General features: G+C 67.8%; 62 protein-coding genes and 5 pseudogenes (1 of these 67 only partly in view). 32 read left to right on the top strand and 35 right to left on the bottom strand.

Features of this window, described 5'->3' with window-relative positions:
• Positions 1-40: 40 nt before the first annotated feature.
• A pseudogene (locus tag ACFHW1_RS12295) lies at positions 41-439 on the top strand (ADP-ribosylglycohydrolase family protein); the annotation flags it as partial.
• A 104-nt stretch (positions 440-543) separates the two neighbouring features.
• Here ACFHW1_RS12295 and ACFHW1_RS12290 read toward each other — a convergent pair.
• From ACFHW1_RS12290 to ACFHW1_RS12270, 5 genes are all read right to left on the bottom strand, one after another.
• Entirely contained in the window at positions 544-1,329 is a 786-nt protein-coding gene (locus ACFHW1_RS12290) for a ThuA domain-containing protein (RefSeq protein ID WP_416555317.1), read from the bottom strand.
• An 83-nt stretch (positions 1,330-1,412) separates the two neighbouring features.
• On the bottom strand, positions 1,413-2,519 hold the full coding sequence (locus tag ACFHW1_RS12285) for a sensor histidine kinase (RefSeq protein ID WP_416555315.1): 1,107 nt from the start codon (positions 2,517-2,519) through the stop codon (positions 1,413-1,415).
• Positions 2,512-3,243 carry a response regulator transcription factor gene (locus tag ACFHW1_RS12280; protein WP_416555313.1) on the bottom strand — a complete coding sequence of 244 codons (732 nt, stop codon included), beginning with the start codon at positions 3,241-3,243 and terminating at the stop codon, positions 2,512-2,514. The genes ACFHW1_RS12285 and ACFHW1_RS12280 overlap by 8 nt, the downstream gene beginning before the upstream one ends.
• Before the next feature lie 5 nt (positions 3,244-3,248).
• Positions 3,249-3,863, bottom strand: a complete 615-nt coding sequence (locus tag ACFHW1_RS12275; protein WP_416555311.1) for a DM13 domain-containing protein — start codon at positions 3,861-3,863, stop codon at positions 3,249-3,251.
• A gap of 80 nt (positions 3,864-3,943) precedes the next feature.
• On the bottom strand, positions 3,944-4,342 hold the full coding sequence (locus tag ACFHW1_RS12270) for a hypothetical protein (RefSeq protein ID WP_123603506.1): 399 nt from the start codon (positions 4,340-4,342) through the stop codon (positions 3,944-3,946).
• Positions 4,343-4,446: 104 nt separating this feature from the next.
• On the opposite strand from ACFHW1_RS12270, the gene ACFHW1_RS12265 reads away from it, so the two are divergent.
• The 4 genes from ACFHW1_RS12265 (at position 4,447) to ACFHW1_RS12250 (ending at position 7,533) form a co-directional block, all read left to right on the top strand.
• Complete coding sequence (locus tag ACFHW1_RS12265) at positions 4,447-5,022, top strand: TetR/AcrR family transcriptional regulator (RefSeq protein WP_416555309.1); 576 nt, start codon at positions 4,447-4,449, stop codon at positions 5,020-5,022.
• A 68-nt stretch (positions 5,023-5,090) separates the two neighbouring features.
• Positions 5,091-6,035 carry an oxidoreductase gene (locus tag ACFHW1_RS12260; RefSeq protein WP_416555307.1) on the top strand — a complete coding sequence of 315 codons (945 nt, stop codon included), beginning with the start codon at positions 5,091-5,093 and terminating at the stop codon, positions 6,033-6,035.
• Entirely contained in the window at positions 6,032-6,619 is a 588-nt protein-coding gene (locus tag ACFHW1_RS12255; protein ID WP_416555305.1) for a TetR/AcrR family transcriptional regulator, read from the top strand. Before ACFHW1_RS12260 ends, ACFHW1_RS12255 begins: the two co-directional genes overlap by 4 nt.
• Before the next feature lie 2 nt (positions 6,620-6,621).
• Complete coding sequence (locus ACFHW1_RS12250) at positions 6,622-7,533, top strand: oxidoreductase (protein ID WP_416555303.1); 912 nt, start codon at positions 6,622-6,624, stop codon at positions 7,531-7,533.
• 246 nt (positions 7,534-7,779) lie between these two features.
• On the opposite strand, the gene ACFHW1_RS12245 is transcribed toward ACFHW1_RS12250, so the two are convergent.
• The 6 genes from ACFHW1_RS12245 to ACFHW1_RS12220 form a co-directional block, all read right to left on the bottom strand.
• The gene (locus tag ACFHW1_RS12245) at positions 7,780-8,445 is read right to left on the bottom strand and encodes a hypothetical protein (RefSeq protein WP_416555301.1); all 666 of its coding nucleotides are present in this window, start codon (positions 8,443-8,445) and stop codon (positions 7,780-7,782) included.
• On the bottom strand, positions 8,442-9,734 hold the full coding sequence (locus tag ACFHW1_RS12240; protein ID WP_416555299.1) for a hypothetical protein: 1,293 nt from the start codon (positions 9,732-9,734) through the stop codon (positions 8,442-8,444). Before ACFHW1_RS12240 ends, ACFHW1_RS12245 begins: the two co-directional genes overlap by 4 nt.
• Positions 9,731-10,423 carry an ABC transporter ATP-binding protein gene (locus ACFHW1_RS12235; RefSeq protein ID WP_282233860.1) on the bottom strand — a complete coding sequence of 231 codons (693 nt, stop codon included), beginning with the start codon at positions 10,421-10,423 and terminating at the stop codon, positions 9,731-9,733. The genes ACFHW1_RS12240 and ACFHW1_RS12235 overlap by 4 nt, the downstream gene beginning before the upstream one ends.
• Positions 10,424-11,414: 991 nt before the next feature.
• Positions 11,415-13,595 carry a hypothetical protein gene (locus ACFHW1_RS12230; RefSeq protein ID WP_416555297.1) on the bottom strand — a complete coding sequence of 727 codons (2,181 nt, stop codon included), beginning with the start codon at positions 13,593-13,595 and terminating at the stop codon, positions 11,415-11,417.
• A complete protein-coding gene (locus tag ACFHW1_RS12225) occupies positions 13,592-13,855 on the bottom strand; it encodes a DivIVA domain-containing protein (RefSeq protein ID WP_278174808.1) in 264 nt (87 codons plus the stop codon). The genes ACFHW1_RS12230 and ACFHW1_RS12225 overlap by 4 nt, the downstream gene beginning before the upstream one ends.
• Positions 13,856-14,155: 300 nt before the next feature.
• Complete coding sequence (locus tag ACFHW1_RS12220; protein ID WP_416615438.1) at positions 14,156-14,356, bottom strand: hypothetical protein; 201 nt, start codon at positions 14,354-14,356, stop codon at positions 14,156-14,158.
• A gap of 140 nt (positions 14,357-14,496) precedes the next feature.
• Between ACFHW1_RS12220 and ACFHW1_RS12215 the strand changes: the two genes are divergently transcribed.
• Positions 14,497-14,685 (top strand): hypothetical protein, encoded by a 189-nt coding sequence (locus ACFHW1_RS12215; RefSeq protein ID WP_123603521.1) that lies wholly within the window; start codon positions 14,497-14,499, stop codon positions 14,683-14,685.
• A gap of 78 nt (positions 14,686-14,763) precedes the next feature.
• The gene (locus ACFHW1_RS12210; protein WP_416615436.1) at positions 14,764-15,303 is read left to right on the top strand and encodes a hypothetical protein; all 540 of its coding nucleotides are present in this window, start codon (positions 14,764-14,766) and stop codon (positions 15,301-15,303) included.
• Here ACFHW1_RS12210 and ACFHW1_RS12205 read toward each other — a convergent pair.
• On the bottom strand, positions 15,300-15,914 hold the full coding sequence (locus tag ACFHW1_RS12205; protein WP_416555289.1) for an NUDIX hydrolase: 615 nt from the start codon (positions 15,912-15,914) through the stop codon (positions 15,300-15,302). The genes ACFHW1_RS12210 and ACFHW1_RS12205 overlap by 4 nt on opposite strands.
• 268 nt (positions 15,915-16,182) lie before the next feature.
• Between ACFHW1_RS12205 and ACFHW1_RS12200 the strand changes: the two genes are divergently transcribed.
• Both ACFHW1_RS12200 and ACFHW1_RS12195 read left to right on the top strand, forming a co-directional pair.
• Complete coding sequence (locus ACFHW1_RS12200) at positions 16,183-16,452, top strand: hypothetical protein (protein WP_416555287.1); 270 nt, start codon at positions 16,183-16,185, stop codon at positions 16,450-16,452.
• Entirely contained in the window at positions 16,449-16,808 is a 360-nt protein-coding gene (locus ACFHW1_RS12195) for a type II toxin-antitoxin system PemK/MazF family toxin (RefSeq protein ID WP_416568200.1), read from the top strand. Before ACFHW1_RS12200 ends, ACFHW1_RS12195 begins: the two co-directional genes overlap by 4 nt.
• A gap of 195 nt (positions 16,809-17,003) precedes the next feature.
• On the opposite strand, the gene ACFHW1_RS12190 is transcribed toward ACFHW1_RS12195, so the two are convergent.
• On the bottom strand, positions 17,004-18,188 hold the full coding sequence (locus tag ACFHW1_RS12190) for a hypothetical protein (protein ID WP_416615435.1): 1,185 nt from the start codon (positions 18,186-18,188) through the stop codon (positions 17,004-17,006).
• A gap of 139 nt (positions 18,189-18,327) precedes the next feature.
• On the opposite strand from ACFHW1_RS12190, the gene ACFHW1_RS12185 reads away from it, so the two are divergent.
• The 5 genes from ACFHW1_RS12185 to ACFHW1_RS12165 all read left to right on the top strand — a co-directional run bounded on the left by ACFHW1_RS12185 (position 18,328) and on the right by ACFHW1_RS12165 (position 20,734).
• A complete protein-coding gene (locus ACFHW1_RS12185; protein ID WP_416555281.1) occupies positions 18,328-18,969 on the top strand; it encodes a hypothetical protein in 642 nt (213 codons plus the stop codon).
• A gap of 144 nt (positions 18,970-19,113) precedes the next feature.
• Positions 19,114-19,377: a hypothetical protein gene (locus ACFHW1_RS12180; RefSeq protein ID WP_416615433.1), complete on the top strand. Its 264-nt coding sequence runs from the start codon at positions 19,114-19,116 to the stop codon at positions 19,375-19,377.
• Between the two features lie 5 nt (positions 19,378-19,382).
• The gene (locus tag ACFHW1_RS12175; RefSeq protein WP_416555277.1) at positions 19,383-19,643 is read left to right on the top strand and encodes a hypothetical protein; all 261 of its coding nucleotides are present in this window, start codon (positions 19,383-19,385) and stop codon (positions 19,641-19,643) included.
• A complete protein-coding gene (locus tag ACFHW1_RS12170) occupies positions 19,640-20,284 on the top strand; it encodes a hypothetical protein (protein WP_416615432.1) in 645 nt (214 codons plus the stop codon). Before ACFHW1_RS12175 ends, ACFHW1_RS12170 begins: the two co-directional genes overlap by 4 nt.
• A 3-nt stretch (positions 20,285-20,287) precedes the next feature.
• Positions 20,288-20,734: a hypothetical protein gene (locus ACFHW1_RS12165; protein ID WP_416555274.1), complete on the top strand. Its 447-nt coding sequence runs from the start codon at positions 20,288-20,290 to the stop codon at positions 20,732-20,734.
• Here the strand turns inward: ACFHW1_RS12165 and ACFHW1_RS12160 are convergent.
• From ACFHW1_RS12160 to rnhA (ACFHW1_RS12150), 3 genes are all read right to left on the bottom strand, one after another.
• Positions 20,705-22,090, bottom strand: coding sequence for a hypothetical protein (locus ACFHW1_RS12160; protein ID WP_416615431.1), 1,386 nt, complete (start codon positions 22,088-22,090; stop codon positions 20,705-20,707). The two genes, ACFHW1_RS12165 and ACFHW1_RS12160, sit on opposite strands and share 30 nt — an antisense overlap.
• 662 nt (positions 22,091-22,752) lie before the next feature.
• A complete protein-coding gene (locus ACFHW1_RS12155) occupies positions 22,753-24,060 on the bottom strand; it encodes a CehA/McbA family metallohydrolase (protein WP_416555270.1) in 1,308 nt (435 codons plus the stop codon).
• 156 nt (positions 24,061-24,216) lie between these two features.
• Positions 24,217-24,720 carry a ribonuclease HI gene (rnhA, locus tag ACFHW1_RS12150; RefSeq protein ID WP_416555268.1) on the bottom strand — a complete coding sequence of 168 codons (504 nt, stop codon included), beginning with the start codon at positions 24,718-24,720 and terminating at the stop codon, positions 24,217-24,219.
• A gap of 106 nt (positions 24,721-24,826) precedes the next feature.
• Here rnhA (ACFHW1_RS12150) and ACFHW1_RS12145 point away from each other — a divergent pair, with 106 nt between their 5' ends.
• Both ACFHW1_RS12145 and ACFHW1_RS12140 read left to right on the top strand, forming a co-directional pair.
• On the top strand, positions 24,827-25,468 hold the full coding sequence (locus ACFHW1_RS12145; RefSeq protein WP_416591019.1) for an SIMPL domain-containing protein: 642 nt from the start codon (positions 24,827-24,829) through the stop codon (positions 25,466-25,468).
• Positions 25,469-25,558: 90 nt separating this feature from the next.
• Positions 25,559-26,125, top strand: a complete 567-nt coding sequence (locus ACFHW1_RS12140; RefSeq protein ID WP_416615430.1) for a hypothetical protein — start codon at positions 25,559-25,561, stop codon at positions 26,123-26,125.
• Here the strand turns inward: ACFHW1_RS12140 and ACFHW1_RS12135 are convergent.
• Both ACFHW1_RS12135 and rnhA (ACFHW1_RS12130) read right to left on the bottom strand, forming a co-directional pair.
• Positions 26,081-27,196, bottom strand: a complete 1,116-nt coding sequence (locus ACFHW1_RS12135) for a helix-turn-helix transcriptional regulator (RefSeq protein WP_416555262.1) — start codon at positions 27,194-27,196, stop codon at positions 26,081-26,083. The two genes, ACFHW1_RS12140 and ACFHW1_RS12135, sit on opposite strands and share 45 nt — an antisense overlap.
• Positions 27,197-27,399: 203 nt before the next feature.
• A pseudogene (gene rnhA / locus ACFHW1_RS12130) lies at positions 27,400-27,522 on the bottom strand (ribonuclease HI); the annotation flags it as partial.
• A gap of 143 nt (positions 27,523-27,665) precedes the next feature.
• Here rnhA (ACFHW1_RS12130) and ACFHW1_RS12125 point away from each other — a divergent pair.
• A pseudogene (locus ACFHW1_RS12125) lies at positions 27,666-27,887 on the top strand (alpha/beta hydrolase); the annotation flags it as partial.
• Between the two features lie 44 nt (positions 27,888-27,931).
• Positions 27,932-28,429 (top strand): YcxB family protein, encoded by a 498-nt coding sequence (locus ACFHW1_RS12120; RefSeq protein ID WP_416568195.1) that lies wholly within the window; start codon positions 27,932-27,934, stop codon positions 28,427-28,429.
• On the opposite strand, the gene ACFHW1_RS12115 is transcribed toward ACFHW1_RS12120, so the two are convergent.
• Positions 28,395-29,384, bottom strand: coding sequence for a helix-turn-helix transcriptional regulator (locus ACFHW1_RS12115; protein ID WP_416615428.1), 990 nt, complete (start codon positions 29,382-29,384; stop codon positions 28,395-28,397). The two genes, ACFHW1_RS12120 and ACFHW1_RS12115, sit on opposite strands and share 35 nt — an antisense overlap.
• Positions 29,385-29,447: 63 nt before the next feature.
• On the opposite strand from ACFHW1_RS12115, the gene ACFHW1_RS12110 reads away from it, so the two are divergent.
• Positions 29,448-30,389, top strand: coding sequence for an alpha/beta fold hydrolase (locus ACFHW1_RS12110; RefSeq protein ID WP_416555256.1), 942 nt, complete (start codon positions 29,448-29,450; stop codon positions 30,387-30,389).
• 65 nt (positions 30,390-30,454) lie between these two features.
• Positions 30,455-31,606: a hypothetical protein gene (locus tag ACFHW1_RS12105; protein ID WP_416555254.1), complete on the top strand. Its 1,152-nt coding sequence runs from the start codon at positions 30,455-30,457 to the stop codon at positions 31,604-31,606.
• A gap of 66 nt (positions 31,607-31,672) precedes the next feature.
• Here ACFHW1_RS12105 and ACFHW1_RS12100 read toward each other — a convergent pair whose 3' ends face one another.
• Positions 31,673-32,617 carry an NAD-dependent epimerase/dehydratase family protein gene (locus ACFHW1_RS12100; RefSeq protein WP_416615426.1) on the bottom strand — a complete coding sequence of 315 codons (945 nt, stop codon included), beginning with the start codon at positions 32,615-32,617 and terminating at the stop codon, positions 31,673-31,675.
• A gap of 69 nt (positions 32,618-32,686) precedes the next feature.
• Here ACFHW1_RS12100 and ACFHW1_RS12095 point away from each other — a divergent pair, with 69 nt between their 5' ends.
• Complete coding sequence (locus ACFHW1_RS12095) at positions 32,687-33,124, top strand: MarR family winged helix-turn-helix transcriptional regulator (protein ID WP_416615424.1); 438 nt, start codon at positions 32,687-32,689, stop codon at positions 33,122-33,124.
• Here the strand turns inward: ACFHW1_RS12095 and coaD are convergent.
• From coaD to ACFHW1_RS12080, 3 genes are all read right to left on the bottom strand, one after another.
• Positions 33,066-33,575, bottom strand: coding sequence for a pantetheine-phosphate adenylyltransferase (gene coaD / locus ACFHW1_RS12090; RefSeq protein WP_416615422.1), 510 nt, complete (start codon positions 33,573-33,575; stop codon positions 33,066-33,068). The two genes, ACFHW1_RS12095 and coaD, sit on opposite strands and share 59 nt — an antisense overlap.
• 5 nt (positions 33,576-33,580) lie before the next feature.
• On the bottom strand, positions 33,581-34,165 hold the full coding sequence (locus ACFHW1_RS12085) for an HD domain-containing protein (RefSeq protein WP_416615420.1): 585 nt from the start codon (positions 34,163-34,165) through the stop codon (positions 33,581-33,583).
• 469 nt (positions 34,166-34,634) lie between these two features.
• Positions 34,635-35,762 (bottom strand): helix-turn-helix domain-containing protein, encoded by a 1,128-nt coding sequence (locus tag ACFHW1_RS12080; RefSeq protein WP_416555246.1) that lies wholly within the window; start codon positions 35,760-35,762, stop codon positions 34,635-34,637.
• Between the two features lie 126 nt (positions 35,763-35,888).
• Here ACFHW1_RS12080 and ACFHW1_RS12075 point away from each other — a divergent pair, with 126 nt between their 5' ends.
• Both ACFHW1_RS12075 and ACFHW1_RS12070 read left to right on the top strand, forming a co-directional pair.
• Positions 35,889-36,134: a toxin HicA gene (locus tag ACFHW1_RS12075; protein ID WP_281553199.1), complete on the top strand. Its 246-nt coding sequence runs from the start codon at positions 35,889-35,891 to the stop codon at positions 36,132-36,134.
• Positions 36,134-36,478: a type II toxin-antitoxin system HicB family antitoxin gene (locus tag ACFHW1_RS12070; protein ID WP_416555244.1), complete on the top strand. Its 345-nt coding sequence runs from the start codon at positions 36,134-36,136 to the stop codon at positions 36,476-36,478. Before ACFHW1_RS12075 ends, ACFHW1_RS12070 begins: the two co-directional genes overlap by 1 nt.
• A 93-nt stretch (positions 36,479-36,571) precedes the next feature.
• Here ACFHW1_RS12070 and ACFHW1_RS12065 read toward each other — a convergent pair.
• Positions 36,572-36,664 (bottom strand): annotated as a pseudogene (locus tag ACFHW1_RS12065) (transposase); the annotation flags it as partial.
• An 80-nt stretch (positions 36,665-36,744) separates the two neighbouring features.
• On the opposite strand from ACFHW1_RS12065, the gene ACFHW1_RS12060 reads away from it, so the two are divergent.
• Complete coding sequence (locus ACFHW1_RS12060) at positions 36,745-37,116, top strand: hypothetical protein (protein ID WP_416555458.1); 372 nt, start codon at positions 36,745-36,747, stop codon at positions 37,114-37,116.
• A 236-nt stretch (positions 37,117-37,352) separates the two neighbouring features.
• Here the strand turns inward: ACFHW1_RS12060 and ACFHW1_RS12055 are convergent, their stop codons facing one another.
• Both ACFHW1_RS12055 and ACFHW1_RS12050 read right to left on the bottom strand, forming a co-directional pair.
• Positions 37,353-37,862: an SMI1/KNR4 family protein gene (locus ACFHW1_RS12055; protein ID WP_416555242.1), complete on the bottom strand. Its 510-nt coding sequence runs from the start codon at positions 37,860-37,862 to the stop codon at positions 37,353-37,355.
• 94 nt (positions 37,863-37,956) lie between these two features.
• Entirely contained in the window at positions 37,957-38,232 is a 276-nt protein-coding gene (locus tag ACFHW1_RS12050; protein WP_416568187.1) for a hypothetical protein, read from the bottom strand.
• Between the two features lie 267 nt (positions 38,233-38,499).
• Here ACFHW1_RS12050 and ACFHW1_RS12045 point away from each other — a divergent pair, with 267 nt between their 5' ends.
• On the top strand, positions 38,500-38,694 hold the full coding sequence (locus ACFHW1_RS12045) for a Clp protease N-terminal domain-containing protein (RefSeq protein WP_416555442.1): 195 nt from the start codon (positions 38,500-38,502) through the stop codon (positions 38,692-38,694).
• A gap of 97 nt (positions 38,695-38,791) precedes the next feature.
• Here the strand turns inward: ACFHW1_RS12045 and ACFHW1_RS12040 are convergent, their stop codons facing one another.
• On the bottom strand, positions 38,792-39,124 hold the full coding sequence (locus ACFHW1_RS12040; RefSeq protein WP_416555238.1) for a hypothetical protein: 333 nt from the start codon (positions 39,122-39,124) through the stop codon (positions 38,792-38,794).
• A 380-nt stretch (positions 39,125-39,504) separates the two neighbouring features.
• On the opposite strand from ACFHW1_RS12040, the gene ACFHW1_RS12035 reads away from it, so the two are divergent.
• On the top strand, positions 39,505-39,939 hold the full coding sequence (locus tag ACFHW1_RS12035; RefSeq protein WP_416555440.1) for an NUDIX domain-containing protein: 435 nt from the start codon (positions 39,505-39,507) through the stop codon (positions 39,937-39,939).
• A gap of 47 nt (positions 39,940-39,986) precedes the next feature.
• On the opposite strand, the gene ACFHW1_RS12030 is transcribed toward ACFHW1_RS12035, so the two are convergent.
• The 5 genes from ACFHW1_RS12030 to ACFHW1_RS12010 all read right to left on the bottom strand — a co-directional run bounded on the left by ACFHW1_RS12030 (position 39,987) and on the right by ACFHW1_RS12010 (position 42,598).
• Positions 39,987-40,835 (bottom strand): hypothetical protein, encoded by an 849-nt coding sequence (locus ACFHW1_RS12030; protein ID WP_416568186.1) that lies wholly within the window; start codon positions 40,833-40,835, stop codon positions 39,987-39,989.
• A gap of 78 nt (positions 40,836-40,913) precedes the next feature.
• On the bottom strand, positions 40,914-41,642 hold the full coding sequence (locus ACFHW1_RS12025; protein ID WP_416615418.1) for a GOLPH3/VPS74 family protein: 729 nt from the start codon (positions 41,640-41,642) through the stop codon (positions 40,914-40,916).
• Positions 41,639-41,896: a flavin reductase gene (locus ACFHW1_RS12020; RefSeq protein WP_416615416.1), complete on the bottom strand. Its 258-nt coding sequence runs from the start codon at positions 41,894-41,896 to the stop codon at positions 41,639-41,641. Before ACFHW1_RS12020 ends, ACFHW1_RS12025 begins: the two co-directional genes overlap by 4 nt.
• Positions 41,893-42,138 carry a hypothetical protein gene (locus tag ACFHW1_RS12015; RefSeq protein WP_416615415.1) on the bottom strand — a complete coding sequence of 82 codons (246 nt, stop codon included), beginning with the start codon at positions 42,136-42,138 and terminating at the stop codon, positions 41,893-41,895. The genes ACFHW1_RS12020 and ACFHW1_RS12015 overlap by 4 nt, the downstream gene beginning before the upstream one ends.
• A 46-nt stretch (positions 42,139-42,184) precedes the next feature.
• A complete protein-coding gene (locus tag ACFHW1_RS12010) occupies positions 42,185-42,598 on the bottom strand; it encodes a DivIVA domain-containing protein (RefSeq protein ID WP_416615413.1) in 414 nt (137 codons plus the stop codon).
• A 486-nt stretch (positions 42,599-43,084) separates the two neighbouring features.
• Between ACFHW1_RS12010 and ACFHW1_RS12005 the strand changes: the two genes are divergently transcribed.
• Together ACFHW1_RS12005 and ACFHW1_RS12000 are read left to right on the top strand one after the other, a co-directional pair.
• Positions 43,085-43,858 carry an aminotransferase class IV family protein gene (locus tag ACFHW1_RS12005; RefSeq protein ID WP_416615411.1) on the top strand — a complete coding sequence of 258 codons (774 nt, stop codon included), beginning with the start codon at positions 43,085-43,087 and terminating at the stop codon, positions 43,856-43,858.
• 62 nt (positions 43,859-43,920) lie between these two features.
• Positions 43,921-44,850 carry an SUMF1/EgtB/PvdO family nonheme iron enzyme gene (locus ACFHW1_RS12000; RefSeq protein WP_416615409.1) on the top strand — a complete coding sequence of 310 codons (930 nt, stop codon included), beginning with the start codon at positions 43,921-43,923 and terminating at the stop codon, positions 44,848-44,850.
• Positions 44,851-44,914: 64 nt separating this feature from the next.
• Here ACFHW1_RS12000 and ACFHW1_RS11995 read toward each other — a convergent pair whose 3' ends face one another.
• On the bottom strand, positions 44,915-45,070 hold the full coding sequence (locus tag ACFHW1_RS11995; RefSeq protein WP_416615408.1) for a hypothetical protein: 156 nt from the start codon (positions 45,068-45,070) through the stop codon (positions 44,915-44,917).
• Positions 45,071-46,023: 953 nt separating this feature from the next.
• Between ACFHW1_RS11995 and ACFHW1_RS11990 the strand changes: the two genes are divergently transcribed.
• From ACFHW1_RS11990 to ACFHW1_RS11980, 3 genes are all read left to right on the top strand, one after another.
• The gene (locus tag ACFHW1_RS11990; RefSeq protein ID WP_416615406.1) at positions 46,024-48,630 is read left to right on the top strand and encodes a tetratricopeptide repeat protein; all 2,607 of its coding nucleotides are present in this window, start codon (positions 46,024-46,026) and stop codon (positions 48,628-48,630) included.
• Positions 48,631-48,966: 336 nt separating this feature from the next.
• The gene (locus ACFHW1_RS11985; protein ID WP_416615405.1) at positions 48,967-50,082 is read left to right on the top strand and encodes a hypothetical protein; all 1,116 of its coding nucleotides are present in this window, start codon (positions 48,967-48,969) and stop codon (positions 50,080-50,082) included.
• 19 nt (positions 50,083-50,101) lie between these two features.
• Positions 50,102-50,671 (top strand): hypothetical protein, encoded by a 570-nt coding sequence (locus ACFHW1_RS11980; protein ID WP_416615403.1) that lies wholly within the window; start codon positions 50,102-50,104, stop codon positions 50,669-50,671.
• 158 nt (positions 50,672-50,829) lie between these two features.
• Here ACFHW1_RS11980 and ACFHW1_RS11975 read toward each other — a convergent pair.
• A pseudogene (locus ACFHW1_RS11975) lies at positions 50,830-50,931 on the bottom strand (hypothetical protein); the annotation flags it as partial.
• Between the two features lie 1,237 nt (positions 50,932-52,168).
• Between ACFHW1_RS11975 and ACFHW1_RS11970 the strand changes: the two are divergent.
• The gene (locus ACFHW1_RS11970; protein ID WP_416615402.1) at positions 52,169-52,915 is read left to right on the top strand and encodes a hypothetical protein; all 747 of its coding nucleotides are present in this window, start codon (positions 52,169-52,171) and stop codon (positions 52,913-52,915) included.
• Positions 52,916-53,276: 361 nt separating this feature from the next.
• Here ACFHW1_RS11970 and ACFHW1_RS11965 read toward each other — a convergent pair whose 3' ends face one another.
• A protein-coding gene (locus tag ACFHW1_RS11965; RefSeq protein WP_416615400.1) for a glycoside hydrolase family 13 protein crosses the window boundary here: on the bottom strand, positions 53,277-54,239 show its 3' portion. Its footprint extends 921 nt past the window's final position; the window shows 963 of its 1,884 coding nt (coding positions 922-1,884); the start codon falls outside the window, past its right edge; its stop codon occupies positions 53,277-53,279.

Raw genomic sequence — 54,239 nt, 5'->3', positions numbered from 1 at the left:
GGCGGCCGAGGCGGCGGCCGACGCACCGGACGCGGACGTCGTGCTCGACCACGCGCTCGGACTCGCCCGGGTCTACGGCCGGGAGCCGGCGCTGGTCACCGACGACACCCGGATGACCCTCGCGGTCGGCTGGGCGCTGCACGACGCCCCGGCTACCACCCCGGACGGGCTGGAACCGCTGCTCCGGGCCCGATTCCTGGTCTGGGTGGCCAGCCCGGACAACAACCGGGCATCCGGCATGACCTGTCTGCGGGCCTGCGGCCGGCTGTCCGACGTACCGTGGCAGCAGGCCACCGTCGGCGGGCCGAAGGGCTGCGGGGCGAACATGCGGGGCGCCCCGGTCGGTCTGGTCGACGCCTACGACGACGACACATCGGCCGGCGTCGCGCAGCTGCATGCCGGGCTGACCCACGGCCACCCGACCGCGCTGGCCGCGAGCCCGCAGCGTGCACCACGGCACACTCCGTGTTCAATCACATATTGGATAGTTACCGACCTTCGGAGGTCAGCGCTGACCGTACGGATGAGCCCGGGGCCCCGCCGTCACCCTGTGGCATCCCGGTCGGCGGCCCAGCGGATCGCGCCGAGCAGGTGGGTGCGGAACGCCAATTCGGCGTACGCCTCAACGGTATGGCCGCCGCCGGTGTAGAAGGTGCGGCCACCGGCATACGTGCGGCACCAGGCGTGCGGGTGCGGGCGCCCCATTTGCCCACCGGTGTAGCTGGTCCCGTCGAGCTCGGCGAGGATCCGGGCGTCGGTCGGTCGGGTCCGGTAGTCGTACCACTCGTCGGTGCGCTCCCAGCGGGCCGGCAGGTGGGCGGTGGCCGGGTGGGTCCGGTCGACAACCTCCACGGTGGCCGGCTGCACCGGCGGATGCTGGGCGAAGTACGCGCCGACCAGATCACCGTAAAACGGCCAGTTGTGCTCGGTGTCGGCGGCCGCGTGCACACCGACGAATCCGCCGCCGCCGTTGATGTAGTCCTCGAACGCCGCCCGGCCGGCATCGTCGAGCACCTCGCCGGTGGTGTTAAGAAAGACAACGGTGGCGTACCGACTCAGGTTGTCCGGGGTGAAGGCGGTCGGCTCCTCGGTGGCATCGACGGCGAAGCCGTGTTCCGCGCCGAGTTCGCGGACGGCCTCGACCCCGGCCGGAATGGAGTCGTGCCGGTACCCGGTGGTGCGGCTGTACACCAGCACCCGGTACCGGTTCTTCTCGCTGCTCGACTCGGTGCAGCCGGTGGTCACCAGCGCCACGATACCGCCGAGCAGGCCGGTGCCGACCGTCCGTCGGGTGAGCTCGGAACCGGGCCGGACCGGCACGCCGATCATCGGGCCGGCTGCAGAGCAGCGGCGGACGGCAGGACGGCGAGTGCATCAGGCACATCTCATGATCGAGGCCCACGGGCGGCTGGTCAACCGGCGGCGGGCAGGTGGACGAGGAACCGGCAGCCTGAGCCGGCGTTGGTCACCTCGACGCGACCGCCGTGCGCCTCGACCAGGCCGCGCACGATCGCCAGGCCGAGTCCACCGCCGGCCGGTGGTGGCTCGGGACGGCCCGGAACGGCCCAACCGGATAGGGACGCCGCCCCGACCTGCGACGCCGCTCGGGGCGGGCCGGCGGGAGCGGGGCTGCGCGCCGTTTCGCCCCGGAACGCCACGTCGAACACCCTCGGCAGGTCCGCCTCGGGAATGCCGCCGCAGGTGTCGTGCACCGCCAGCCAGGCGGCGCCGCCGTCGCGGCCCGCACTGACCTGCACCACCCCGTCGTACGGGGTGAACCGGATCGCGTTGCGAAGCAGGTTGCCGATGATCCGGGCCAGTTCCGGCTCGCTGGCGGTGACCGACGGCCAGCCGCGTTCGGCGGCGACCAGCCGGATGCCCCGCGCCCGGGCCAGCGGCTCGGCCGACGCCAGGGCGTCGGAGACCACCTCGGCGAGGGGCACCCGGCGCAGCGACAGCCGCAACGCGCCGGCGTTGATCCGGGACAGTTCGAACAGGTCGTCGACGAGTTGGGTCATCCGGTCGGTCTCGGCCCGGATCCGCCGGTGGTAGTCGGCGACGGTGGCCCGGTCGGCGACGACGCCGTCCTCCAGCGCCTCGGCCATGGCCCGCAGCCCCGCCAACGGCGTCCGCAGGTCGTGCGACACCCAGGCGACCAGTTCCCGCCGGTTCGCCTCGGCCTGGCGTTCCCGCTGGCGCAGCTGGTCGGCCCAGACCGCCTGCCGGGCCAGCCGGGCGCCCAGCCACCAGCCGACAGCCAGGCTGACCGCTCCGGACGCGGCGAGCACCAGCAGCACCACGTCCCGGTCGTGGACGGACAGGAACATCGCCTGGGCCGCGCCGACGACGCCGGCGAGGACCGCCAGTACGGTGACGGTGAGCAGGACGGTCAGGTGCACGACGATGCTGTGCCGGCGTAGCAGCCGCAGCGCGACCGCGCCCGGCACGCCGATCAGCAGCGACGCGCCCAGCCCGATGGCGAGCACGGCGAGGACGTCGCCGGTGGGCAGATCAGGCATTGCCGGCCGCCGGTTCGTAGCGGTAGCCGACGCCCCAGACGGTGACGATCCGTCGGGGTCGGGCCGGATCCCGTTCGACCTTCTCCCGCAGCCGTCGCACGTGGACGGTGACGGTGGACTGGTCACCGAAGTTCCAGCCCCACACCTGGGCGAGCAGTTCCTCCCGGCGGAACGCCTTCGCCGGGTGGCGGACCAGGTGCAGCAGCAGGTCGAACTCACGGGTGGTCAGCGCGAGTTCGGTGTCGCCGAGCCGGGCCGACCGCCGGCCGGTGTCCAGCGCGAGCTCGCCGTCGCGGACCACCGGCGGTTCACCGCCGACCGGGCCGGGGGGCGGCCCGGAGCGGCGGAGCACCGACTGCACCCGCAGCACCAGCTCCCGGGGCGAGAACGGCTTGGTGACGTAGTCGTCGGCACCGAGCTGCAGGCCGATCACCCGGTCGGCCTCCTCCCCGAGTGCGGTCAGCATGATCACGGGTACGCCGCTGGCCTGCCGCTGCAGCCGCCGGCACACCTCCAGACCGTCCAACCCGGGCAGCATCAGGTCCAGCACCACCAGGTCGGGCCGGCACTGGTCGACCGCGGCCAGCGCGGCGACCCCGTCGGCGGCGCGGGTGACCTGGTAGCCGGCTCGTTCCAGGTACCGGCGGACCACATCGGACACGGTGGGATCGTCGTCGACGACGAGCACCCGGAGGGACGGTCGGCCGGTGGTGGGCACGGCCATGGCTGTCAGGCGGCCAACTCGGCTGCCCCGAACGACACCGAGAAGCGTTTGCACCAGATGGAGACGCTGGTCAGGCTGGTCAAATCGAGGTCGGCAGGGATCTCGTACACCTGGTCACCCCGGTTGCCCTTGAGCCGGTCCAGCTCGGCCCACTGCCCGTCGTCGAAGACGAACCAGCCGTCACGGCCGTCCAGCACCGGCTGGTCGGAGAGCCAGACCCGCAGGTCCGGGCCGTTGGAGGTGGCGAAGTCGCGGAACACGAGTTGACGGCGGCCGTCGGCCAACTGGACGACCTCGGCGGTGCCGGTGGTCTCGTGCTCGTGGGTGACGAACTCGCCGGAGGCCAGCAGTTGGTTACCGGCCGGGGACGGGCTGGCCGGTGCGGCGCCGGGCGAGGCGGTCCCGGACGGGGTGGACCCGGGTGAGTCGGTCCCGGGCGCGGCGGGGTCCGGTGCCGGGGTGCCGGTCGCCGCGATCTGCACCTGCGGCAGCGCCTCGTCGACCACGTCGTCGGTGAACAGTTTCCACGGCTGGAACCAGTAACCGCCGAACGCGAGTCCGGCGGCTACGACGACGGCGAGCAGCCAGCTCAACGGGTTGGCAAGGAGTCGTTTCCACACGCGGATCAGCCTACGGCGGCGGCGCCCGGCCGGCCGTAGTTGATCTCTTGCGAAAGTCTTACGGTCGGCGTAGTGGCAGGTCAGCTGGTTGCGACGGCGTACGCGAGCAGCAGCAGCGCGACGGTGAGCTGCCCCGCGCCGAGCACGGTCAGGGTGTTGCCGACCGACCACTGTCCGGGGCGGCCGATCCCGGCGTGCAGGAAGAAGCCGCCGGACTGACTGATCGTGCCGGCGGCCAGCAGCGCGCCAACCACCCAGGTGTACGGGTCGGACAGTCCGGCGCGGGCGGCGATGCTCAGTGCGGTCAGGGTCAATACCAGCAGCACGCCGGCGTGGGCGTGGCCGGCCCGGAACAGCGACAGCTGGAAGTCGGTCAGTTTTCGGGCGGCGGCCAGCCGCATCAACGAGTAGCCGCCGAACATCACCGTCGGGACGCTGACCAGCGCGATCACGGTCAGCCATCGGTCCGCCGTACTCATCAGGGCTTCTCCTCGGGGTCGGCGCCGTACGCGCCCGGCTATCTTGTCACCGACAAGATAGCCGCTCCGGGTAGCATCTTGTCAACGGCAAGATGAGGGGAGGCATGATGCGGCAACAGCCGTACCACCACGGCGACCTGCGGCGGGCCCTGCTGACCGCCGCCACCGAGGCGATCGCCGAATCCGGGGCGGCGGCACTGAGCCTGCGCGACCTGGCCCGACGGGTGGGGGTCTCGCACGCCGCCCCGACACACCACTTCGGCGACAAGACCGGCCTGCTCACCGCGATCGCCGCCGAGGGCCTCGACCTGCTGGCGACCCAGTTGGCGGCGGCCGGCGGCGACATCCTCGCCGCCGGCCAGGCGTACGTGCGGTTCGCCTCGTCCCACCGGGCGCACTTCGAGGTGATGTTCCAACCGAGCCTGCTGAACTTCGACGCGCCGGAGCTGGTCACCGCGCGCCAACGGGCCGGCCGCGCGCTACGGGCCAGCCTGGACGACGCTCGGGTGCCGGCCGGCGACCGGGACAACGCCCGCCTGGCGGCCTGGTCGATCGTGCACGGCTTCGCGACCCTGTGGCTGTCCGGGGCGCTGCCGCACGACACGGACGACGACCCGGCGGTGCTCGCCGGCCCGGTGATCCGACTGCTCTTCGAGCTAACGCCGGACCAGCACACTTGACAGGTTGAGTGCATCACGTAAAGTTTGTCGCGGCTGTCAAGTAGGCAACGAAGAAGCGAGGCGTCAGCGTGGCTGCATGGTCATTCGATGACATTCCCGACCAGACCGGCCGGGTCGCGGTGGTGACCGGGGCGAACACCGGCATCGGCTTCGAGACCGCCCGGATGCTCGCCGCCAAAGGCGCACATGTGGTGCTGACGTACCGGGACGAGGGCAAGGGCGAAGCGGCGCTGGACCGGATTCGGGCCGGTCAGCCGGCCGGCGCGGTGACCGGGGCCGAGCTGGATCTGGCCGACCTCGACTCGGTCACCGCGTTCGCCGACGCCTACCGCGCCGACCACGACCGGCTCGACCTGCTGATCAACAACGCCGGCGTGATGGCACCGCCGCTGGGACGCACCCGGCAGGGCTTCGAGCTGCAATTCGGCACCAACCATCTCGGCCACTTCGCGCTCACCGGCGAACTGCTGCCGCTGCTCGACGCGGCACCGGCGGCCCGGGTGGTGACCGTCTCCAGCCTGGCCCACTGGACCGGCAGCGTCGACGTCGACGACCTCAACTGGCGGCAACGCCGCTACCGGCCGTGGGCCGCGTACGGACAGAGCAAACTCGCCAACCTGCTGTTCACCCTGGAACTGCAGCGCCGGCTGACCGAGGCCGGGTCGACCGTGCGGGCCGTAGCCGCCCACCCCGGCCTGACCTCGACCGAGATCGGCCGTCACCAGGGCCGGTCCACCGGCGAGAGCCGGTCGCGGATCGATCGGATGATCCGGATGCAACCAGCGGCTGGGGCGCTGCCCAGCCTGCGCGCCGCCACGGACCCGCAGGCGCCCGCCGGCAGCTACTGGGGGCCGGCCCGCCGGCTCGGCACCTCCGGGCCACCCGCACCGGCCCGCAGCTCCGCCCGGTCCAAGGACACCGTCATGGCCAGCCGGCTGTGGACCGAAAGCGAGCAGCTGAGCGGAGTGGCGTACCCCTTCGGGGCGCTCGGGCACACGGAGCGCCCAGCGTGACACCGAGCGCCACCCGGCGGAACGCCATCGCCGACACCGCGATCGACGTGTTCATCCGGTACGGGTTCCGGAAGACCTCGATGGACGACCTGGCCCGTGCGGCCGACATCTCCCGGCAAGGGCTCTACCTGCACTTCAAGACCAAGGACGAGCTGTTCGTCGCCGCCGTGGACCGGATGGTGACCGGCGTGTGCGCGGCGACCGGGGCCGCCTTCGCCCGCGACGACCTCGACCCGCCGGGGCGGATCCTCGCCGCGTTCGAAGCGTGCCAGGGCCCGTCGGTCGGGGCCGCGGTGCACGGCAACTTCGAGGAGCTGCTGAACACCGCGGCCACGCTGCGCTGCTCGCTGGCCGAGCGGATCGAGCGCGGGCTGGTCGACGGGGTTGAGCAGGTCCTCGCCGACAGCGGGGTCGCCGACCGGTGGCGGGCAGCCGGCCTGTCCGCCCGGGACCTGGCCGAGCACCTGCACGCCACCTCGTTCGGCTTGAAACACAAGCTCTCGTCGGTCGACGAGTACCGAACCGGAATGCAGACCGCAGTGACGATCGTGTTCGCCGGCGGCGAGGCCCTGACCCGGGAGTGACGATGACACCGTGGACCTTCGACGACCTGCCGGACCAGAGCGGCCGGACCGCCGTCGTCACCGGCGCGAACTCCGGCATCGGCTTCGAGACCGCCCGGATGCTCGCCGCCAGAGGCGCCCACGTGGTGCTCGCCTGCCGGGATGCCGGACGGGCCGGCACGGCGGCCGACCGGATCCGCGCCGAGCGGCCGACTGGCACGGTAAGCTGCGCCCGGCTCGACCTGGCCGACCTCGACTCGGTGGCCGGGTTCGCCGAGGTGTTGCACGCCGACCACGACCGGCTTGACCTGCTGATCAACAACGCGGGGGTGATGCTGACCCCGTTGCGGCGCACCCGGCAGGGTTTCGAGCTGCAGTTCGGCACCAACCATCTCGGCCACTTCGCGCTCACCGGCCGGCTGCTGCCACTGCTGCTGCAAGCCGGCGCCAACGCCCGGGTGGTCACCGTCGCCAGCAACGCCCACCGCGCCGGCCGGATCGACTTCGCCGACCTGAACTGGCAGCGGCGTCGCTACCGGCGGTGGGCCGCGTACGGGCAGAGCAAACTCGCCAACCTGTTGTTCACCCTGGAGCTGCAACGCCGGCTGGCCGGAGCCGGGTCGCCCGTACTGGCGACCGCCGCCCATCCTGGGTGGACCGCCACCGACCTGGCCCGGCACACCGGTGGCTTCGTCACCACCGTCAGCCGGTTGATCGCGATGACGCCGCGCGACGGAGCGTTACCGACGCTGCGCGCCGCCACCGACCCGGCGGTCGACGGTGGCAGCTACTGGGGGCCGGGCCGACTGTTCGACATGGTCGGCCCGCCGGTCGCCGCGCGTCGCAGCCCGGCGGCCGACAACGCCGCCACCGCTGGCCGGCTGTGGACGGAGAGCGAGAAGCTGACCGGTGTCGAGTTCCCGGTCGCCGAATAGCCGCAGCTGCTTGCGGCCGGGCCGCCAGGTCGGGCACATTGCCGCCGGCCAGTGCGGCGGTGAGCGCCTGGGCCGTCTCGCTGGTGTCGCCCACCTCGGTGAGCCTGACGTCGATGTCCGGTCGGTCTCTGGTGTACGCCTCGACGGATGCCTTCTGGTTGATTCCGGTGAACGACCAGAACTCGAAGGTATTCGGGTCGGATGATCCGGAACCGCCTGACCCTGGCGTACAGCCGGTGGTCAGGATCATGGCCGCCGCAGCGACGGCGGTGGCTGTGGTGATGATGAAGCGCTTGAAGCGGTCCTCCATCCGCCTCGCCTGGCGGGCCAGCCTCGGCTGAACCGCCACACCGCCACCGCCGCACCGACCACCAGCAGCAGTACGGCCTGGGCGAAGGCCGGCCCGGAGGAGGCATCGGCGATCGGCCACGCCCACCAACGGACCAGACCACCGTCACCGGTGCCGAACAGCGCACTGACGATCACCGCGCCGACCGGCACCACCGCCGCAAGCCGTGCGCCGACGAACGGGGCGACGATCTGGGCCGACCCGAGACAGCCGATGAGATTACGCAGGTAACCGGGGCCGAGCTGCCACCAGCCGACCGCCGAGGCGACGCCGACCGCAACCGCGGTCATCAGCGCCATCGCTGCGGCGACGCCGAGGTCGCGGGCGGCCACCGAACGTACCGCCGTTGCGTCCAGGTCACCGCTGCTGCGGTCGATGCCGTGCCAGAGGACGACGATCGGGACAAGCGGCAGCAGCAGGGCGAACACAACCGGCACCAGCAACGCCCCGGCCAGGCTGGGCAGCGGCAGCACCTCACCGCCGATCACCGTCGCGGCGGCCAGGCTCGCGGCGTACGCGACGGTCACCGTCGTCAGGGCGCGGGTACGCCACCACCAGATCACTGCGGATCGTCCGACGTGAAAAGTTCCGGGTCGAGGCGCGGCACGGTGGTGCAGTCAGCCAACGGCGCGAGGTTGGCTCGGTACCAGGCAGCCTGCCGGTCCTCGTCGAGCTGACGCACCCGTACCGCCAGGTCGATCAGCTCCGGCGGCGCGACCGGGCCGAGCTCCGACGCCGGTACGCCGGCCGCCAGCGCCATCCACACCAGCAACGCCGCACGATTGTGGGCACCGGGCCACTCCCCCTCGGCCGCGCAGGCGGGCACGGTGTCCGGGACGATGCTGGAGACCAGACTCAGCACCGCCGTCTGCGGGTCCGACTCGGCGGGCAGGACGATGAAGACAGCGTCGGCCGCGTTGCTCTCCTGGCTGGTCACCGTCTCGGGCAGCGTGACGCCGACCGCAGCGAGCCGGGGATACGCCGACGCCAGCGCCGGATGGATCGCATCCCGGGCCGTCTCCTGCTCCGGCCACAGGCACAGCGTGGGCCGTTGCCCGACGCACTGTGGCGCTCCGGCGCGCGGGCCGCCGGAAGACGGGCCGAGCGGTGCCGCCACGGTGACCGCGACCACTAGCAACGCGGTGAAGCTCAACGCACCGCCGACGTGACCCGGGCGGGCGCCGGCAAGGGCGACCAGCGTGCCTGCGCCGATACCGACGGCGAACAGGGCGGCGGCCAGCAGCGCCCGCGCGTCCGGCTGCTGATCGATCGCACAGCAGCCTTCAAAGGACAGCCCGTTGAGGTGGCGGATCCAGAACGGCTCGACGGCGGCCGGGTAGGCCAGCCAGATGTAGGAGCCGCCCAGGCTGACCGGCAACGCGAGCGCGGGCGGCAGCCAGCGACCGAGCCCGTATCCGACCACGGTGTGCCCTACCATCACCAGCAGGTAGACGCCGACCAGCCCGAGGTGCGGACCGCCGGGCGCGCCGACTGCGGCAGGGGCGGTCGACAGCACCGCCGCGACGACCCCGGCCAGCCCCATTACCAGCGTCGGGCCGACCGCAACGAAAACGACTGTCCACATCGGCCGAGCGATGGTCTGTGTGTCGATACCGCCACTGCGGTGCCGCATCCCCTCCCAGGCGGCGCAGACCGCGCAGAGCGGCACCACGATGAACAGCATCAGGTTGGCCTTGGCCACCGCAGCCGTCCAGTAGCCGGGCGTGGCCGTTTCGACGACCGCCGCACCTTGGAACAGCACGAGGGCCAGCATCGGCACGGTCACGTAGGTCTCGGCGCGGCTACGCCAGGGGTAGATCGTCCGGATGGCGCCGTACGCGTCCGCGCTCATGCCTCGGCGCCGATGAACTGCACGTAGGCGTCCTCGGCCCGCCGGGACGGCTCGACACCGGGCCTGGCCCGCGCCAGGAATGCCGGCACCTCACCGTGGAACCGGATGACACCGCCGTCCAGCACTGCCACGTGCTGGTAGATGTCGCTGATGTCTTCGGTCTGGTGCGTCGACACGAGCAGGTCGACGTCGCCGGCAACTGAGTTCAGCACCTCGCGCAGCACCCGCCGCTGCTGCGGGTCCAACCCGGCGGCCGGCTCGTCCATGACGATCAGTTTCGCGTCGTGGACGAGGGTCTGTGCGATTCCGACCCGACGAAGCTGACCGCCGGAGAGCGCCCTGCTTGGCCGTTCCGCCAGGTCCTGCAGGCCGACACGGCCCAGCGCGCGGGCCGCGTTGACCCAGGCGTCACGGCGGTTGAGGCCTTTCAGCCAGCCGGCGTAGGCGACCTGCTCCCGCACCTTCAGGCCGGGCATCGCGGCGACGTGCTGTGGCAGCCAACCGACCGAGCGGCGGTACCGCGATCGGGTACGCCGGACATCGCTGACCAGGTCACCGACTCGCACCGTGCCCGCGTCGGGCTGCAGCAGCCCCACGATCAGCGACAGCAGCGTGGACTTGCCAGCACCGTTGGGGCCGAGCAGCACGGTCGCACCGGGCTCGAACTCGACGGTCAGGGCACGGAACACCGGGATGTCCTTGCGATACCGGAAAGAACAATCCGCGATCAGTACGGGCACAGGGTCAACCTCTGGAGGCATGAACACGGCAGACATGGGGCGGCAAGTCAGGACCTTATGGCTGACTTGCCACCCCATCCTAGATGATCAAGGCATCAGGTCAGTAGTAGGTGGTCAGCGAGTTTACGTTGACTCGCCAGCCGGAGGTCGATCCGTTGATCTTCTTGATGGTCCAGTGGTAGCTACCGACGTCGGTCATCCGACCCCAATTGAACGTTCCACACGACGAGGTGCGCTCGCCGTATATCACATCGGGGAGCGGCCAGGTCCTGTTACGAGCAAGGTCGAGAGTAGTGTTCTGGTAGGTTCCCGCTACCACCGAACAACCGGACCACACCGTACGAGTCGATGCCGAGTCACTGCTGTTGTCGGTCCAGTCCCGGGATGTGAATCCGGTGAGGGCATTGCTCACACTACTCGACCAGCTTCCCTCAGCGCGCACCGGCGACACCAAGGTCAAACTGAGCACCAAGCCACCCACAGCAACAGTTACGGCCTTCGCGAGTCTCTTCACTGTTCCCCGCTTACTTCGGAAGGACAACGAGAGCTGGCCAGCGGTTGGATTATTCGGCGCGGTGTCCACACATGGCAACACCCTCCGATCACCGTTGATCACTGGCCATCAGCGACGATCTCAAGCACTCGAGGCCTGGCCTCAGAGAACACAGGAAGACCGCCACAGAGGAGCACACACGGTAAAGCCAAGGTGACAACAATCATATGTTGCAACCGTCCAATGGCTTGATGTTGCTTGCCGCCGCCGCGCCGATCATCACGATCCTGTGCGATGCCGGAAAGAACAGCCCGAGCAGTACGTATGCCAGGTCAACGATCGGTCGTACCGTTATCCCATGGTCCACGCAGGATGTTACTTCCACATGAGCAATGCTCTCGGAGCGCCAAGGCACCAGGACATCGGGGCGCGGGCCACCGCAGGTCGTCAGGTGGCGGGTGGGCGCAGGCGCAGGGCGGTGACGGCGGCTGGCAGGTCGGCGGCGGTGGCGACCCGACGGGTGGTCTCGGGACCTTCGCGTACGTGCACCTCACAGTGGGACGCGGCGAGCGAGACGATCACCGTCTCGCCGGCGTAGTACCCCGCGAGCAACGACAGCGACGGCACCAGGTCATCGTGGTCACCGTCGGCCGCCGGCGTCGGCACGTTCTGCGGTACGGATTGCGGTACGGCGATCGGCGTACCCGGGTCGACCGGGGTCGCCGAGCGGGTGGCGCCGCACACGTACTCGACGGCCTGAGCGAGCGCGTGCCCGAGGGTGGGCCGGTGCGGGTAGGCCCGCAGGCCGATCGCGGCACCGGGCGCGGCGAAGTACGCACCCCACGACACCCCCTGCATGCGGTACGGCGTACCGGCCTCGTTGCGATGGTCGGCGACGGTGACGATCAGCGCGAGCCCCAGCCCGTACGCCAACGCGAGCACCCGCGCCAGCGGTGGCGCGTCCGGCTCGGCGGCGTGCAGCAGCACCCGGCCGCCGGGGTGCCCGTTGGCGACGTTCGCCAAATATGCGGTCAGCGGGTCCTGCCCAGGGTGGTCGAGGGTAACGTAGCCGTACCACAGCTCCTGCACCAGCAAAATCTCGTGATCGTCGAGCGGCGCGAGCTGGTCCGGGCCGATCGGCTGGCCGCGTACCGCCAGGTCGCCGAGGTGCGCCGGGAGCCGGAACTGCGGCGGCACCTGGTGGATGGGTTTGCCGCCCGGCTGGCTGCCGATCCGCGGCACCACGGCGGTGGCTTCGTCGGGCAGTGCCCAGTTGAGGTGGCGGGCCCAGTGCTGCCCGTCGGTGACGGTGACGACGGCACCGTGCCGGATGCGCAGCGTGTCGCCGCAGCTGAAGCAGCGGCTGAGGCCGGCGGCGTACCGGCCGCTGCGCCCGGCACCGCCGCAGTAGCGGCACTCCGGGTCGGCGGCGGGCGCGCCGACGGTGCAGACGCAGCGGCGCAACCCCTGCTCCGGCACGCAGTACGGGCAGGGTTCGGACGGGATCGCCGGCCCCTGCCAGCTGGGCGGCGGCGGCTGCCACGAGCGGGCGAGCTTGTCGACCGTACGCCGGGAGATCTGGCCGGTGGTGCGTTCGGTGAATTCCTCGACGACGGCGACCACCCGCAGGCCGGTGTGCCACCAACGGCCGTCGCGCCAGATGGCCTGCGCGCCGGGGGTGGCCTCACCGGTGCCGAGTGCGGTGCAGTCAGCGATCATGCGGCGTTCGAGCTGGTCCAGGTCGAGTTTCGGCGGCCCGATCGGCGGGCCGGGTCGGCCGGGGCGCAGGTAGTGGGCGGGTACGTCGACGCCACGGTCGCCGATCCCGGTGGCGAGGCGGGTCGCGTCGGCGGCGACGATCGCCGCGTCGAGGCTGTCGGTGCTGCCGACGCCGCTGGCGAACGCGTCGCCGACGCCGGTGTCGGGCAGTTCGAGGCGCAGCTGCCAGCCGTAGCGGTCGTCGCCGTACGGGTCGGGTCGGGTTTCGACGACCAGGTCGAGGCAGAGCAGTTCGGCGAGGGCGCAGAGTTGGCCGAGGTGGCGGGCCGGGTCGGGGCGGTCCGGCGGGGCGGTCCGGCCGAGCCAGACCTGCCACGGGTGGTACGTGTAGTTGGCGATCGCCGCCGCTTCCAGGGCGTGCCGCCGTGCCTGCGGCAGGTCGGGTCGCCAGTCGCGGGGCAGCACCAGCCCGCCGACGAGAAGTTCCCGCTCGGGTGCAGCCGGGTCGTAGAGGTGGTCGGCGCCGACCCGGTCGGCCAGTTCGGTGACGACGGCGTCGAGGTCGAGCCACCAGCGGCCGCCGCGGTGCACCGGGTCGAGCGCGCCGGGCACGATGTTGACGGAGGCGACGGCGGCGGTGTCGGCGTTGGCGACGGTGTAGACGAGTTGGGCGCGGCGGCGGCCGAGCCCGGCGCAGCGGTCGCAGGTCACGCAGTTCGTGCCGGTGCCGAGACAGACCTGACAGTCGCGGTACGCCGTACCGCCCGGGTTGCCGGCGGTCAACTGGTCGTCGTCGACGATGAGCTGGTCGCCGTACCAGGTGCAGCTGCACCGGTGGGAGGTGACGCCACCGCCGTCGCAGGTGGTGCAGTCGACGACGGTGACGCCGGGGTTGTCGGGCTCGGTCACCGGACGGCGGCCTGGTTGATCGCGGCTTGGTTCATGGCGGCCTGGGTGGACTGCCAGCGGCGCAGCGCGTCCTTGATCCGGTTGTTCTGCTCCCAGGTGCGGTCGAGTTCGGCGTAGAGGACACCGAGGTCGTAGGCGACGCGGTCGAGGAACGCGCCGACTTCGACCGGGTCGAGGCCGCGGGCCGTGACGCCGACCGGCCGGAACCGTTGATTCCGAACCTGCCAGGGCCGGATCGGCCGGTACGCCGCCGAGCGCATGTTGGTGCCGGGCACCCGGTGGACGCCGGGGTCGCCAGCCGGCCAGCGGCTGGGCGGGGTGGACGCCATCCGCCGGCGTCCCCAGCGGACCCGCATCCGTTGCCACATCCTTCGCATCATCAGTGCTCCTCCCCTGTGTGGTGCGGTGATTGCTTTGGTGGTGTGTCTGGTGGATGGGGGTGGCCCTGCCCCTTGCCGACTCGGGCGGGGCCACCCCCGCCCCGATCACCGCAGCCCTCCTTGGCGGTACGGCGACCGGGGCAGACCTTGGTTCCGCCGCGTGAGCTGCGGAAATCCGGATCAGGCGCAGTCGCCGAGGTCGGGGTGCGCGCTACCCGGCCCGGTTGCGCTCCGGGCAGCGGTGCGGGGCCGGACATCGGCGTCACCGCGCCGGGCGTCGGGCATGAGCACCGGCGGCGGTACGTCGACCGGCACCGGCCGGGGGCCGGTTCCCGGGTCATCCCAGTCCGACCCACACGACCGCCACCGGTCGTCATCCATCTGCGTCATGATCGATTCCCCTCCAATCAGTTGGCGGTTCTCGTTCGTGAATTCAGCGTAGAATTCGATGTTCATCTAGACAGATGCAAGGGCCGTCAAGTTGACGGGGTTGACACTCGTCAAGCCCTTAGCTTCTCCGCATGCGGCTGGCTGGGATGACAGAAATTCAGCAGATGCTCGGCGGCATTTCCCGCCAACGAGCCTCCGAGATCGTCAAGCGGTCCACCTTCCCCGCACCTCTGGACTCCTTGAACGCAGGGCGCATCTGGTCCCGCGAGGCAGTCGCCGAGTGGATCAAGGAGCACCGCCCTTCCCAACTCGACGATTGACCTTCGCTCTTGCTGTTGGCTAGCGTTCGCTTGCCGTTGTCGACTAAACCGGCTCAGTGCCGCAGACGACAGACCACATTGGTTGACTTCCCCCTGTGCGTCCTGGTCGATGCCGGCAAGCCGGAGCTTGCCCGCATGCTGATCCTGGGAGCGGTTTCGCTGGCCGAGCGGAAGGCCCCTGCCCGGTTGCTGGCGTGGCTGCAAGCGGCTCACGCCGAGTTCGCCGCCACTCTGTCGGACGCGTCGGCAGCCCACGCCGCGCTGGACCAGGCCGCCGCGACGCTGCCGGCCGGATCGGAGATGCGAGACGAGGAGGTGGCCGGAATCTTCCTCAACGAAGCCCACCTGACGCGCTGGCGCGGCAACGCGCATGCCCTGCTGGGCGAGCGCTCGGCGGTCGATGAGCTACATGCCGCTCTGGCTGGAATGGACGGCACGTTCACCCGTGCCGAGGCTGGCCTGCGGATCGGCCTCGCACACGCGCACCTTGCCGGCGGCGACCTGCGCGAAGCCGAGCAGGAGGCACGACGTGCTCGGGCGCTGGCCAGCCGGACGGGATCGCTCAGGAATCAGCGACGCCTCAATCAGTTATTGGCCCGAATCGGGGCAAATATCTAGTCCACCGGCACGCCGAACGCCAGCACGTGCAGCAGTCCGACGATCGATCCGGAACCCAGGATCTCGTTCCGGTCGAGTAGCTGCCGAATGCTGGTGAGTGGCACCCACGCAACCTCACCGGCTTCGTCGGACACGGCGGGCCGGCCGACGAACGTCGCCTCCCTGGCGTAGTAGACGTCGTGCGGCGAGTCGACCATGCCAACCATTGGCTGGTACGAGACCAAAGGCCGCATTCCGTACGGTCGCCAGCCGGTTTCCTCTTCGACCTCGCGTGCCACGGCCGTCTCCGGGCTCTCGCCGTCGTCGACGATCCCGCCGGGAAGCTCCCACCCCCACTGGTCCGACACGAACCGGTGCCGCCACAGCATCAACACCTGGTCCTGATCGTTGACGACGACGCCGATGGCCGCGCGAAACAGCCGTACGACGTGATGCTCGAACCGTTCGCCGCCGGGAGGCTGGACGTCGACCAGGTCGAGACTGACCCACGGCCGCCGCTCGTACACGGTCCGCGCTCCGAACACCTGCCAGCGGTGGGCGTCGGCCTGCTCAGGACTGCCGCCGCCAGTCCGGCCCAGCAACGGCCGTCCGTCACCCGTCGCCTCGCCCATGCCGGCCAGCCTATCTGCGCAGCCGTTCGTACCAGCCCTGCGCCCAATCCGCAGACAAGGGCCGCGAAGCCGCGCCACCGACCTCCTCGGCCTCGCCGCCTGGCGCAGGCACCTGGAGCTGCCCGGCCGCTCCCAGCCGGCGACCAGGCAACCACCTGGGCTGTCACCAGCCGCTCAGGTCACCGGGCGCGGGGCGCTGGGCATGTCCTCGTACGCGATGACAATCGCTCAGTGACCGCTCGCCATACCATGAGCTATAGTGTTTGCTATGGCCACTACGACGATGCAGCTCGACGGGGGTCTCCGAGACGAACTGGCGGAGATCGCCAGACGCGACTTTGCAGGCGTCCCCCTTGCCGAGGCGCTTCGGCGGCTCATCAGGGAACACCAGGTCAACAAGATCATGACGCGGTACGCCGAGCTACAGTCCGACCAGCAAGAATGGGCCAGCTACCGGGCCGAGACGTCGTTTACCGACAACACCGCCGGTGACGGCATGCCCCCCGGGCGCGACGAGTACCCGGAGTACAACGAGTGAGCCACACCAAACTCGCACCGTGGCAGGTGTGGCTGGTGGACTTCGGTAACCCGGTCGGGCACGAAGAGGGTGGCGTACGTCCGGCCGTCATCGTCGGCTCCACCACCCACTGCCGGTTCCCCATTGGTATGGCAATCGTGGTGCCGCTGACCACTCGGGATCGCGGCTTGGAGCACCATGTGCGGATTGACTCCCCCGAGTCCGGACTAACCCGCCCCAGCTGGGCGCGCACCGAGGACATAACAGCGGTTTCCACGCAACGGTTCCGCCGCACACAGCCCCTGGGAACCGCCTCAGTCAGCGAAGCTGCGCGGCTGTCCGAATGGCTTCGGGAAATGGTCGCCTTCACGTCCTGACTGCGACGCAGCAGCAACATCATACGCAGCAGATGAGCGCAACATAGAGCGTAGCGGCACTCTCAGGGCCGCCCCGCAGGGACGATCAGGTGTACGCGCACGATGTCGTCGATGCCGATCTTCTCTCACCTACAGCCAGACCCGTTGTGGCGAGCGCTCGCGATGCGGCGCCACGGCAGGTAGGCCTGGCGTCACTCAGTCGAACCTGGCGCGCCCTTCACCACCTGCCGCGCTGCCGGACTTGGAGTCATCGTCCCCCTCGGGGTTGCCGCGTTGATCCGAAGCGATCTCCCATGTCTTGTTGTCCACGAGCCGGGTTATGGCGTACTGGGAAACTCCGAAAACGGCACTCCACGCGAGGATCTGTGCTCCCGTATCGAGCTGGGTGAGCCCTGGAACGAATTCACCGCGAATGAAGGTAACTCCCACGAAGGCAGAGAGAGCGCCGGCGGGCAACTTCAGCGCAGCCGAAGTAAGGCGCAGGTCGTACGGCACCGCTGACCTGTGCAGCCTGGCCAGAGCAGGGATCCCGGACAACACTGCCCCGATGAACCCGAACGCCAGGACCAGCGTCACGTCGACCCGGTCGGGTTCGGCTTGCCGGTCCCTGTCCTCGGCAGTGGGCTGCATGCCCTGGTCCTTTGTCAGCGGATCATGCGGACACACCAGAGTGCTGGGGTCCGTCCCAAAACATAGACTCAGCACGTCGGGAGACTTGTATCCCCAGATACCGAGACAGAGAACCAATGCCAGGGCGAGCATCGTCACGGAAATCAAGATGTTCCGCACGCCGCGCACCCGAGAATACCAACTATTTATCGCGGTGTAGCTTCCGACCAAGGCAGCCATCATGGCATAGCGAAGTTCACTCACCTCGGCACACTTTTCCTTACCCGTGAAGATCCTACGCCAACCGCCCGTCACCCTTCGCTCATGGCTCCCGATGCCGTCTCGTCCGCACAGCTCACGGAGCTTTACCAATCTGCAGTCATTCTCGTGGAGACGCTTCTTGGCCAGCTCCAGCACGGATGACGACCAGCCCTTCAGCCTCTCCTCATCGGCAACCTTGAGCAGCACAAGCTCAGCTGCGTGGATGTGTGACCAGGTCCGTTCGAGTGAGCCCCGGAAGGGCCAGACGCTTCCAGCAGCCTGACGTGCGAGGAAAACATCGACTCGGACAAATTTGCAGGCTTCCCGCAAACGGTGATCATCTTTGTCTGAACAGAGGAGCCGACTTTGGTGCTCAAGGTAAAGAGCTCGGGCGAGCGCATGCTGCCGCCAAGCTCCCCCGAAACTCCACGCACTCCAGGCAGCCCCTGCCTCCGATGCCGTGCCGGCACCGGAATCACTACCCTTCCCGCTTTGCTCCTTCTCCCCCATACCCGAACCATAGGCATGGCCTAACCTACCCAGGATCACTTCTACCTGAAGATGTGATCGCAGAGTAGGCTGGTGCAGTAGTTGTGACCGTGGCGTCGGATTTGGCGAGTTCTCGCCTTCGTGTGCTGCACTGGCCGGCATGAGACATCGCTCGGCCTGGAAGCTCAGCTCGCTCGTCCTGGTGCTCGCTCTGGTAGGTGGCATCACCGGGTGGCGGTGGTGGCACCATCGGTCGCCGTACGGGCCGGAGATCCTGAAGCCGACTGCGACGCTGCGGCTGGTCGACCAGGCAACTGCGGACGCCGCCTTCGACGGTCAACAGCTGGAAGTTCCATCCGACGGCGCCCAAGTCTTCCTCGGCCAGGTCAGGTGGACGCCGCCACCGCAGGCGAAACCCGGCGCGATGCTGATCATCGCGGTGCTCGACAGACGGACCCGCACCCTGCCCGGGATCATCTCCACCAGGTCGAATAGACCGGACCAGGTCGGATCAGGCTCCGACGGCGTCCTCGACGCTGTCGAACAGCGCTACCCCTGGCTGCAGGGTGTCGGTGCGCGTGAGGTCAACGGTGGCTTCCACTCCTCCGGCAGCGTCGTCGTGGTCACGTCGGTCGACGCCACACCGGTCACGTACTCCTTCGTCCTGCACCCGGCACATCCGGAGACCCCGCCGGAGTTCGCGATCGCGTCCGCTCCCGCCGCCGTCGAGGACCTGATGGTCGCCCTAGTCAGCGTCGGCCCCGACCGGCAGATCTACTGGGCCGAGCGGCTACTGAACTGACCAGCCGCCTGAAGTGCCATCACCTTCCGTAGCCTGAAGTTGACGCACTCCGATAGGCTTCGACCATGTAGGAGAGTGACCGCCGTAGCCGGGCTCGTCGCAGGACCGACGTCGGGGAGGAACACGTGGAACTCGTGGTTCAACTTGGTTAGCATCCAGGAAATCGAGGCCGGTCTCGCCCAGGCCGCAGAGCACGGCAACACGAGCCGGCAGCAGCTCATGGCGGCGGTGAGGACCCTGGACAACATGCTCAGCCAGCTCCACGCTGTTTCGGCCGGCACCGGGCATCACCTGGTGAGCGAGGCAATCGGCCGCTGCGAGCAGGCCAAGCGGCAGTTGGAGGAGTCCGCCGGCCTCATCCACCGAGCGGGCGAGTCGACCCGCCGGTACGCCGGTATCCTCGGGTAGCGGCGATGAGCGTCAACGAGGTCAAGAGCCGGCTACGCGAGGGGACCGAGGCGCTGCGGTCGGCAGCTGACACCATCCATTCCGTACGGGAGACCGTCCGGTCCTGTCATCTCGCCGCCATCGCGGTCCTCACCGACAGCCAGCACTCCCACGTCACCACCGCACTCCACCGGCTACGCGAAGCCGACCACGAAGGCGAGCTGGCGCTCAACAGGATCGACGGCTGCACTGACAGCGCCGAAAGGTACTCGAAGGCTCTCGGGTGAGCAGCGGCAGCGTCGGCGACGTCATTGCGGTGCTACGGAAGATTCTCGACGACCTCGATGGCGCGGCAGTCGCGGCAAAGACCACACAGAAGTCGTCCGCGGCCGGTGCGCGGCACTACCAGACCGCGACCGAGGGCGCTGACAGCTCTCACGCCACCGCAGCGCGCACGCAGGCCAGCGAGGCCGCCGCGAAGTCCGGCAAGATCGCCCGGCTCATCGCCGAAGCAGCAGCCGAGATCTCCCACTACGCCAACCGCGTCGCCCCGGGCTCCGTCCCGACCCGTACCTCCGCCACCGGAGGCATGCCGTCTGGCGAGGCGTTGGCCAGACCTGGCCACAAGAAGGGTTCGCTGGCTGCCAAGGCACTCGGCCGCGTCGGCCAGGTGCGCAGCTCGGACGACGGGTTGCAGCACTTCGGCAAGTTGGGCGGAATTCTCCAGGACGCCGCAAAGGGCTCCGGCGGGACAGCGGTCAGCAAGACGCCGGATTTTTCTTTCCGGCCGACTCACCAGCCAAGTGCGCCCGTCGGTGATGGGCTGCTCGCCGCGCTGGCAGTGGCCATCGTCGGAGCGAAGGGCGTAGAGCTGATGTCTCGCATGCGCAGGCGGACAAGAAACGACGACACCAAGGAAAAAGGATAGAAAATGGAAGAGGAAACCAAATTCCTTCGCGCCCTGCTTCGCCAGGACTGGGAAACCTACGACTCGTTCACCGAAAAGTTCCAGAGCGAGGGCAAGGGCACGCCTGTTGCCATCATCGGTTACAGCTTCTTCGTCGCCGTTCAGCGACGATTCGCCGAGAACAAAGACGCCCGCGAGATTATCCGATTCGTAGCGGATGCGCGAGCCCGACTGCTAGAAGGACGAGAGCTTCCCGCCAAGGAGGGCGAAGCCCTGATCTACGCCATGCTGGACATGGACATGCCCGGCGTCGAGGAGATCGTCGAAGACCTAGACGTCGGCGTGATGGCCGAGATTCAGGGACAGCTCCTGTTCCGGCTGGTCGAAGATGCGGAGCTGACGGACGAGCAACTGGACGAACTTCTCCTCGAAGCCGAGGCACTACTCCACGAGAACCACCCTGTCGAGTAGCCGCCAGAACGGCCGGCGCGGCCGGCGCCTCGACGTGGCCAGGACACCCATGACGGCGATCACCGTCAGTACGGTGGGCAGGCCCACCGCGACCAGCAGCAGGGACGGGGGAGCCGATACCCCGGGCACGATGTAGAGCCGGGCCAGGAAGCCGCCCGGGACGAGGAACGCGGCCAGCACCGTGATGGTGACGACGAGGCGACGTGGTCGCGCGGGCGGCCGTCTGGTCACGGCCGGACGGGTCGACGCCGACCAGACCACAATGCCGACAACGAGCCCACCCGCAGCGAGCCAGGGCAGCAGCCGAGGATCCGCCCAACCGCCGCGCACCACCGCCATGTTGACTCCCAGCAGTACGACCGAGCCGGCAAGCGTCGGTCGCAGTGGTCGGCCTCGGTAGGCGGCGGCGCACAACAGGCACAGTGCGGCACACACGATGCCGCACAGTTGCAACTCGTGCATCCACACCCGCCCCTCCTGGGTCGACCACCCCTGCCAGCCGGCGGGCTCCGAGGACGGCCATGAGCCGTCCGGCAGAGGGCCCGTCCAGGAGTTCTGTACCCCGATGTTGGGGGTCAGGTAGGCCAAGGTGACCGCCCAGGCCAGGACCGAGTAGACCGCACCGGCGAGGGCGGTGCGGTGCCACCACGGGCCACGTGCGACAGCCGGGGTCTGGCCGGTCAAACCTGCGCCGGTCAAACCTGCGCTGGTCACGGTCGGGCTGGTCCGTTCGGACCCACGCTGACCGGGGATGCCCCGGCCGGGATCGGGTGCCGTCGACGTGCTGGTCGCGGCGGCCTCGATCGGCCGGGCGAGTCTGATCGCATGGGCCAGGGCAAGCACCATCGAGACGAGGGTCAGATTGGGCAGGATCGCCAGGGCGGCCTCTATCGGCAACGAGGTGTCGAAGGCGTCGTACGTCAACAGCAGGATCGGTTCGCGTACCAGATAGGTGAGCCACCACCAGGGCTGACCCGCCGCTTCGGCCGGTGTCTGGGGTGCCACCAGCACCATCGTGTAGGCGCTGACCAGCGTCAGGGCGGGAGCGGCCAGCACGGCCGAGCCGACGGCCGACACCAGACGCCTGCGGCGGGACAGCGCCGCGACGCCCGCCGCCACCGGCGGGAGCAGCACCGACAGACAAAGTGCCACGGCGACGGCGAACCAGGAGCCGTCCCAGACCCTGTTCGCGCTACGGGCCAGCACATCGAGGGTGAGCAGGCCGGCTGTCACGGGTAGTGTCGCCCACCCACAGCCTGCCGGGCTGACCGGCCGGCCGGCACGTCGTCGCAGCAGCCGCCGGGCCAGCAGCGTGCCGACGACTGCCGCGATAAGGATGTAAGCCACATAGCTCACGGCGAAGAAGGTAATGACCGAGGCCATCGGTGTACGCGCCACCGCGTCGATCAGCCAGGCCAGGTGAGGACACCGCCATCGCTGCCGTGACCAGCACGAACAGCGGCGCAAGGAACAGCCATCCCGCGTGTATCTGGGTGGGTGAGGGTCTGGGCAGCCGGGGCAGCGGTACCGGATCCGCGCCCGGCGGGCGGGCGAGCGCGAGACTGGCCGCGAAGCGGAGCTGCCGCCACTTCCGCGGCGCAGCGACAGCGCCTTCCCCATGGCCGAGGGCGTACAACTCGCCGGCCCACTCCCGGCTCATCTCCTTCGCGCAGGTGTGCCGGCCAACGCCGCGCCGCCGCAGCCAGCAGCCACTCGGCGATCCGCTGGGGCAAGGTGCTCACCACCCCGGCGCCGATGTGAAGGTGGCGGCGTCGGCGGCCCGAGTGCCACCGGCGCCGCGCGGGCGCAGTTTCGCCCGCAGGGCCGCGAGCTCGGCACGGGCCGCCACGACTGGGCTGACCGGTGGCCTGCATGAGCTCCAAGCCGTACCGGCCAGCCTGCGGATCGTCGAGGAGCACCGTCAACACCTGAGCCACACTGGTGGTGACCCGGACACGTTCGGGTCTATCCCTCAAACTGGTCCGGGTGTCCGCCGACGTTGCCTCCGCCACCTCTGCTCAGGGCTGCAGCCACCATGGACTGCTGTACGCCACCCCGAAGTCGTTGCACGGATGACCGGACGGGCCGGGCGTCGGGTTGGCCAGCTCCGGGTCGGAGACCCGCAGCACGACCCAGTCGCCGTCGGCGACGTCGAGCGGCACGGTGAAGTCGGCGACCGACCCGGAGACGGTGTCGACGACGTCAACGACGGTCGGCACCGAGGTCCCGGGGCGCAGCACCTGGATCCGCAGCGGCTTGCCGTCCCACACCGCACCCCGGTCCAGGTCCACCCGGAACCGGACGTCACCGGCGACCAGCCCGATGACCCCACCCATCCGTACGCCGTTGGCGGCCGCGTCCAGCCGCAGGCCGGACACCCGGGTGGCGAAGCAGCGGCGGGCCGCCATCGCCTCGAACACCGCCGCACGGGTGTTCTCGGCGACCCACAGACCGCTGCGGCCCTTGCCCTCGTGGAAGCCCCAGCTGGTCCCGTGCTCGTCGGTGACCCCGGTCAGACCCGGCCGCCAGCCGGCGTTGAGGCAGGCCACCAGCGGCGATGCCACCCAGGACGACCAGCCCTCGAACAGGTAGTCGTCGGTCCGGTTGAACATCTCCAGGCCGACGAGCTGCTGCCGCGCCGAGGCGTCGTACGAGAAGTTGTCGAACCGGCCGATCTCCCGCCCCGGGTGGTTGAAGCTGGCCAGGCCGCCGGGCCGACCGGCCAGCCACCGGTAGAGGCTGCCGGGGCTGCCGGCCCGCAGCAGGTCGGCGAAGTCCGAGGTGTTCCACACGTTGATGTGACCCTGCAACGGGTGCGACCACTCGAAGCCGCGGATCGCGGTGAACTGACCGGGGTCGTCGGCCGCGTTGGCGAGCGCACCGGTGGTCCGCCACTCCGACCGGCTGAGCCCGCTGATGGCGAACATCGTGGCGTGGTCGGTGAGCGCGGCGACGTCGAGTCCGGCCTCGCGCATCGAGGCGAACGCGTCGTCGGCGCTGCCGTCCCCGTCGGACATCACGGTGTGGTTGTGCAGGTCGGCGTGGACCAGGGTGGTCCCCTGGCTGATCCGCGACGCCCGGGAAGCGCCGGGCGCGGCCATCGCCGGCGCGCCGGCCGACGCCGCACCGGCTGTCATCGCGGTGCCGGCCCGCGCGGTGCCGGGAACGGCGGCGAGCATCAGCAGGCCGCCGGCGGCGGCCAGCATTGATCTGCGTCCGAGGCCGCCGGTCGGGTGCCCGGCAGGATCGATCTGGCCGTACGGAACCTGGTCCGCCTGGTGGTCGTCGGTCGGGTGATGGCAGTGGCGGGAATGTGATCGACTCATGCCAATCATTAAATCGATAGGAAGTCTTCCGGCACGCTACGCCGAACCGACCGGCGGGCGAACTCCAGGCGTCACCCCGCACGTCTCGGCGACGGCCTCGCCGGGAAAGGCGGGCTAGCCGCTGCTCGCCGAGGCCGGGTTCGGCACCGCTGAGTACTACCGCCGGGTACGGCGGCGCGGCTGCGGCACCGGCGGCAGCGCGACTCCCGCAGCCTCCAGCGAGTCCCGCTGACCGCGAGCGGCGAGGCGGTCGGCGCGTTCGTTCTCCACATGGCCGGCGTGGCCCTTCACCCAGTGCCAAACGACCTCGTCGTGGCGGGCGACGGCCGCGTCGAGCTCCCGCCACAGATCCTCGTTCTTGACCGGCTCGCCCGCCTTCGTACGCCAACCGTTGCGTTTCCAGTTCGCCATCCACGACAGGATGCCGTTTCGGACGTACGTGCTGTCCGTGTAGAGGTCGACGACGGACGGGCGGGTCAACGCGGCCAACGCCCGGATAGGGGCGGTGAGTTCCATCCGGTTGTTCGTCGTGGCACCGGCCTCACCACCGCACAGTTCCTTCTCGACCTCGCCGTAGCGCAGCAACGCACCCCAACCGCCCGGCCCCGGATTGCCGCTGCACGCACCGTCGGTCCAGATCTGCTCCCGCGTCGTCGCCACCCCCGTCACCCGGACAACCTACCGTGACCGGGTCAGGGCCCGCCCTGTGATCGCCGGTGCCGCACCGGTCGATGCCGTCGCGGAGCGTCCTTCTAGGATCTGGCAGATGCAACTGATTGAGCGACCCTGGGGTGTGACCGCGTTCGGCGCGGCAAGTGTAAAGGCCATGCCGAGCCTGGTCCGGGCCAGATTCCGGGTGGTACGGGTGGAGCAAACTCCCTCTGAGGCTTTCGCTACCGCAGCCGAAGCGGTACGCGCGGTGCGTCAGGTATTGCGGGAGCACGGCGTCGTCGACAGTGCGGTGGAGCGTTCCCGCCTGGATCTGAATAGTTCGTGGAGTGGCTACGGCCCGGAGCGGGTGTTTCTCGGCTACCAGTGTCAGGCGTCGTTCGCCATGGAGTCGGACCGGATGGACCTCGTCCAGCAGTTGCTCGACGACGTCGTAGCCGCCGGCGCAAACGAGATCGAGGCGGTGGACTTCGACGTCACGACCAAGGGCGAGATGCGCGCAGAGGCTCGACGCCAAGCGGTTGCCGCCGCCCGGCGCAAGGCCGAGCTGTACGCCGAAGCGGCCGGTGTCCGGCTCGGCGCGGTCGTGCACATCGACGACGTCGATCCGGAGAATGTGGGACACGAGCGGTACCGTGGGCACGGATCGGGCGGGCAGGCTTCCGCCCAGGATCTCGCGCCCGGGCACGTGGTGGTCTCCGCTGCGGTGATCCTCGGCTTCTCGATCACCCACGACTGAGAAGTGGGCCGGCGGGTCCGCAGCCGGTGGCCGGCGCAATACGACGTTCGTCCCGTTGGCCCGTGCGCCGTCCGTCCCTACGGTGCGACCATGGTCAAATTCCGGTCCCGCCTCGCCTTCATAGCTGTCCTCTCGACGATCGCCCTGGCCGGGTGCACCGATTCGGGGTCTCCCGGCGAGCCCGACGATACGACCGCCAGTAGTGACGACGGGACCACCGCGACCGCCGATGCGCAACCGGGGTCCGACGACCCGCCCGCCGACGGCGACGGCTACGAGCGATCCGACGAAGGCACCGGGGCGGTCACCGTCGACGGCACCATCCACCAGGACTTCGAGGGCGAGTGCGAGTTCATCAGGGATCTCGGTGTGCAACCCGTCGAGGATCCCTTCGCCGAGGACGTCCGGCTCCTTCTCGGCGTCGACAACTTCGACTCCGGCGACCCCGACGCCCAGTCGTTCACCGCCATCTCGAATCAGACGTTCCGGCACGTCAACCAAGAAAGCGGCTTCAAGAGCACCTTCGACTCGATCGAGATCGCCGGGCCGGTCACCCAGGGCGCGAGCGAGGACATCGCGCTGGTACGCCTGGTGGGCTCGACCAGTGCCGGCTCATCGGTCGAGATGGAGATCGTCTGCATCCTCGACAAGCCGTGACCGCTGGAAATCATCCGGCCCGCCCGTAGGCCGGGGCCCGAGCAGGACCGCCACGAGAGCCGCCCGGGACTGTACGCCGACGACGCTGAACGTCGCCTCCAGGTGTTTGCGCACCGTGGAGGCGGTGATGCCCAGCGCCCGGCCGATCTGCACGTTGGTCGCGCCGGCAATGACCAGCCGGGCGATCTCGGCCTGCCGGCCGGTCAGGCCCAACTCCCGGCAGCGGCGGCGGCGTACGGCGTCCCGGTCGCGCAACATCAACGAGTACGGGCCGACCGCCGTCGTGGCGACCATCGCCTCGACCGGGCAGTCGGCGGTACCGAGATGGATCGGCCTGGTCATTCTGCCGACCTGCCAGCGCGCCCCGATGGTCTCGCGGAGCCGCCGCCAGAACCACGTCGAGGTGAGGTCGGCTCCGACGCGCAGGTCGAGCCCGACCCGGTCACCGATCGCCTCCGCCTCCACGCTCGTGGTCAACACCGTGCCGCCCTCGGCGAGCCGGACCACGGTCCACCCGTCCGCTGCCAGGACGACGTCGTTGGCGCGGGCCCGTCCCGACCCACTGACCAGCCGGTACAGGTTGATCAGGTGCGGGCGCAGGTCGCACAGGACCTGATACTCGTCGGCGCTGAACGGCGAGCCGTCACGGTTGACCGTGAAGCCGGTCACCAGCCCGGGTTGGTTGAGGACGCCCAGTGCGGCCTGACTCTCGATGCCGTTCGCGGCGTAGAACTCCTGGAACAGAGCGGTCTGGCGAAATGCGTCTTTCGGGTCGACGTCCGCCCAGGACGCCACTGAGCCGCCGCCGGCAATGTGTGCGACCAGCGGGTTCTGTCGTGCGATGCGGCCGAGCGGTGCGGCGTACCGCTCGAACCACTCGATACCCGGGTACGGCCACAGGTATCCGGATACCACCTCGGTCCTGAGGTTGACCTCCGTGTACGACACGCTGACACAGGGCATGAGGCGGAAAAGCTCGCGACAGCCAGCCTCCGCGAACTCGCCAAGGTCGCGGGACCGGCTGACCGCCTCGACCACCGTCAGGAGGGCACCCGACCCGACGGTGGTCATCGCCGTACCACCGGCACCCGGTCGGTGTCGGGGAGGTGGGACGGTCGGAGGCAACCAGCAACGCTCATCCGCACAGTGTGCCCGACCGCTGCACCTCGACACCTTGGCGATACACCCTAACCATGATCAAATACCACATCTCAGGCGCAGTCGTGGACCGTCAACTGCGGCGTGGCGCGGCGCTTCGACGCGGCTGCGGCACCGGCCTCGCCACCGCACGGCTCCTTCTCGATCTCGCCGTAGCGCAGCAACGCACCCCAACCGCCCGGCCCCGGATTGCCGCCGCACGCGCCCGGGAGGCACTGGCCGAAGCGGTCTACCGCCAGAAGGTCGCCACGCTGTGCCGGCGCGCCCGCGAACTGCAGGCCACGCTGCCCGCAGCGGAAGCACTGGCGACCGGTGGCGCCGGGCCGTTCCCGCCGGATTTCGGGCGTCCGAACGGCGCGGGCGGTCGTGCTCGGTCCGGTGCGCACGAGGTGTCGTACGGCTGACCGACGAGCGGCGGTTCGACGTACCGGTCGTGCTGGTGTGCCCGGAGTTCACGCCGGCCCATGCGCAGGAGATGATCACCGCCGGGCAGGTCCCCGAGCTGGCCCGGGCCAAGGACCTCGACCTGGTCGACATCGACTCCGGGCACTGGCCGATGCTCACCCGACCCGCCGAGCTCGCCCGGATCCTCGCCGATGTCTAGCTGCGGACAGCGGCGTTGGCGGGTACGGGCACTATCGTGCTGGGGTGCGCATCCGTTTCGACGTCCCGGCCGATCCCGACTACCCGGGCAGGGCGGCCGCCGCGCTCAGCCGGGTGCGGCTGGCCAAGTACGGCTACATCGGCGCGATCCTGGCGGTGACCGGGGTGGCCGCTTTCGTCGCCGCGCGGGAGTACGGCTGGGGCGAGCAGTTCTCGCTGCTGTGGATGTCGCTGGTCACCGCCGGTGTGCTGTCGATGCTGTACGGGCCGTGGGTGCGCTCACGCGCCCGGCGCCGGTCCGGCGAGTACGCGGTCGACGGCGGCTACGACATCACCGACGACACCATCACGATGCGCAGCGGTACGGAGTTCGGCGACATCGCCTGGGACAGGGTCAGCAAGGTGCTCGACACTCCCGGCTTCTGGATCGTGTACGTGGGCCGGATGCCGGCGACCGTGATCCCCCGTGAGTTGATGTCCGCCGACGACGTCGAGACGTTACGGGACTTCATGGCCAACCGCGGCCTGCTCCAGACCGGGTGACGGGGCCTCGGCCGTACCGCTCGACGAGCGCGGTGCCGATCGAGGCCAGCTGGTCCCGCACACCGGCGGGGCCGGCGACCTCGAGCCATTCGACCAGCCAGGCGAGCTCGCCAGCAAGCGTGTACTCGCTGTAGCCACGGATCACCACCTCGACGCGGCCGTCGGTCGTGGGGCCACCCACCTCGAGCCGGTCGCCGAGAGCCATCCGGAGCGTGCCGATCCTGTCGGGCGCGCAGACCGCCTGGATCTCGACGGGCATCCGTCTGCGGTCGACCTCGTCGGCGATCTCCCGCCAGCTTTCGGCGAGGTCGAAGTCCGCCGGCCGGTGCACGGCATCGTCGGTCGGCTCGACGGCCGACACCCGGTCGATCCGGAAGGTCCGCCGGCCGGCCTCGGTGGCGGCGACGAGGTACCACCACGGATCTTTGGCAACGACGCCCAGCGGGTGGACGGTCCGCTCGCTCACGCTGCCGGTGCTGTCGACGTAGCCGAGCCGCACCTGGACGCCCCGGATCACCGCGTCCTGGAGTTCGTCGAGGAAGCGTGGCGGCGGGCGGTCGGCCCGGCTGGTCCCCCACCGTTGCGGGTCCACGACGATCGACGACGCCGCTGCCTGCGCCTGGGCCCGGAAGGGCTCCGGCAGGGCCTGGACGAGCTTGCGCAGCGCTGCCTTGACCTCCGGTGTCGCGGCCGAGGCCGGGCCGGCGACCAGGAACAGGGCGCGGGCCTCGCCTGCGGTCAACCCGGACAGGTCGGTACGGGCACCGCCGACGAGGCGCCAGCCGCCGCCACGCCCCTGCGTGGCGTACACGGGCACCCCGGCCATGGCCAGGGCGTCGAGGTCGCGGCGGGCGGTGCGCTCGGAGACCTCCAGCTCCCGGGCGACTTCCGCCGCGGTCACCTGCTCGCGCTGCTGCAGCAGCAGGAGTACGGCCACCAGCCGGTCGGTGCGCATGCCGCCAAGATTGTCAGATAAACCGGTCATGAGGTGACCGGTTATGGTCGGCAGGATGGCGGCATGAACTTTCCCGAACCCAGTCTTGTCCCCGTCAACGGTGTGCAGCTCGAAGTCTTCGAAGCCGGTCGACGCAACGCCGGAAAGCCGATCGTGCTCTGTCACGGCTGGCCGGAGCACGCCTACTCCTGGCGCCACCAGATGGCTGCCCTGGCCGAAGCGGGCTACCACGTCATCGTTCCGAACCAGCGCGGCTACGGCAACTCGTCGCGCCCGACCGAGGTGACCGACTACGACATCGCGCACCTGTCGGGTGACCTCGTCGCGCTTCTCGATCACTACGGGTACGAGGACGCCACCTTCGTCGGTCACGACTGGGGCGCGATGGTCGTCTGGGGGCTGACCCTGCTGCATCCAAGCCGCGTCAACAAGGTGATCAACCTGAGCCTGCCGTACCAGGAGCGCGGTGAGACGCCCTGGATCGAGCTGATGGAAGCCGTACTCGGCGGCGACTTCTACTTCGTCCACTTCAACCGACAGCCGGGCGTCGCGGACGCCGTGTTCGACGAGAACACCTTCCAGTTCCTGCGCAACCTCTACCGGAAGAACCTGCCCCTGATGGAACCTCAGCCCGGCATGGCGTTCATCGAGCTGGCCAGGGCGGCAGCGCCACTCGGTGAGCCGGTGATGAGCGACAGCGAACTGGCCGTCTTCGTCGCCGCCTTCGAGTCGACCGGGTTCACCGGCAGCATCAACTGGTACCGCAACCTCGACCGCAACTGGCACCTGCTGGCGGACGTCGACCCGATCATCCGGCAGCCCACGCTGATGATCTACGGCGACCGGGACACGATCGCGAAGTCCGACCGACTGGCAGAGTTCGTGCCCAACGTGGACGTGGTCACCCTGGACTGCGGTCACTGGATCCAGCAGGAGAAGCCGGAGGAAACGACCCGGGCAATCCTGACCTGGTTGGAACAGCAGGACGACACCCGGGACAGGTAGACCCTGACGGCGTCCTGACGACCCAGGGTGGCCGTCGGCCCGAGGAGTAGATCTATCCTCCTTGGATGGAGAGTTCCGAGAGCGGATACCGTTGGGAGACCGCCAGCGCAGGGCAGATCCCGCCCGGCGCCGTTCCCCACGGCTACGAGGAGAACGGCGCGCTGCACGTCGGCAAGGTGCGGCCCGCTTTCGGCGCGGCCAACATCGGGTACGACAGGAACGAGTGCACGGTCGCGACGTACGAGGTGCTGCTGGACCCGCAGCCGGCTCCTGCCCCGCGTGTCAGCGACCGCGCCGGGGTCCAGATGGAACCCACCTACGCCGACTTCGGCACCGACCCGGCACGCACCGGCAACGTCAGCATCACCGACATCGACCGGGCGAGGGACGCCGACGGTCACCTGGCCGTCGGGGCAGGCGGCTCGGTCGAGCTGGAGTTCGACGTACCCGACCCGGAGGTCGTCGGCGAGGCATGCGTCGCCGTCGTGGCGCTTGCGTCGATGCTCTCTGACTCGCCCGGATACGCCCCGCTCACCGTTCGCCTCAACGGCAGGCCACTGGCCGACCGGCTGCGGATCCCGAATGGTGGCGGGCTGCCGCAGCGGCTGATCTTCGCGGTCCCGGCTGAGGATCTGCTGGCCGGCCGCAACACGCTGCGGGTGGAGAGCGGTAACGACGCCGAGAGCATGCTGTGGCTGTACCGGGTGACGATCGACCCGATGCACGCGCACGACCAGGCCAGGTCGGCGCTCGAGAGCCAGCTGACCGCGGAACCGGTGCTGAGGTACGCCACCAGGCGGGGTGAGGTCACTATCTTCATCGACCGGGGCGAGCATTGCCTTCTCGAGCACGTGGCCTGGGCGGACGAGTCCGGCGCCGAGTACGCCGTCACCTTCGAGGCCCAGCAGGCTGCCTTCTACGGGTGGTGTCGCCAGCCGGGCAAGCGACCGAAGGAGTTCCGCGGCCAGCTCATCGAACGTAGTCCCGCCACCAGCGATGCCTCGCGATACGTGGCCCAGGAAGGCTGGGGTGGTGGCTGGTACCCCTCGCACGACCTCCTGCTCGCGGTGGGGGTGGGTGGTCGCCCGCTCACCCGGTTGGCCTGGCGCGACAACCGGGGCGGAACCGGCACGATCGCCTTAAACGACGGCACGTTCCTGGGGATCCGCCAGGGGATCGGATCAGGCCCTGTCGGCTACCGGGGCCGAATGAGGTAGGAGCAACGCTGCCGGGCATCCCGGCCAGGCCGGACCACACCCCCTCACCCACACAGTCGGCCGAAGTTACCGCTGGTTTCCCGCGCGCAGCCAGGCGATGTAGTCAGCGGCAGCCGCGGCGGTGTCGTACCGGGGGTTGAATCCGGTGTCCTCGTGCAGGCGGGTGATGTCGAGCCAGCTCACCGGGCGGCCTCCGCCCGAGGGAAGTTTGCACCGGAAGCCGGGGTCGACGGAGGCGATCGCGGTGACGACGTCGGCATTGCTCGTGGCACGACCAGAGGCGACGTTGTATGTCGAGTGGGTCAGCTTCTCGGCGAGCTGCAGCAACGCGAGTGCGCGACCGGTGTCCTTGACGTAGAGCAGGTCGAGAGCGTCTTCGGCGTGCGGCGGTGCGAGGAGTCCGGACAGGTCGGGTTCGCTGCGCCGGGCTGCGGCATGAGCCAGGGAGGGCGCGGCGAAGAACGGGTCGGGCAGGTGTCCGCCGGGACCCCAGGTGCCGCAGATGCGGGCGTTGACGATGTCGACGTCTGTCACGTCCGAGAGGTGGCCGGCGAGGAGTTCGGTGATCTTCTTGAACGTCGGGATGGCGTGGCCGTGCCCCAAGGGGATCGGCACGTCCTCGGTCAGCGCGCCTTCAGAGGTGAAGCCGTAGACGCCGATGGTGCTGGCGGTGACGACGCGGCGCACACCCCAGGTCCGCGCGACGCGGACGATGTTGAGGAACGCCTCCAGGGCTCCTCCCGTCGCTCCAATCGGGTCGACGTCGGTCGCCGGCCAGGGCAGGGCGAGGGCGAGGTGCACGATTCCGGTTATCGGGTACCGCCGGCCGACGGCGAGCAGCGCGTCGAGGTCGGCGACGTCGGCCTGGACGACGTGGATGGGCAGGTCCGCCAGGTGTGGGGGGATTCGGGGGGTGCGGCGCTGGAGCAGGACGCACTCCTCGCCGGCCTCGGCGAGGGCGCGGACGGTGTGGGAGCCGATGAAACCGACCCCTCCGGTAACGAGGATCATGACGAGCCTTTCGCGATAAGTCTGATCGTCAGCAGTACTGACGATCAGACTATGCCTAAGATGGGAGCCGTGTCCACCGAGCCGAGCGCCACCGCTGACCCGCACGAGGTCCTGGGGTACCTCCTCAAGCACGCGGCCCTGAAGCTCACCGCGTTGACCGACGCAGCGCTCGAGCCGCTGGGGATCGACAGCAAGGACTTCGGAGCGCTCCGGGTCCTGGCCCACCGGGAACCGACCTCGCAGCTGCAGGTGGCGCAGACCCTCGGCATCGACCGCACCACGATGGTCGCCTTGCTGGATGTGCTTGAGCGCAAGGGCATCATCACGCGCCGACCGGACCCCACAGACCGGCGCAGGAACGTCGTTGAGCTCACCGAACAGGGGTTGCAGACCTACGACGCGGCACAGGTGGCGTACGGGAAGGCCGAGAGCGCGTTCCTGGCCGGGATCAGTCCGAGTGCGACAAGTCAGCTTCGCCGGGCACTGCGGACCCTCGTGGAGAACTGACCCGACCCCCAGCGTCGTACGACGCACGGGCCGGCTTCGCCGCATGCTGTGCTCGTGCGACGGTGGACGAGGTGGCGGCCAGCTGCGGACGGGTCGGCAACCAGACGGTCTCAATGCCGAGTCGCTCGTTCATCCCGGCGAGCTGGTGCTCGTAGTGGAGGTCCGCAGCCGTACGCACGCCACGGACGATGACCGTGGCGCCACGGCGCAGGCAGTAGGCGGCGGTCAGGCCAGTCCAGGTGTCGACCTCGACATTGCCCCAGTCCGCTGGGAGGGCGTCGCGTACGCGTACCGCCCTGGCCGTGGCCTCGGCGGTCGGTTGCTTGTCGGCGTTCACCGCCAACAGCACAATGATCCGGTCGAACATCACCCGGGCACGGGCCACCAGGTCACGGTGCCCCGGGGTGAACGGGTCGAACGTACCGGGATAGACCGCCAACGAAGCGCGCACCGACGTCAGCCGGCCGTGATGGGGTAGCTGTTCTGGAAGGCGAGTCGCTGGTCGGCGTCCGCCGCGATGCCGTCAAGGTGATCGTCGAGGTTGACGAAGGCCTGCCAGGGTTCCTGCCCGGAGGCGGCAGCGAGACGGTCGACGACGAGTTGTTCGAGGTCGACGACCCGATTGGCTTTCCAGATCTTGTCGGCGAGGCTGACGAGCAGGTCTTCGCACTCGATGCCGGGCGACTGCCAACTGGCGTGCGTCGCGGCGAAGCGCGCCAGGTACGGGCCGACGCCGGCGTCGAGCAGGATCTGTTGACCGGCCGGCTCGTGCCGCGAACCCGGCCCGGACAACTCCGCCACGTAAACGGTCTTGCCGATGTCGTGGGTGGCAGCGCCGAAGAGTACGGCGTCGCGATCGACGGCCAGGGCCGGGTAGTGGACGGCCAGCCAGCCCGTGAGCTGGGCGGCGACGTCGTATACGGCGCGCAGATGCGCGGCCAGCCGCGGCGGCGCGTCGAGCCTGAGCAGAAGGTCACCGACCGGAGCCGGCAGCGGCCGCAGCGGCGGATCATCCAGGGCATGGCGCAGCGTCAACGGCATATCTGCTCCATGGCGCTCGGCTGTTGGGTCCCGGCGAACAATCGTAGGGCGCAATCAACTGACCACGTGCCGCCGGTAGCGCGCAGCCCGCTGATCGGTCCGCCAGCACCAGGGGCGTTCGGGCAGTTCGACCTTGCGTCGTACGTTGGCCGGGCATCTGGTGTCCGAGGGGTACCGGACAACCTGGACCGATCGGGTGGTCCTGATCCCTGAGGGTGAAACCGGCTGACCGCGTGGATGCCCGCAAACCTGCGCCTGACCTGGGCGGAGGTCGCGGAGCCGGAAACGATCGAGGCCCAACTCTGTCCGGAGCGTGCACCCGCCGCTCAACGTTCGCGGAGTCGACCCCGGGCACCTCCAGGCGGCTGTGGTCGCAGCCCGGAGCTCGTACAACTCCAGCAGCCGCTTCGGATGCTCCGTCGAGGTGACGCCTACGCACGTCAAAATTGCCCCGTGAGGTGTCCGAGCGTCACCTCGATGCACGTCGGCCGTCAGCCGCGCTTCGATGGGCATCTGATGCGGGGGTGGGCAGATCGTCGAGGGTCACGGTGCCGTGCAGCAGCTCGACGACCCGGTCGGCGCTGATCACGCCCCGCCGGTAGGCGCGCATCGCCGCCTGCGCGTACGCCGGGGCGAGCGCCGGCGACCGAAGCTCCTGCGCGAACCGCGCGCCACGTACCTCGATGTAGTCGCCGACGGTCGGCCGCTGCGCCTGCAACAGGTCGCGCTCGGCCCGGGATATCAGTTCCAAGGTGTACGCGTGGGAAACAACCGCCGACCAGTTCACCCGATACTCGGCCGACAGGACGAACAGTCGTTGACGGGGGTAGTCCCACTCGCCCGACAGCTCGGCCCAGCGGGACCTGACCGACGGCCCGGGCATCAGGAAGTGGATCGCGAAGGCGTCGATCAACGCTTCCCGCTCGGACCGGCCGGAGCCGCCACTGACGTCCGCCGCGTACTCGTCGGCGAGCAGGTGGTGACCGAGCTCGTGCGCGAGATTCACCCGCCGCTGACCGGCGATCGCGGCACCGTTGACCAGCGCCACGCCCACCTGACCGGTCCGCAGATAGCCGCAGTCGATCACCCCCGGACCCAGGTCGAGCGAGAACGCGAGCAGGCCCAGCCGTTCGACCATCGCCTGCAGGTCGACCAAGGGGCCGTCCCCACAGCCGAGCAGGGCGCGCGCTTCGGCCGCGCCGGCTTCCGCTTCGGCGAGTGTGGTGACGCCCGATTGCAGGCCTGTGGCCGCCAGCGTCAGTGCTCCGACGTCGGACAGCAGCTCGACGTCGCGGCTGACCTGGTCCAGCGCGTCTTCCAGTCGCTGCACGTCATGGTCGGCCGAGATCCCGGCCCGCCGGCTGGCGAGGGTTTCCGCCGGGGCGGTGAGAAACCATTCGACGGTACGGCCGAGCAGCTCGGCGATCCGCGCCAGCTCAAGCGCGTCCAGTTGACGTTGGCCGAGCTCGACACGGGTCAACGCCGAGCGATGGACGCCAAGTCGTTCGGCCAGCTCGCGCTGGCTGAACCCGGCCAGCTCGCGGGCGGCGGCCACCCGGCCACCCACCTCCACCCAGCTTCGCAACGGCGCACGCATCACAGCCCCAATCTTGCCTCGCCGGTGTGAAAATCACACCGCTGAAGGATAGATCGGCAAGATCTAGTGCGCCTTCCATGCCCCGACAGGTTGCAGCTGTAGTACCACCGGCGGTACCATCAAGCCATGCCGTCCGTAGAGAAGCTCGTCGAAGCGATGCGAAGAAGCCAGCAAAACATCGCCTACAACGACCTCTACCGGGTGTGCGAGCACTACTTCGGGAAGCCGCGACAAGACAGCAGCTCCCATGCGGTGTTCAAGATGCCCTGGCCAGGCGATCCGCGAGTCAACATCCAGAACGACAAAGGCAAGGCCAAGGCGTATCAGGTGCGGCAGGTGCTCAAGGCGATCGAGAAGAAGGAGGTGCTGTGATGCAGTCCGCTGACCGGCCCGAGGTGTCTCACTTCACCTACCGCGTTACGTGGTCGGCCGAGGACGGCGAGTTTCTCGCTACCTGCGCCGAGTTCCCATCCCTCTCGTGGCTGGCATCCTCCCAGATCAAGGCTCTCCAGGGACTTCAGGATCTACTGCGTGAGGTGCTCGCCGACATGGAGGAGCAGGGCGAACAGGTGCCGCAGCCGTTCGCTGACCGCAGCTACTCAGGCAAGTTCAACCTCCGCGTCGGTGAGAGCCTGCACCGCGAACTCGCTATCCGCGCAGCTGAGGACGGCATGAGCCTCAACCAGTACGTCTTGCGAAAGCTCAACGCTGCCTGAACATAGAGCTACCGGAATGCGGGCCAGTGCTCCGGCCTTCAGGCCGGGGGGGTAGGCCCGCGCTGGGAGGGCCGCCAGGGCCCGAGCAGTGCCCTAACCTGGCCGGTTCTGCCGCTCGATGTACTGCTTCACGATGCTCGGTGGCGCGCCGCCGACGGAGCCGGCGAAGTACGAGCCCGACCAGAGAGCTTGTTGGCCCGGTGGTAGTGGCGTGCGAGGTCGGGGAACTCCTGCCGCGGGCTCTGGCAGCCAGCCCGTACTCGTTCGTGCGCCAAGCGGTCGCCGACCATCCGCTCGCCGACGCACGAACCCTGTCTACCTTGCCGACAGACGACCTCGACCGATGGGATCGCAACCGCCTGATCGCCACGATCGCCCGGCACCCGAACGCCGACCGGACAGTGCTGCTCGGCGTACTGGCGCAAAGGCTGATGATGCTGCGGCTGCCTGACGTCAGGCCGTATGCCTGCGCACTCGCCCTCGCGGAGCGTCCCGAGCTTGAACCCTTCGAGGTGTCAGCCCTCAACGATCAGCCTGGCGCCTCCCGCCGGATGCGCCACGGTGTGCGTCGTCGCCTGGCCATTCGTCCACCAGCCCACCGGTCGTTGTCGTCGCCGGACTACGCCGATCGATCATGATCAGGCTCCTGCCTACTGCCGGCGCGCGTGCTCACGTGCCGGCGGGTAGCCGGGCTGGTCTGGCATCCAAATGTGTCGTCGAGGTGAGGCTGACGCACGTCAAAATCGTGAGGTGAGGTATCTGAGCCTCACCTCGATGAAGTCCCCGCCGCCTCAACACCCGTGTCCGCCGCCCGCAGTACGGGCGACGAGCTCTGTCGTCACTTATTCGGGCGATCCCATGACGTCCGCTTCTCTCAGCACTCGTCGTCGTACTCGCTCTCGGGCCGCAACGCCAGCAGGAAGGACACGAAATCTGGGGCGAGCACGGTCACCTGGTAGTCCCACTCTTGATCTACATGGACCACCTGCGGCTCGCCGTCCGGGCCGCAGTCCCGGTAGTCGAACGCGATCATGTCGTGCCCAGCAGAGGGGCAGGTCGCGAAGTACACGCCGATCGGCGGATAGGCCCATTCCTCGATCCAGAACCGACTGCCGGCTTCACCTGCCAGCGAGTATCGCTTCTTCCTCCCGATCCCCATGATGCCGTCCACGGCGACGTGATCCTGCGCCCATGTGGTCCGGCTCGGCGCAGGGCAGCACGGGTCACGCGGTATCCCGCCGTTGTGCGACCTCATCAGCGTCAGGTACGACGTCGGCAGACGGAAGCCCAGTTCGGCCTGCACCGACGCGATCAGAGCGTCCGACGGCGGCGCGTCGACGTAGGTGTCAAGCGCGTACTCGCTGTCGTCCCAGAACGAGGCCACAGCAAGGCCAGGATAGGCGTGCTGAACGGATTCATGGAACATAGTGCTCCTTGCGACCGGTGACGATTGCCGTGCCGTACCTGTCAGCTGGCCATCATGGGCTGCTGGTTCGCAGCGACGCTTCGATGGGCATCGGGTGCGGGGAGGGCAGGTCGTCGAGGGTCACGGTCCGGTGCAGCAGCTCGACGACCCGGTCCGCGCTGATCACGCCGCGCCGGTAGGCGCGCATCGCCGCCTGCGCGTACGCCGGGGCGAGCGCCGACGGCTGAAGCTCCTGCACGAACCGCACGCCACGGACCTCAAGGTAGTCGCCGGCCGTCGGCCGCTGCACCTGCGGCAGGTCGAACCCGGCCCGGGAGATCAGCTCCAAGGTGTACGCGTGGGAACGGCCGCCGACCAGCTCACGCGGTATTCGGCGGCCAGGATCGACTGGATCGAGGCCTGCTCCATCGCAAGCCGTCAGATCGGGCCAGTCGCCTCCATAGACGCCGTGCCGCCACTCTCGCCTTTCCGACTCGCCTCGACGGGGGCGTCGTGGAGCGGGATGCCGCCCTACAGGCAATCCGGCTCGGCCGCGCGCGCACCGGCACCGTCGAGGTGTTGTTGAGCATCCTGGAGCTGGACGAGCAGCTACACGCTGCCGGCGTGGACCTGCCGGAGCCGGTCGCCGAGCACAACACCGCCGGTCAGATCCGGTCACCCGTTCGCCGGCACGACACACCTGCTGGCGGGCATCCTGCGGGACCGCGACGGCCCAGCCGCTCGACTACTGCGCGGCCTCGGTGCCGACCCCGAGGCCATCTTCGAGCAGACATCCGTACGGCCAGATTGACGAACCGCGCAGCACACCGCTCCCGTGGCGGATGCGTTGGCTACCCGTTCTCTTGGCTGAGCTGGAGACAGGAACGGCTTCCGGGGACAGCCCAGGGTCACAGAAACCTGACGCCGGCTCTCGTGATGTGCGCCGCGAGAACCCTGTGTCCTCCATCGTCGCGCCAAGCTTCGGCGCGCCCACTCTCTCGCAGCAGTTCGTCACCTGCCACAAGGGTGCCGTGATCCCATTCGGCTGGCCAGCCGTCGAATCTGCGCACCTCGACGAGGCCTCGGGCCACCAACGAGACCAGGCCCGGCCCGAGGATTTCAGCGAACCAACTCGCTGACTCGGCCTCGTCCCAGCCGAGTTCCCACAGGGGAAGCGGCGAATCCTCCAGGGGGCAGAGGACCAGCTCTTCTGCGCGGTCCAGACCTTTGTCACCGTCCATCGAGTCCCTCCTCGGTGAGATCCGGTGCTCCCCACGCTTGAGCTGGATCAACCGCGATCCACTCATACCGGCGGGGCGTACTGGCTCCAGTGCGCAGCAACTCTTCGACGCGCTCGGAGATGTCGTCGTGCCCGCTCCGACCGGCCGCACGGGCAGCAAGCGTCCGCTGGCCAGACGGGCCAAGCTCTGCCGAGGAGCGCAACGCTACACGGACGTCGGCGACGGTCAGGCCCGGTAGATCCTCCACGAGGTCAGCCTCGCTCACTTCCTCAGCGACCATTCCAACGGCATGGCAGCACCGTATCCGGCCGACCGGCAGCTCCACGGGATCGACGCCACCCTTCGGCGTGCAGCAGTAGGCTGCTCGAGTGGCCGTACGAGTGGATGCTCGGATTGCCGGCGTGATCCTGGTCGATCCGGCAGGTCGGTTGTTGTTACAGCTCCGTGACGGCAATACCAGCGTCGACCCGTACCGCTGGTGCTTGCCGGGCGGGAACGTCGATCCGGGCGAGGATCCACTGACGGCCGCTCACCGGGAGCTGATCGAGGAAACCGGCCTCTCCGTGCCGGAGCTGCGCCTGTTCTGGCGGGGCCTCGCCCCGTCGGCGAAGTTCCCCGGCGCGGTTGGCGAGTTCTCGATCTTCTACGCGCCAACCGACGCCACGGACGAGGATGTGGTCTGCGGGGAGGGTGCCGCGATGCGGTTCGTGGCCGGCACCGACGTGCGCACCTTGGAGTTCGGACGGGCGTACGGCGAGATCGTCCCGAGGTTCCTGGACTCTCCGCTGTACCGCGAGCTGATCACGGCAGGTTGACCGATGGCAGGCAGCCGGGTGGATCGCTGCCACGGTTGGGCCGTCCGTCAGGAGACGCGTGTTGCGTGGGGCGGCGCGAGCAGATCGTCGATCGCTGCGTAGAACTCCTCGAAGCTATCGATCCGGTCGAGCTTCCCCAGGTAGCGGCGAAACGCCTGGCTGAAGTGGTCGGCAAGCCGACCAATTTCCTCGACCGCCTCGGCAGCCTTCACTGTGAGTTTGCTGGTGAAGCCTAGATCGTGCGCCACCGTCAAGTCCACGAGAATGTCACCGGGCTGCAGGATGTCCGCCAGGTTCGGGCGGTCATCCTGGTTGAGGGCTGCGATCAGAGGCTCGGTCCGGTCTGGATCGGAGAGCGCGAAGAGCGTGAGCTCCGAGCTGGCATCGAACGAGACAGCCAGGTGCAGGTTGAGGAGATCGTCGAAGCTGTCGAGCGTGAACAACCCAGCAAACCCAGCGTGGTCGCGTTCCCACTGATCCGGCGGTGGCCGCATTGGGACGCAGGCTCGGCCAGGGACGAACCCGACGTCGGCCGCAGGCCACTCGGAGGACTCAGAGTCGACCTCGTACTCCCAGCGGACCAACTGCACCGCTCCCCGGACGATGCCGAGGAGCCGCGCTGCTTCATCCCGGTAGTAGGCGGGTATGGCGTACCGACTCCGGCCGGCGGTGAGCGCCCACGCGAACGCCCGCCAGACCGCGAGCGCTTCCCCGTCGTTGTTGTTGATCGCGTACCGACGCCACGGGTTCCGGTGCGGCTCCTCGGGATAGTCCTGCTCCCACAACCCCGTCCACGCCGGGCCAGGCAGCTCCGCCTCGGTCGGACGAGCGACGTAGACGTGCAGCCCGTCTCGGTACTCGTGATCGAACGTCAGGAACCGCTCCCGGTCAGCCATGGCGCCAGGATGCCAAACTCCTGCCGCCGAGCGTCGAGCCCGCTTGTCAAGGGGTAACGGAGGGAAGGCTGGGGATGGTCAGCGGCGGCGGCGGTGGGCGGCGCCGTCGAGGCGGTGGCGGGCGATGGTGAACAGTTCGCCGATCTCGGCCGGCAGCCGGGCGGCGGTCTCCCGGTGCAGATGCCGGCGGGCCGCCGCCGGCAGGCCGGTGAGCACGAAGTCGTCCAGCCCGGTCACCAGGCACAACCCGCCCAGCCGCGCTTCAAAAGCCGGCAGCGGTTCGCGGCGCTGTAGGCGTACGGACAGGCGGGCCCAGGCCCAGGCGGCCCGGTTCATGTCCGTCGGCACCTGGACCACGGCGGTGGTCAGCAGCCGGCGGCGTACCGTCCGGGGCCGGACCACGCCCGCCGCGGTCAGCCGCCGCGCGACCTGGCCGTGGGCCCGCGGCGCCAACAACGCCAACCACGTCCCCACCCGCCGGTGCCTCGGCTCCGCGTCCAGCCAGCGCAGGATCCAGCCGCCGAGCGCGTCCACCGGCACGTGCCGCGCGGCCAGCCACAACCGGCCATCGTGCACCCGCAACGCGCCCGCGTCGACCAGGTCGGCCAGCAGGGCGGCGGCCAGACCGTACCCGACCGGCCCGGCCGGCAGACGCGGCCGACCCGTCACATCATCGGCCGCCAGCAGGAAGAACTCGTCCGCCAGCAGCGGCGACCGGCCCCGTACCGCCGCAGCCGGCACCGGCACCCCACCACCGGAAGCGACAGCCGCGGCGGCCGTGGTGGTCCGGGTGCGGTAGACCGTCATGCCGGCCCCCGCCGCCGCGCCCACGCGATGAACCGCGCGTACGACTGCGCCGGAGTCAGGCCGGGCAGGTCACGGGCGGCTTCGGCGGCGAGCTCGGCCACGTACATGCATCGGCCGATCCGGTCGAAGCTCGCCATCAGCTCGCGGCGGGCCGGCTCGCACGGCCACGGCCGGCGGCAGGCCCGGCACCGCCACGACGGACGCGCCGCCACATGCCCGACCCGGCCCACCACCGCCACCACCCGCGCGGTCACCGCCGGGCCCGCCGCCGGTCGCGGCCCGGCCACACCCAGGTCCGCCGCAGGGTGGCGGTCCGCGCCGGCTGCGGCGCCCACCGACGCCCGGCCGCCTCGACCTGCGCGGGCAGCAGCCCGCCGGTCGGACACGCCGGGCAGGTCAGGGTACGGCCGCAGCCGGGACACCAGCGGTGCCGATGCCGACACAAACTGAACCCGACCACCGCGCCGACCAGCAGCGCGACACTCGCAGCGAGCACCACATCCAGCATCAACGAACCCCTCTCCCGGCATCGTCTACTGTGTTCATCCGGCCGGCCGGGCCTGGAACTGCTGCGACTGCCAGTCCCGCAACGCCTGCTTGATCCGCACGTTCTCGTCCCGGGTGGCCGCCAACTCGGCCCGCACCGCCGTCAACTCGTCGGCGACCAGGTGCAGGAAGGCGCGTACCTCGGTCGGGTCGCAACCGCGCCGGGTGCGGACCGGGAACCGCCGGTCGCGGACCAGCCCGGGGCTGATCGACGGCCGCACCACACTGGCGCCGTAGTAGAGGTGGGTGCCGGCGTTCCCGCCGTGCCGGGCCGGCGGACGCGACCCGCCGCAGGCAGCGGCGGCGGGAGGCCGGGCGGCCGGCCGGGTCTGGTTGGCGAGGCTGGCGAGCAGCCGGGACTGCCGCCGAGTACGCCGAGGGAACAGGACAAGGTCGAGGAGTCTGCGCACGGGTGGGACCGCCCTTTCGAAGGTCACGGGATCGCCGCTACATCGCGGTTCGCTGGGGAAGGTGGGATGGGCGGCCCGACCCCGAACGGGGGCGCGGAGGTCGGGCCGCCCGCCCTGCGCACGCAGCCACAAACGGCGGTACGCCCACAGGGCCGCTGGTACGGGCGTCGACGGCTCAGTTCGCCGACGCCGGGATCGAGACGACCCTTCTGCGGGCAGCAGTGGGCTGCTCGGGTGGCCGAGCGAGTGGCTGCTCGGCTCGGATGCCGCTTTCGTCGAGCAAGGGACTCTCCTCTTCATCAGGCACAGTGGCGCAGATAGAGAGCTACCGACGTCATGGACCGGTCTGCCGTAACGGGGCGTAGTCATGCTCGCGTGGCTCGTAGGCGTCGGGGAATGTCGCTCTGCCACCTCGGTGCCGAACTTCTGCCGAACTTGGCAGACCCAGCAGTGCCGGGAATCGGGGGCACGCGAGAGACTGACACCATGCTGTTGAACGGCAAGCCGGTTGATCTAGATCAATTGAAGATCCTCGGTCTCACCAACTACGGTCACTTCACGTCCATGCGAGTAGACGCCGGCCGGGTGCGCGGCCTCACGCTGCATCTTGACCGGCTGACGAGAGACTGTCGCGTTCTCTTCGGCGCGGAACTCGATCGAGACGAGGTACGCAGCTATGTCCGCCAGGCGGTGGGCGGTTCTGTCGAGTCGATCGTCGCCCGGGTCACGGTGTTCGACCCGAATCTCGAACTTGGGCATCCCGCCAGCGCATCAAGCCCTCAGGTGCTCGTCACGACGCGCCCGGCGTCGTTGGTCCCGCCGCAGCCGCTGACGCTCACCGCCTGCCCGTACGACCGGGACGCTCCAGCCGTCAAGCACATCGGACTGTTCGCGACGCTGTACCACCGTCGGCAGGCTCAGCTCGCTGGCTTCGATGACGTCCTGCTCGTGGACGGCGAGGGTTTCATCTCCGAGGGAGCGACCTGGAACATCGGCCTGGTCGAAGGCGACGAGATCGTGTGGCCGCAAGCACCCGTCTTGCCGGGAATCACGATGGCGCTGATCCAGCAGGAGCGTGCAGGGCTTCAGCGCCGCGTCAACCTGGCGGAGCTGGACCGCTACACCGCAGCGTTTGCCACCAACGCTGCGGTGGGAGTCCGGGACATCGTCGCGATCGACGCGATCCGATGGACCGATACGGTTCCGCTGATCGAGCAGATCCGCAAGGAATATAGCGCCACCCCCGGCGAGCCACTCTGACGAGCTTCGCATCGGAACATACAGTGATACTTGACCGGCGGCGAGAAGTGGAGGAGTCGCAGGTGGCCACCGTACGTCAGTGGTCCGGCAGGGAGGTCCGGGCACTACGCGAAGCGCGCCGGATGAGCGTTCGCGACTTCGCCGGGCACCTGGGCGTGTCAGACCGCATGGTGTCCAAATGGGAAGCTGGCGGTCAAGCGATCAAGCCACGCCCGATGAACCAGGCCGCGCTCGACACCTCACTTGAGCGTGCCGGCGCTGATGCGCAGGCACGCTTCGCGCTGCAGATCGACGCGTCAGCCATCGCATCGATACCCGAGCAGACTCCGCCGCCCGAAACGGCCCATGTGCGTCATCCGGCGGACGGCAAGCCGATGGCGCTGATCGACGCCGGCGTGTATCTCAGCGGCGCGAACAACAAGCCAGTCTGGCTTCCCGCCTTCTATATCGACGTCCATCCCACGACCAACGCGGACTATGCGCGGTTCGTCGAAGCGACCGGCTACAAGCCTCTGGGTCACTGGCCGGGAGGCATCTGCCCCTCGGAACTTGCCGACCACCCGGTGGTCTTCGTGACCTGGAACGACGCGAGCGCCTATGCGCGCTGGGCGGACAAGAGCCTGCCGAGTTCGGAGCAGTGGGAGAAGGCTGCGCGAGGCCCAACAGGCAGCGTCTACCCGTGGGGCAACCAGCCGACCCCTGCCAAGTGCAACGTCCGCGAAGGCGGCATCAGGGACACCACACCCGTCGGCCGCTACCAGAGCGGAACGAGCATCTACGGGGTCTTCGACCTGTGTGGCAACGTCTGGGAGTGGTGTCGGACCGAGACCACGCCGGGCCGCTTCGAACTCAAGGGCAGTGCCTTCACCAGCGGCTTTGAGCGAGCCACACCTTCGAACTTCAACGACGCCGATGCCTCGATGCTCGACGATGACACAGGATTCCGCTGCGTCGTGGCGGCCGACGCCATGCAGGCGCTACTGGCAGCCTGATGCACGGGCCCGCAGTCGCAGGCGTCGGAGACGAGCGATCAGGCAGGCATGGAGAAGCCCAGCGTCACCGGCCGCAGTGGGAGGCGCAGACGAGGCGATGGCGGGCAATCGCGAACAGTTCACCGATCTCGAGCGGCAACCACCCGGCGGCCTCCCGGTGCAGATGCCGGCGGGCTGCGGCCGGTAGGCAGGTGAGCAGGAAGTCGTCCGGCCCGGTCACCACCACCTAACCCCCAGCGGCTGCGGCAGCCGTGGCGGTGGTGGTTCGGGTGCGGGAGACCGTCATGCCGGCCCCCATCGCCGTGCCCACGCAATTAACCGCACGTACGGCTGCACGGAGTCAGGCCTGGCAGGTCCTGCGGCCCTGGCGGCAATCTCGGCCACGCACATGCACCAGCCGGCTCGCCATCAGCTCCTGGCTGCAGGCTGGCACGGCCATGACGGACGCTCTGAACCTTCCCGACCTCGCCCGCCGCCGGTCGCGGACCGGCCACCCCGGCTGCGCCTCAGGGTCATGGTGCGCCGGCAGCAGCGCCCACCGACGCCCCGGCCGCCTCGACCTGTTCGGGCAGCAACCCGCCGGTTCACCACGACAGCTTTATACTTTTCTGCCGACGTGGGTGCCCGAAATTGAAGACCCGTCGCGAGTCCTCTTGAGCCTCGCGCGAACTTCCCGGACGGGCCCTTCGCCCAAACCGCAGCTTTGGTGATTTCGTTGCCGTGCGCTGCAGACGGCCGCAGTAGGAGAAGGCATAGCCTTCTCCTACTGCACACCACTATTCAGGAAAAGGACGCAACGAATGTGGCACTCAAGAGCCACAGCGTGAGGGTCGCGCCAAAGCTAGCGCCTGCGGATAGCAGCGCAGCAGAAGTGGGAGAACCCTCACTTTTGACTAAAATGCCCGCCAGGATTCCTATGAGGGCCGATGTCGAAACACCAAGGAGTAGCACCAGCACCATTACCAACATGCTCATCGGGGTTCGCCCTTCGCCGGAGACGTCACGCCAACAATCACGCCACCGTCGCGACCATCCGGCTAGAGATCCGGCATGTCTGCCGGATAGCGCAGGCGCATTGCAGCCGATCAGGGTCGGATATACTCGGACCGCGTCGGACGACCTCGGACGGAAAAGGCCAGCAAATTGGTTCGATGGAGAGCACTTCCTCCGGATTTGCCGGAGTTTGACCGCAAGCTGAAGTTGCGGCTGCGCCAGACGGTCGACAAAGCAGGGCACAAGACACTAGATGATCTCGTGACAGCTATTGAGAGAAGTTCCGGCAATCCGATTCCAAGATCAACTTTGGCTGACGCGACTAGCGGTAGGCATCCAATTCAGTGGCCAACACTCAAAACGATACTGATTGCATGCGGAGTTCGAGATCGCGAACTTGATTCCTGGCATGTGATGATCGGCCGCGCTCGCACCGACCTGAACGAGCGGCGAATCGAAGAGTCTGACGCTCGTGACGAATTGCGAGCGATTCTTGTCGGATCCGTCTGGACCGCCAATAATGGAGATCTCCCGAAGGCTAGCTTCAACGACTGGAAGCGACTTGGTGTGCACGAGGCATTGGCACATGCACTTCCTTCCAGAAATCAGGCAGGCACCGATTTGCCTACCTACATCGGTCGCGACCGGGATGACGAATTGCGGACTGCCATATGCGCAGGGATAGAAAGCGGCAAGAGCGAGTTCATCCTCACAGTTGGACATTCGACTGCAGGAAAGAGCAGATCCCTCGCGGAAGCGATGTGGGAAAATCTTAGCGATTGGTCACTGCTATTGCCCGTGACCCCTGCCGGGTTAATTGAGGTTCTGAGCGCAGATATCAGGTTAGACAAGACGGTTTTGTGGTTAGATGAGTTGCAAAACTACATTGCAACAGTTGAGGCGTGCCATGCTCTCGCCTCCAGGATGAGCAGAGGCAATGAGCGAGTCATGATACTTGCCTCGATGAGAGCGCATCACTACGAGGACATTGCCGAATCTCGCAACTCTTCTATTGGCGAAAAGAGCCTTGCCGCAGCAGCGTGGGGGGTTATCCGGATGGCCAAGCTGATCACTCTGGAACGCCTATTTAGTGAGCCAGAGAAGGCTCGAGCGCTATCGTTGAAGGATCCATATCTTAGCGAGATTCTGGCTCGGACTGAAGGCCAGTATGGGGTAGCCGAGTATTTTGCGGCAGGTCCGGAGCTACTTCGGCGGTGGAACCATGGTCGCGGTAGCGACAACTCTGTTGCTAGCCTCGGCGCAGCAATCGTCGACACTGCCGTGGACTGCTATAGAGCAGGATTTATGAATGCACCGACTGGAGAAATGCTTGCCACCGGCATTGGTGACTATCTTCCGAAGGGTGTCAACCCCCTACGAATTGGAGACGAGCTTTGGGAGGCAGGAATCGCTTGGGCATCACGTAAAGTGTACGGCGCTTCCGCTTTGCTGCGACAAGTCGAAACAGACCAGTACCAATCTTTCGACTACTTGATTGACGCGGCGTCAACGGTCACATATCCGCCGATTCGCCCGAGTGTCTGGAGCTCCTTACTAGAGATATCAACGCCGGATGACGTTATCCCAATCGGCGACCGAGCCGCAGCGCTACTGCTACCGGAGATCGCCGAGAAGGCGTGGAGAAGGGGGGTCAACGCCTCCGACCGAGTCGCAGCGAGGTACGCTCAAGCGGCGCTTCTTAGCCTTCTCGTGCATTGGGAAAGGATCAATGATGCGGTTGACCAGGCGCTCGCCCAGCCATCATTATCGGCTGATGCCTTCGCGTGTCGCGAGATCTCCCAGCATCTTGCCCTAGCCGCCCGAGAACCCGACCTCAAAATACTCGCCGATGCCGGTGACGAGTATTCCAGTACGGAGCTAGCAGAATTGCATATCTCAGCCGGCCGCATAGATGAAGTAGAGCAGCTAATTTATGCCGGCAGCCTCGCCGCCGCAGGGGCGCTCGCGAACTATCGCAGCCGCCGAGGTGAGCGCGGTGCTGCAATCGCCACGGTTTCAGAGATCGCAGAAAATAGCGATGAAGATTCTCGCCTATGGGCTGCTCGTCGCTTGCTGTTCCTCTCGGAGGAGCAGCAAGCAGAACATATTTTGAGAAACTTGGTGGCGGACGGTTCAAGCGAAGCCGAGATTACGCTGATTGAGCACCTAGCCCAAAAGGGAGATCTGCAAGAATTGCAGGAGTACGCATCGGAAGGAAATGCACACGCGAGACGCGAATTGGCACGCCATTTCTACAACTCCAAAGATATCTCCGCACTGGAGCGATTGGCGGGGCAGGGACTAGACCGCGCCCAAGACCTTGTCGTTCACCTCTACGGGGAGCTTGGTAGAAATGAAGATTTAGCACGCCTCGACGAGCAAGGAGACCAGATAGCATGCCTTCTGATATCCAAGAATCTACTTTCCAGCGGAAGACTCAAAGACGCTGAGGGGAGGCTCCGCAACCTCTCCCAGCAGGGCGTACATGAAGCGACAGAAAGGCTTGCTGACCTGTTTGCGTATCAGGGTCGCGAGGCAGAGCTACATGCGCTTGCCCAAAGCGCCGGTCGCCACGTAACCCGCATACTGGCATCCTATCTTCGTAGCAGTGGAAGGATCGAAGAGGCCCTCATTTGGTACCGGAGACTGGCGGAGCACGGAGACCTCCGAGCAGCAGCGCTACTAGTCGATCTTCTGAGAGACGAAAAACGATTGAACGAAGCCAGTAGGTGGTCTGCGAGGCTTAAGCCGTTCCATCATAGATTACGCCATCCGGCTTGGTACTGACTCGAACATGTGCGGGTTAACTGACTCGCTCTCTCGCCGCGTTCTGCATCACTGCCGCTCCCGGTTTGACTGCCATAGCCCAGCATGAGTCGCCGCGTAATCCGGAGCGGGTGAGCGGCTACCGCATCGTCGCCGCGCCGCCGCTGCTGACGACGGCCAGCCGGTGGCGCATCTTGGTGCCGAGCTGTACACCTGCCATCTCTGACTCGCATGCAATATCAGGTGGCATGCGTACAGCTCACAGCACTGCCAAGGCAGGAGGGTGCGTCACGGGAGGTGCCAGAGCCCGAGACAAGCCGTCCGATGATGATTGCCGTCGCCTCGTATACTACATCGGTGAGCATTCCATCCATCCCCGGTTATCTGGGTCAAGACCCAACCGAAGGCACTCTGGCCTCTGTTTGGAGGAAGCCGGACACCGACCTGCCGATCCCGCTCTGGCCTGCCGAAATCCTGCAGATGGTTCGGAGAGATCCCGTTGATTGGGTTACGATCGAACAGTATGCCCATACGCAATCCGAACAAATAGGATTTGGATGCGTCTTGGTTGACCCGAAGGATGCTTCCAAGGCCCTTTCGGGGACGTCCTGGATCGGCCGGGGCCTCGGTGCCTTTAGCGTCTTCGACGAGAACGAGCACGAAACTGGGCTTGCGCTGATCGACGGCGGAGCTAGGGTTGAGTTTTTTGTTCATGCGCGTAAACCAAGTGGCGCACGAGAACGCCAGGTCGAAGTCAGTCATCCCTTCCTGTGGTATTGGGACGCCTACCGAGTAAAGAATGGATGGCGCTACGTTGACGGCACCGGAAAAGAGCACGACCTTGTTCGATTCCATAGCACGGGCAACGCCTACAAAGTCGAGGTTCGCGCGCTGGAGTTCCGGCAGTTCCTGCACGCATGCAAGCGAAGCGCCTTAATCCAGATCGACTATGTGCCAATGCATCAGGTCAACAAGTTTGAATCCGTCAATTCGACCATGAAAAGCGACTGGGTACATTTAGATTTCCACGCAAGGTACGAGCGCCTACTAAGTGAAGATCGAGCTTTCTCTCGCCTAGTGGGCCAATACATTATTTCCGGAATTAGGACATCCCGCCTGCCGAAATTCGAGGAGTTCGGTAAAGATGCCGTAGAGTATCCGGAATTCATCTACGCGATCGAACCAGCAACCGGGCACCCCTTGACTCACACTTGCGATCCCGACGCCCTCGGCACTTATTTTGACAAGGATAACCGCCGTCTACACTACTTGACTCCAGTGTACTTTCGAAAAGAAGTGCTGCAGCCATACTCGGCTGAGCCAAACAAATACACCCTAAGCGCGACACGCCTATCTTGCCTAGATCTCTGGAGTATTAATCTGGCTTTCAACGAAAGGGCTAGTCGAGGTTTACCTCGGCGACCTTGGTCGCGATCTACCTGCGGCCGAGTGGGGACACTGGCTCACATATAATATCCCACCCGACGGAAAAATGGACGAAAGTCGATTTAGGCGAGATTTCCTCGGGCAATGGATCAATTCACCAGATCCCGGGCATGCAGTAAGGCTTGCACGCTCCGATGCGGCAAACGCATCAACTCGCCTACTTGGTGCGCCAATCTGGAAGGCTCTAGACGCGGAGGTTGAAGCTGAGTTCAATTCGATGATTGGGCCACTCAGCGAAGATCCCGCCGCGCTCGGCCCTGTCCTCCTACTTCTGACTAAGGTGCTTGTTGACGGCATTGATCCGCAGCCGCTGAAGAATTGGCTAGGAAGTTTTGAAGCAAACGAGAAATCGCTGCGGCTCCTTCAGCGCTTCGTGGAACAGTTGGGTGGCTCATCGGATGCCACTTCGATCCTGCGAGCGCTGTACGGATTCCGGTCGAGCGGAGGAGTTGCCCATCTGACCAGTCCGAGATCACGCGAAAGGGCGGCTTCCGCCCTGGAGATTTCCGACATGTCGAATACCGAGGCATTCACTTCAGTTGCAACCCGTGTTACCGAATGCCTAAACATAATCACCAGCCTAATATCCGGTCGTTTGGCAGAATCGACCGAGTAGTCCGACCGACTCACGTGGGTGGTCGGCGCTGCCGGAGACGATGATCGGCCGGCCGTCGAGCTGCCCTGTCGCCATCGACCAGACCGTGCCGGTGTGGCCGGTGAGAGGGCTTCCATCGGGGTCTTGCCGGCGGCGAGTTTGCGCCCGTAGTGCGCGCGACATTCGGTGTCGTGCCGCATCTGGACGATCGCCATGCTGTGCAGGACTCGGTTTATGTGCCGGTTCCCGTCCCAGGCCGGACGGTGGCGTTTCTGGTCGCCGGACGAGCGCGTCCAGCGGTGCGGTGCCGTTCCAGAAGGCGAAGTGGCTGCGGTTGGGCGTCAACGGGACGCTTGTTCTGTGCTTGCCGACGTCCCGGTCATCTAGTGGTTTAAGCACTCGCAGTCGGCGTTGAAGCACCTGTAACAACGAGGCTTGTCCCAGCAGTGCCAGCACGCGTCACAGGCGGCGTCGTTGGTACGCAAAGTGTGGTGCGCCACGGCTTGCTCGTACGTAGGGTCAACTGGATCATGACAGGTCTCGCAGGCTCCCACTTCGGCGATCTCACGTCCGGTCGCAGTGTCCACCCTGCCATCTCCGGCCTGCTAATTGCCATACGACTCGGAAGGTTAACTGGGGTGGAGACGATCGACTCAACCCAGTGCTGACGCTGCCAAGTTGGTCATCAGACCTGCTTCGACAGACATAACAACGGTGACAAGCGTTGCTACCATCCGGCTCACCTTGCTCTCGGGACTCATTGCCGATACGGACACTGAGACAAGGGTTGAGATGCAAGCCAAACTAAGGAAAATCAGCACCACGGCCCAGTGGGTCAACACCGGGTTCAACCGACCGGCTCCGTTCATAAGGCTACCATAATGCCGTCTCCTCCGTTCGGCTCGTTAGACGTCGAGGCGAGCCTTGACGATCGCTCACACTGCCCTTGAGCCGGTGATGGGTGCGGCAGCGTGCGCCTCGTGTGGGCAGGCTACGGCGTGCCGCTTGACTCCTGACCTCATAGGGTCGCAAAGGCTCCGCGGCTCAAGGGCGACCGGTTTGTGGCTGTCGCCTGCAACGCGAAGCGCCTCTGCCGCTGGAGGGATGGCCGGACACCATGCGCGCCGTCGCACCCGGAGCTCGACGACCGTGACGCGCCCTGCGGCCGCACGCGAGCAGCTGGTGCACGTTCGTCCAGGCCGTGCCGGTCGGCCACCGGCCTGCTCTTCCCACCCTCATAACCCACGGCTTGTCTGTGGTCGGCGCGGCCCGGCTCTGCTGCTCCACGCCAGCCTACGGGCTGCCTGCGTGTCCGGGCCAAGGCGCATGAGGTAACGCCGCCCGCTTGACCATGTCCGCTAGCCTACGATCGCGACTGTCGTGGCAGCGAGCCGCCGACCTGGCCACGCCGACCGGGCGCGACGAAAGATGGCGCCGGTGCATGCAACGAGGCGAGCCGGTGCTCCGCAAGCGCGAACCCGGTTGCCGTTCACGCGCAACGCGGCCATGATGCAAGCTGTGGACGAACCAGACGTAGCCGCTGGCCTGATGCGGCTCGAGGATCTGATTGAACCAGACCTGCACTTGCGGGTCGATGGCACCAACCGAGCGACCATCGTCGGTTGGGGCTTGTTCTTCGCTGTTGTTCATCAGGTGCGGTCTGTTTTGGAACTGCACCGTTTGGACGCCTGCGGTTCAGGCGCTCCGAACCGTCGCAGTGCCTTCGAGCATGCTGTGACGTTGCGGTGGTGCGCGGATCAAGGCGATAAGATCGGCGACATCTTCAACCGGAAGCTACGTGGTGATCAGATCCAGCTTGCCAACGCGCTGCGGGCCGAAGGGTCGCCGCACCGGTCGACCGATGCGTACCAGCGAATGGTTCAGACTGTCAAGATCGTTGAAGAATCCATCCCGGCCGAACCGGGAGAGCGCTTGGCGAAGATTGAGCACCTTCTTGATGGGTATGGAATGCTTTCGGAAAAGACCTACTATCAGTTGGAGTCACGCTTCGTTCATCCAACGCTGACCGGTGCGCAGATGTTCTTCCAGGACAACGGCGAGGCCATCGTCTTGAGCCAGATAGCGATCCATAAAGAACTCGTGCCGTGTCACCTGTTCGCACTTTCGGTCCTTCATGGTGCAATGTTGGCGTTCAACCAGCTGCTTGCGGATCGCCCGTGGACCGCTGATCTGGAGAAGATCGCGCAAGATTTCGGGCTCACCTCCAAGATGCCAATCTCGAGCGGAGGAGACGTCCGCAAGTAGGGCCGCACCATGATCCTACGTTCGGCCAGCGACCGGGGTTTGTGGTAGGCCAAAGCGTCTGTTTATGTCACGTTCCGCTCGTTGCCGCGCGCCAGACTGCGGGCTCCCACTACACTCACCGCGACCTTTCGATGCATTTTGCGGCATTAGCGCACGGCGTTCCCGACGGCTCACCCTACTGCGGCGATCTGCATACTTAGCCCATCCAATCGAAAGCAAAGGCTGCCTTGCATGAGTCGCCGCGTGACGACAGTCAGCCGCTGCCACACGTCGGGTGCTGAGCCATACGCCAGCTACGTCGTGCTCGCGTGTGGACGTGTCTGATGTACAGCTCATGCTCCTGCCGAAGCAGGACGAAGCGTCAGGGGAGGCGCCATAGTTGGAAGGTGGGGCCGTCGGCTGGCAGGGTCAGGGTGCCGTCAGCGGTCGGGCGTAGCGGTGGTGCGCCGCCGTACAGGTTGACCAGTGCCGGAGCAGCAGCGTCCGGCGGGGCCACCAAACCCGTCAACCGCACCGGAGCACCCGACGCACGCCGGGCCAACGCCAACACCGACCCCGTCGGCGACTCCCGCAGGTAGACCAGGGCGTCGTCATCGGCGTACACCCAACGCAGGCCGCCGTGCCGCAGCTCCGGCACCTCCCGACGCAGCGCCACCAACGCCCGATACACCCCGAACGTCGCGTCGTCCCACGAGTCTGGCCGATCCCACGGCATCGGCGTCCGTGAACCTTCCCCGTTGTCGCCCCGCAACCCCAGCTCATCCCCGGCGAACACCATCGGCGTCCCCGGCAGCGTGAACTGCAACCCGGCCGCCACCTCCTGCCGCGCCGCGTCCCCCACCACCGTCCGAATCCGGGCCGAATCATGCGAGCCGAGCAGCTGCCACGAATGCACCAACGACCGCCACGACACCAACGCCCCGAAGGCTCGCATCGTCGCCAACGCCGCCGGCCCCGACCGGGCCGGCACCCCACCCGGTACGCCGAGGAAGTCCGGCAACTCCAGCGTCGGTGACCGCAGCCAGCTCCACACCGGCCGGGTGAACCCGGCATAGTTCATCGTGCCGTGCCAACCGTCGGCGTCCAGGTCACGGGTGAAGTCGTGCGCGTGCTCGGCGACGATCAGCCCATCCGGCCGAGTGTCGGCGACCGCCCGGCGCAGCAACGCTGCCACCTCCAGGGTGAGCGCGTCGGCACCGCGCCGGCCGGTCATGTTCGCCACGTCGATCCGCCAACCGTCCAACCCGTACGGCGGCAGCAGCCACCGCCGCACCACCGACGCTGGCCCGTCGACGAAGCGTCGCCGCAGCTCAGCGCTGCCCCA

This window comes from Micromonospora sp. LOL_014, assembly GCF_048060245.1.
In the GTDB taxonomy this organism is placed as follows: domain Bacteria; phylum Actinomycetota; class Actinomycetes; order Mycobacteriales; family Micromonosporaceae; genus Micromonospora_E.
This window is presented reverse-complemented; position numbering and strand designations above follow the sequence as displayed.

Excerpts from the sequence above, each read along its gene's own strand:
- ACFHW1_RS11980 (WP_416615403.1), top strand. The coding sequence starts at position 50,102 with ATGGACGAAAGTCGATTTAGGCGAGATTTCCTCGGGCAATGGATCAAT.
- ACFHW1_RS12005 (WP_416615411.1), top strand. The coding sequence starts at position 43,085 with ATGCTGTTGAACGGCAAGCCGGTTGATCTAGATCAATTGAAGATCCTC.
- ACFHW1_RS12270 (WP_123603506.1), bottom strand. The coding sequence starts at position 4,342 with ATGAGTACGGCGGACCGATGGCTGACCGTGATCGCGCTGGTCAGCGTC.
- ACFHW1_RS12070 (WP_416555244.1), top strand. The coding sequence starts at position 36,134 with ATGCAGTCCGCTGACCGGCCCGAGGTGTCTCACTTCACCTACCGCGTT.
- ACFHW1_RS12105 (WP_416555254.1), top strand. The coding sequence starts at position 30,455 with ATGGAGAGTTCCGAGAGCGGATACCGTTGGGAGACCGCCAGCGCAGGG.
- ACFHW1_RS12220 (WP_416615438.1), bottom strand. The coding sequence starts at position 14,356 with ATGGATGACGACCGGTGGCGGTCGTGTGGGTCGGACTGGGATGACCCG.
- ACFHW1_RS12190 (WP_416615435.1), bottom strand. The coding sequence starts at position 18,188 with ATGGGGGAGAAGGAGCAAAGCGGGAAGGGTAGTGATTCCGGTGCCGGC.
- ACFHW1_RS12265 (WP_416555309.1), top strand. The coding sequence starts at position 4,447 with ATGATGCGGCAACAGCCGTACCACCACGGCGACCTGCGGCGGGCCCTG.
- ACFHW1_RS12030 (WP_416568186.1), bottom strand. The coding sequence starts at position 40,835 with ATGGCTGACCGGGAGCGGTTCCTGACGTTCGATCACGAGTACCGAGAC.
- ACFHW1_RS12115 (WP_416615428.1), bottom strand. The coding sequence starts at position 29,384 with ATGCGCACCGACCGGCTGGTGGCCGTACTCCTGCTGCTGCAGCAGCGC.
- ACFHW1_RS12280 (WP_416555313.1), bottom strand. The coding sequence starts at position 3,243 with ATGGCCGTGCCCACCACCGGCCGACCGTCCCTCCGGGTGCTCGTCGTC.
- ACFHW1_RS12290 (WP_416555317.1), bottom strand. The coding sequence starts at position 1,329 with ATGATCGGCGTGCCGGTCCGGCCCGGTTCCGAGCTCACCCGACGGACG.
- ACFHW1_RS12025 (WP_416615418.1), bottom strand. The coding sequence starts at position 41,642 with ATGACGGTCTACCGCACCCGGACCACCACGGCCGCCGCGGCTGTCGCT.
- ACFHW1_RS12240 (WP_416555299.1), bottom strand. The coding sequence starts at position 9,734 with ATGAGCGCGGACGCGTACGGCGCCATCCGGACGATCTACCCCTGGCGT.
- ACFHW1_RS12135 (WP_416555262.1), bottom strand. The coding sequence starts at position 27,196 with ATGACCACCGTCGGGTCGGGTGCCCTCCTGACGGTGGTCGAGGCGGTC.
- ACFHW1_RS12185 (WP_416555281.1), top strand. The coding sequence starts at position 18,328 with ATGAGACATCGCTCGGCCTGGAAGCTCAGCTCGCTCGTCCTGGTGCTC.
- ACFHW1_RS12080 (WP_416555246.1), bottom strand. The coding sequence starts at position 35,762 with ATGCGTGCGCCGTTGCGAAGCTGGGTGGAGGTGGGTGGCCGGGTGGCC.
- ACFHW1_RS12175 (WP_416555277.1), top strand. The coding sequence starts at position 19,383 with ATGAGCGTCAACGAGGTCAAGAGCCGGCTACGCGAGGGGACCGAGGCG.
- ACFHW1_RS12145 (WP_416591019.1), top strand. The coding sequence starts at position 24,827 with ATGCAACTGATTGAGCGACCCTGGGGTGTGACCGCGTTCGGCGCGGCA.
- ACFHW1_RS12110 (WP_416555256.1), top strand. The coding sequence starts at position 29,448 with ATGAACTTTCCCGAACCCAGTCTTGTCCCCGTCAACGGTGTGCAGCTC.
- ACFHW1_RS12165 (WP_416555274.1), top strand. The coding sequence starts at position 20,288 with ATGGAAGAGGAAACCAAATTCCTTCGCGCCCTGCTTCGCCAGGACTGG.
- ACFHW1_RS12140 (WP_416615430.1), top strand. The coding sequence starts at position 25,559 with ATGGTCAAATTCCGGTCCCGCCTCGCCTTCATAGCTGTCCTCTCGACG.
- ACFHW1_RS12215 (WP_123603521.1), top strand. The coding sequence starts at position 14,497 with ATGCGGCTGGCTGGGATGACAGAAATTCAGCAGATGCTCGGCGGCATT.
- ACFHW1_RS12075 (WP_281553199.1), top strand. The coding sequence starts at position 35,889 with ATGCCGTCCGTAGAGAAGCTCGTCGAAGCGATGCGAAGAAGCCAGCAA.
- ACFHW1_RS12205 (WP_416555289.1), bottom strand. The coding sequence starts at position 15,914 with ATGGGCGAGGCGACGGGTGACGGACGGCCGTTGCTGGGCCGGACTGGC.
- ACFHW1_RS12100 (WP_416615426.1), bottom strand. The coding sequence starts at position 32,617 with ATGATCCTCGTTACCGGAGGGGTCGGTTTCATCGGCTCCCACACCGTC.
- ACFHW1_RS12085 (WP_416615420.1), bottom strand. The coding sequence starts at position 34,165 with ATGCCGTTGACGCTGCGCCATGCCCTGGATGATCCGCCGCTGCGGCCG.
- ACFHW1_RS12155 (WP_416555270.1), bottom strand. The coding sequence starts at position 24,060 with ATGAGTCGATCACATTCCCGCCACTGCCATCACCCGACCGACGACCAC.
- ACFHW1_RS12040 (WP_416555238.1), bottom strand. The coding sequence starts at position 39,124 with ATGGACGGTGACAAAGGTCTGGACCGCGCAGAAGAGCTGGTCCTCTGC.
- ACFHW1_RS12285 (WP_416555315.1), bottom strand. The coding sequence starts at position 2,519 with ATGCCTGATCTGCCCACCGGCGACGTCCTCGCCGTGCTCGCCATCGGG.
- ACFHW1_RS12225 (WP_278174808.1), bottom strand. The coding sequence starts at position 13,855 with ATGCGCTCGGCGGCGTACCGGCCGATCCGGCCCTGGCAGGTTCGGAAT.
- ACFHW1_RS12250 (WP_416555303.1), top strand. The coding sequence starts at position 6,622 with ATGACACCGTGGACCTTCGACGACCTGCCGGACCAGAGCGGCCGGACC.
- ACFHW1_RS12200 (WP_416555287.1), top strand. The coding sequence starts at position 16,183 with ATGGCCACTACGACGATGCAGCTCGACGGGGGTCTCCGAGACGAACTG.